The sequence below is a fragment of the Gallibacterium genomosp. 3 genome (assembly GCF_001678475.1).
Lineage (GTDB): Bacteria > Pseudomonadota > Gammaproteobacteria > Enterobacterales > Pasteurellaceae > Gallibacterium > Gallibacterium faecale.
In genome coordinates, this window is sequence record NZ_JTJR01000011.1 from 115343 (window position 1) to 159834 (window position 44492).

58 protein-coding genes, 1 tRNA gene and 1 pseudogene (1 of these 60 cut by a window edge) are annotated in these 44492 nt (G+C 37.6%); 19 read left to right on the forward strand and 41 right to left on the reverse strand.

All coding sequences use genetic code 11. The features are described from left to right. From cysD to QV06_RS03355, 4 genes are all read right to left on the reverse strand, one after another. Positions 1 to 514, reverse strand: partial view of a sulfate adenylyltransferase subunit CysD gene (gene cysD / locus QV06_RS03340; RefSeq protein ID WP_065236939.1) — the 5' portion only. Its footprint begins 413 nt before the window's first position; 514 of the gene's 927 nt are visible here — the first part of the coding sequence; it begins with the start codon at positions 512 to 514; its stop codon lies off the left edge, out of view. An 8-nt stretch (positions 515 to 522) separates the two neighbouring features. Continuing rightward, positions 523 to 1260 (reverse strand): phosphoadenylyl-sulfate reductase, encoded by a 738-nt coding sequence (locus QV06_RS03345; protein ID WP_065236940.1) that lies wholly within the window; start codon positions 1258 to 1260, stop codon positions 523 to 525. Positions 1261 to 1283: 23 nt separating this feature from the next. Then, a complete protein-coding gene (cysG, locus tag QV06_RS03350; RefSeq protein ID WP_065236941.1) occupies positions 1284 to 2702 on the reverse strand; it encodes a siroheme synthase CysG in 1419 nt (472 codons plus the stop codon). A gap of 122 nt (positions 2703 to 2824) precedes the next feature. Continuing rightward, positions 2825 to 3820 (reverse strand): sulfate ABC transporter substrate-binding protein, encoded by a 996-nt coding sequence (locus QV06_RS03355; protein ID WP_065236942.1) that lies wholly within the window; start codon positions 3818 to 3820, stop codon positions 2825 to 2827. Between the two features lie 203 nt (positions 3821 to 4023). Here QV06_RS03355 and QV06_RS03360 point away from each other — a divergent pair, with 203 nt between their 5' ends. Next, on the forward strand, positions 4024 to 4485 hold the full coding sequence (locus QV06_RS03360) for a DUF411 domain-containing protein (RefSeq protein WP_065236943.1): 462 nt from the start codon (positions 4024 to 4026) through the stop codon (positions 4483 to 4485). 9 nt (positions 4486 to 4494) lie between these two features. After that, on the forward strand, positions 4495 to 6054 hold the full coding sequence (locus QV06_RS03365; RefSeq protein WP_065236944.1) for a multicopper oxidase family protein: 1560 nt from the start codon (positions 4495 to 4497) through the stop codon (positions 6052 to 6054). A gap of 64 nt (positions 6055 to 6118) precedes the next feature. Here QV06_RS03365 and QV06_RS03370 read toward each other — a convergent pair whose 3' ends face one another. Continuing rightward, a complete protein-coding gene (locus QV06_RS03370; protein ID WP_209435873.1) occupies positions 6119 to 7000 on the reverse strand; it encodes a DMT family transporter in 882 nt (293 codons plus the stop codon). A 248-nt stretch (positions 7001 to 7248) separates the two neighbouring features. Between QV06_RS03370 and cysT the strand changes: the two genes are divergently transcribed. Genes cysT through QV06_RS03385 form a run of 3 tightly spaced genes read left to right on the forward strand, consistent with a single transcriptional unit; the run spans position 7249 to position 10001 of the window. After that, positions 7249 to 8082 carry a sulfate ABC transporter permease subunit CysT gene (cysT, locus tag QV06_RS03375; protein ID WP_065236946.1) on the forward strand — a complete coding sequence of 278 codons (834 nt, stop codon included), beginning with the start codon at positions 7249 to 7251 and terminating at the stop codon, positions 8080 to 8082. 8 nt (positions 8083 to 8090) lie between these two features. Further along, a complete protein-coding gene (gene cysW / locus QV06_RS03380) occupies positions 8091 to 8924 on the forward strand; it encodes a sulfate ABC transporter permease subunit CysW (RefSeq protein ID WP_065234766.1) in 834 nt (277 codons plus the stop codon). 9 nt (positions 8925 to 8933) lie between these two features. Beyond that, positions 8934 to 10001 carry a sulfate/molybdate ABC transporter ATP-binding protein gene (locus QV06_RS03385; protein ID WP_065236947.1) on the forward strand — a complete coding sequence of 356 codons (1068 nt, stop codon included), beginning with the start codon at positions 8934 to 8936 and terminating at the stop codon, positions 9999 to 10001. 70 nt (positions 10002 to 10071) lie between these two features. Here QV06_RS03385 and QV06_RS03390 read toward each other — a convergent pair whose 3' ends face one another. The 3 genes from QV06_RS03390 to QV06_RS03400 all read right to left on the reverse strand — a co-directional run bounded on the left by QV06_RS03390 (position 10072) and on the right by QV06_RS03400 (position 12790). Next, positions 10072 to 10980, reverse strand: coding sequence for a DMT family transporter (locus QV06_RS03390; RefSeq protein ID WP_065236948.1), 909 nt, complete (start codon positions 10978 to 10980; stop codon positions 10072 to 10074). Positions 10981 to 11007: 27 nt separating this feature from the next. Then, a complete protein-coding gene (locus tag QV06_RS03395; protein WP_082985027.1) occupies positions 11008 to 11793 on the reverse strand; it encodes a M48 family metallopeptidase in 786 nt (261 codons plus the stop codon). A gap of 97 nt (positions 11794 to 11890) precedes the next feature. Next, positions 11891 to 12790: an AraC family transcriptional regulator gene (locus QV06_RS03400; protein WP_065236949.1), complete on the reverse strand. Its 900-nt coding sequence runs from the start codon at positions 12788 to 12790 to the stop codon at positions 11891 to 11893. Positions 12791 to 12910: 120 nt separating this feature from the next. Between QV06_RS03400 and QV06_RS03405 the strand changes: the two genes are divergently transcribed. Then, positions 12911 to 13249, forward strand: a complete 339-nt coding sequence (locus tag QV06_RS03405; protein WP_065233609.1) for a carboxymuconolactone decarboxylase family protein — start codon at positions 12911 to 12913, stop codon at positions 13247 to 13249. A gap of 78 nt (positions 13250 to 13327) precedes the next feature. Here the strand turns inward: QV06_RS03405 and ppa are convergent, their stop codons facing one another. The 4 genes from ppa to argE form a co-directional block, all read right to left on the reverse strand. After that, complete coding sequence (gene ppa, locus QV06_RS03410) at positions 13328 to 13855, reverse strand: inorganic diphosphatase (protein WP_065233602.1); 528 nt, start codon at positions 13853 to 13855, stop codon at positions 13328 to 13330. A 77-nt stretch (positions 13856 to 13932) separates the two neighbouring features. After that, a complete protein-coding gene (locus tag QV06_RS03415; protein ID WP_065236950.1) occupies positions 13933 to 14562 on the reverse strand; it encodes a LysE/ArgO family amino acid transporter in 630 nt (209 codons plus the stop codon). Positions 14563 to 14570: 8 nt separating this feature from the next. Beyond that, the gene (gene trmL / locus QV06_RS03420) at positions 14571 to 15047 is read right to left on the reverse strand and encodes a tRNA (uridine(34)/cytosine(34)/5-carboxymethylaminomethyluridine(34)-2'-O)-methyltransferase TrmL (RefSeq protein WP_065236951.1); all 477 of its coding nucleotides are present in this window, start codon (positions 15045 to 15047) and stop codon (positions 14571 to 14573) included. 106 nt (positions 15048 to 15153) lie between these two features. After that, positions 15154 to 16302, reverse strand: coding sequence for an acetylornithine deacetylase (gene argE, locus QV06_RS03425; RefSeq protein WP_065236952.1), 1149 nt, complete (start codon positions 16300 to 16302; stop codon positions 15154 to 15156). Between the two features lie 79 nt (positions 16303 to 16381). Between argE and argC the strand changes: the two genes are divergently transcribed. From argC to argH, 3 genes are all read left to right on the forward strand, one after another. Then, positions 16382 to 17389: an N-acetyl-gamma-glutamyl-phosphate reductase gene (gene argC / locus QV06_RS03430; protein ID WP_065236953.1), complete on the forward strand. Its 1008-nt coding sequence runs from the start codon at positions 16382 to 16384 to the stop codon at positions 17387 to 17389. A 2-nt stretch (positions 17390 to 17391) separates the two neighbouring features. Then, complete coding sequence (gene argB, locus QV06_RS03435; protein ID WP_065236954.1) at positions 17392 to 18165, forward strand: acetylglutamate kinase; 774 nt, start codon at positions 17392 to 17394, stop codon at positions 18163 to 18165. A 68-nt stretch (positions 18166 to 18233) separates the two neighbouring features. Next, positions 18234 to 19607 carry an argininosuccinate lyase gene (gene argH, locus QV06_RS03440; RefSeq protein WP_065236955.1) on the forward strand — a complete coding sequence of 458 codons (1374 nt, stop codon included), beginning with the start codon at positions 18234 to 18236 and terminating at the stop codon, positions 19605 to 19607. A gap of 78 nt (positions 19608 to 19685) precedes the next feature. On the opposite strand, the gene QV06_RS03445 is transcribed toward argH, so the two are convergent. Further along, positions 19686 to 19874 (reverse strand): hypothetical protein, encoded by a 189-nt coding sequence (locus tag QV06_RS03445; protein WP_065236956.1) that lies wholly within the window; start codon positions 19872 to 19874, stop codon positions 19686 to 19688. Then, positions 19874 to 20464, reverse strand: a complete 591-nt coding sequence (locus QV06_RS03450) for a sigma-70 family RNA polymerase sigma factor (RefSeq protein ID WP_348536854.1) — start codon at positions 20462 to 20464, stop codon at positions 19874 to 19876. Before QV06_RS03450 ends, QV06_RS03445 begins: the two co-directional genes overlap by 1 nt. 168 nt (positions 20465 to 20632) lie before the next feature. On the opposite strand from QV06_RS03450, the gene QV06_RS03455 reads away from it, so the two are divergent. From QV06_RS03455 to QV06_RS03470, 4 genes are read left to right on the forward strand one after another with little or no spacing between them, the layout of a single operon-like run. Further along, positions 20633 to 20920, forward strand: coding sequence for a BufA1 family periplasmic bufferin-type metallophore (locus tag QV06_RS03455; RefSeq protein ID WP_065236958.1), 288 nt, complete (start codon positions 20633 to 20635; stop codon positions 20918 to 20920). Between the two features lie 54 nt (positions 20921 to 20974). After that, the gene (gene bufB / locus QV06_RS03460) at positions 20975 to 21826 is read left to right on the forward strand and encodes an MNIO family bufferin maturase (protein WP_065236959.1); all 852 of its coding nucleotides are present in this window, start codon (positions 20975 to 20977) and stop codon (positions 21824 to 21826) included. Next, positions 21826 to 22575, forward strand: coding sequence for an HvfC/BufC N-terminal domain-containing protein (locus tag QV06_RS03465; protein ID WP_065236960.1), 750 nt, complete (start codon positions 21826 to 21828; stop codon positions 22573 to 22575). Before bufB ends, QV06_RS03465 begins: the two co-directional genes overlap by 1 nt. Further along, positions 22572 to 23045 (forward strand): DoxX family protein, encoded by a 474-nt coding sequence (locus tag QV06_RS03470; protein WP_065236961.1) that lies wholly within the window; start codon positions 22572 to 22574, stop codon positions 23043 to 23045. The genes QV06_RS03465 and QV06_RS03470 overlap by 4 nt, the downstream gene beginning before the upstream one ends. Positions 23046 to 23245: 200 nt before the next feature. Here QV06_RS03470 and QV06_RS11900 read toward each other — a convergent pair whose 3' ends face one another. The 11 genes and pseudogenes from QV06_RS11900 to QV06_RS12060 all read right to left on the reverse strand — a co-directional run bounded on the left by QV06_RS11900 (position 23246) and on the right by QV06_RS12060 (position 30556). Further along, complete coding sequence (locus QV06_RS11900) at positions 23246 to 23551, reverse strand: helix-turn-helix domain-containing protein (RefSeq protein ID WP_245174234.1); 306 nt, start codon at positions 23549 to 23551, stop codon at positions 23246 to 23248. Between the two features lie 9 nt (positions 23552 to 23560). Continuing rightward, positions 23561 to 23731: pseudogene (locus QV06_RS11905) on the reverse strand (type II toxin-antitoxin system HigB family toxin); the annotation flags it as partial. Between the two features lie 1067 nt (positions 23732 to 24798). Then, on the reverse strand, positions 24799 to 25113 hold the full coding sequence (locus tag QV06_RS03485) for a hypothetical protein (RefSeq protein ID WP_156541936.1): 315 nt from the start codon (positions 25111 to 25113) through the stop codon (positions 24799 to 24801). Between the two features lie 102 nt (positions 25114 to 25215). Next, a complete protein-coding gene (locus QV06_RS03490) occupies positions 25216 to 25602 on the reverse strand; it encodes a hypothetical protein (RefSeq protein WP_065236964.1) in 387 nt (128 codons plus the stop codon). 605 nt (positions 25603 to 26207) lie between these two features. After that, entirely contained in the window at positions 26208 to 28370 is a 2163-nt protein-coding gene (locus QV06_RS03495; protein WP_065236965.1) for a DUF927 domain-containing protein, read from the reverse strand. Next, positions 28354 to 28716 carry a hypothetical protein gene (locus QV06_RS03500; RefSeq protein WP_065236966.1) on the reverse strand — a complete coding sequence of 121 codons (363 nt, stop codon included), beginning with the start codon at positions 28714 to 28716 and terminating at the stop codon, positions 28354 to 28356. Before QV06_RS03500 ends, QV06_RS03495 begins: the two co-directional genes overlap by 17 nt. Beyond that, positions 28713 to 29048, reverse strand: a complete 336-nt coding sequence (locus tag QV06_RS03505; protein WP_156541939.1) for a hypothetical protein — start codon at positions 29046 to 29048, stop codon at positions 28713 to 28715. The genes QV06_RS03500 and QV06_RS03505 overlap by 4 nt, the downstream gene beginning before the upstream one ends. Continuing rightward, a complete protein-coding gene (locus QV06_RS03510) occupies positions 29038 to 29271 on the reverse strand; it encodes a hypothetical protein (RefSeq protein WP_065236968.1) in 234 nt (77 codons plus the stop codon). Before QV06_RS03510 ends, QV06_RS03505 begins: the two co-directional genes overlap by 11 nt. A gap of 2 nt (positions 29272 to 29273) precedes the next feature. Beyond that, positions 29274 to 29465: a hypothetical protein gene (locus QV06_RS03515; protein ID WP_065236969.1), complete on the reverse strand. Its 192-nt coding sequence runs from the start codon at positions 29463 to 29465 to the stop codon at positions 29274 to 29276. After that, positions 29458 to 29985, reverse strand: coding sequence for a host cell division inhibitor Icd-like protein (locus tag QV06_RS11425; RefSeq protein WP_082985028.1), 528 nt, complete (start codon positions 29983 to 29985; stop codon positions 29458 to 29460). Before QV06_RS11425 ends, QV06_RS03515 begins: the two co-directional genes overlap by 8 nt. Beyond that, positions 29978 to 30556: an ash family protein gene (locus QV06_RS12060; RefSeq protein WP_082985029.1), complete on the reverse strand. Its 579-nt coding sequence runs from the start codon at positions 30554 to 30556 to the stop codon at positions 29978 to 29980. Before QV06_RS12060 ends, QV06_RS11425 begins: the two co-directional genes overlap by 8 nt. 37 nt (positions 30557 to 30593) lie before the next feature. On the opposite strand from QV06_RS12060, the gene QV06_RS03530 reads away from it, so the two are divergent. Next, positions 30594 to 30815, forward strand: a complete 222-nt coding sequence (locus tag QV06_RS03530) for a hypothetical protein (RefSeq protein WP_245174235.1) — start codon at positions 30594 to 30596, stop codon at positions 30813 to 30815. A 98-nt stretch (positions 30816 to 30913) separates the two neighbouring features. On the opposite strand, the gene QV06_RS11655 is transcribed toward QV06_RS03530, so the two are convergent. The 8 genes from QV06_RS11655 to QV06_RS03560 are packed head-to-tail and all read right to left on the reverse strand — an operon-like array spanning position 30914 to position 33299. After that, a complete protein-coding gene (locus QV06_RS11655; RefSeq protein WP_156541942.1) occupies positions 30914 to 31060 on the reverse strand; it encodes a hypothetical protein in 147 nt (48 codons plus the stop codon). Continuing rightward, complete coding sequence (locus tag QV06_RS11660) at positions 31057 to 31200, reverse strand: hypothetical protein (protein ID WP_156541945.1); 144 nt, start codon at positions 31198 to 31200, stop codon at positions 31057 to 31059. The genes QV06_RS11655 and QV06_RS11660 overlap by 4 nt, the downstream gene beginning before the upstream one ends. Positions 31201 to 31258: 58 nt before the next feature. Further along, positions 31259 to 31507, reverse strand: a complete 249-nt coding sequence (locus QV06_RS03535; RefSeq protein ID WP_065236971.1) for a helix-turn-helix domain-containing protein — start codon at positions 31505 to 31507, stop codon at positions 31259 to 31261. Continuing rightward, positions 31504 to 31770, reverse strand: a complete 267-nt coding sequence (locus QV06_RS03540) for a hypothetical protein (RefSeq protein ID WP_065236972.1) — start codon at positions 31768 to 31770, stop codon at positions 31504 to 31506. The genes QV06_RS03535 and QV06_RS03540 overlap by 4 nt, the downstream gene beginning before the upstream one ends. After that, positions 31767 to 32438: a Rha family transcriptional regulator gene (locus QV06_RS03545; protein ID WP_065236973.1), complete on the reverse strand. Its 672-nt coding sequence runs from the start codon at positions 32436 to 32438 to the stop codon at positions 31767 to 31769. Before QV06_RS03545 ends, QV06_RS03540 begins: the two co-directional genes overlap by 4 nt. Before the next feature lie 14 nt (positions 32439 to 32452). Then, positions 32453 to 32785, reverse strand: a complete 333-nt coding sequence (locus tag QV06_RS03550) for a hypothetical protein (protein ID WP_065236974.1) — start codon at positions 32783 to 32785, stop codon at positions 32453 to 32455. Then, on the reverse strand, positions 32782 to 33048 hold the full coding sequence (locus QV06_RS03555; protein WP_065236975.1) for a hypothetical protein: 267 nt from the start codon (positions 33046 to 33048) through the stop codon (positions 32782 to 32784). Before QV06_RS03555 ends, QV06_RS03550 begins: the two co-directional genes overlap by 4 nt. A gap of 47 nt (positions 33049 to 33095) precedes the next feature. Next, on the reverse strand, positions 33096 to 33299 hold the full coding sequence (locus QV06_RS03560; protein ID WP_065236976.1) for a helix-turn-helix transcriptional regulator: 204 nt from the start codon (positions 33297 to 33299) through the stop codon (positions 33096 to 33098). A 212-nt stretch (positions 33300 to 33511) separates the two neighbouring features. Here QV06_RS03560 and QV06_RS03565 point away from each other — a divergent pair, with 212 nt between their 5' ends. Next, entirely contained in the window at positions 33512 to 33817 is a 306-nt protein-coding gene (locus tag QV06_RS03565; protein WP_065236977.1) for a hypothetical protein, read from the forward strand. 3 nt (positions 33818 to 33820) lie between these two features. Beyond that, positions 33821 to 34180: a helix-turn-helix domain-containing protein gene (locus QV06_RS03570; protein WP_082985030.1), complete on the forward strand. Its 360-nt coding sequence runs from the start codon at positions 33821 to 33823 to the stop codon at positions 34178 to 34180. A 20-nt stretch (positions 34181 to 34200) separates the two neighbouring features. Here QV06_RS03570 and QV06_RS03575 read toward each other — a convergent pair whose 3' ends face one another. The 6 genes from QV06_RS03575 to QV06_RS11670 form a co-directional block, all read right to left on the reverse strand. Continuing rightward, positions 34201 to 35148: a hypothetical protein gene (locus QV06_RS03575; RefSeq protein ID WP_065236978.1), complete on the reverse strand. Its 948-nt coding sequence runs from the start codon at positions 35146 to 35148 to the stop codon at positions 34201 to 34203. A 343-nt stretch (positions 35149 to 35491) separates the two neighbouring features. Continuing rightward, positions 35492 to 35734, reverse strand: a complete 243-nt coding sequence (locus tag QV06_RS11665) for a hypothetical protein (RefSeq protein WP_156541946.1) — start codon at positions 35732 to 35734, stop codon at positions 35492 to 35494. Positions 35735 to 35741: 7 nt separating this feature from the next. After that, the gene (locus tag QV06_RS03580) at positions 35742 to 36212 is read right to left on the reverse strand and encodes a hypothetical protein (RefSeq protein ID WP_065236979.1); all 471 of its coding nucleotides are present in this window, start codon (positions 36210 to 36212) and stop codon (positions 35742 to 35744) included. Continuing rightward, the gene (locus QV06_RS03585) at positions 36205 to 36723 is read right to left on the reverse strand and encodes a Panacea domain-containing protein (RefSeq protein WP_065236980.1); all 519 of its coding nucleotides are present in this window, start codon (positions 36721 to 36723) and stop codon (positions 36205 to 36207) included. The genes QV06_RS03580 and QV06_RS03585 overlap by 8 nt, the downstream gene beginning before the upstream one ends. A gap of 716 nt (positions 36724 to 37439) precedes the next feature. Beyond that, a complete protein-coding gene (locus QV06_RS03590; RefSeq protein WP_065236981.1) occupies positions 37440 to 38693 on the reverse strand; it encodes a tyrosine-type recombinase/integrase in 1254 nt (417 codons plus the stop codon). Between the two features lie 308 nt (positions 38694 to 39001). Further along, positions 39002 to 39096 (reverse strand) — tRNA-Sec (locus tag QV06_RS11670). 109 nt (positions 39097 to 39205) lie between these two features. Between QV06_RS11670 and selA the strand changes: the two genes are divergently transcribed. Both selA and selB read left to right on the forward strand, forming a co-directional pair. Continuing rightward, positions 39206 to 40597: an L-seryl-tRNA(Sec) selenium transferase gene (selA, locus tag QV06_RS03595; protein WP_065236982.1), complete on the forward strand. Its 1392-nt coding sequence runs from the start codon at positions 39206 to 39208 to the stop codon at positions 40595 to 40597. Beyond that, positions 40594 to 42435, forward strand: a complete 1842-nt coding sequence (gene selB, locus QV06_RS03600; RefSeq protein ID WP_065236983.1) for a selenocysteine-specific translation elongation factor — start codon at positions 40594 to 40596, stop codon at positions 42433 to 42435. The genes selA and selB overlap by 4 nt, the downstream gene beginning before the upstream one ends. 7 nt (positions 42436 to 42442) lie before the next feature. Here the strand turns inward: selB and dprA are convergent, their stop codons facing one another. Beyond that, a complete protein-coding gene (gene dprA, locus QV06_RS03605) occupies positions 42443 to 43567 on the reverse strand; it encodes a DNA-processing protein DprA (protein ID WP_065236984.1) in 1125 nt (374 codons plus the stop codon). Between the two features lie 185 nt (positions 43568 to 43752). On the opposite strand from dprA, the gene def reads away from it, so the two are divergent. Further along, on the forward strand, positions 43753 to 44268 hold the full coding sequence (gene def / locus QV06_RS03610; RefSeq protein ID WP_065236985.1) for a peptide deformylase: 516 nt from the start codon (positions 43753 to 43755) through the stop codon (positions 44266 to 44268). A gap of 16 nt (positions 44269 to 44284) precedes the next feature. Here def and QV06_RS11825 read toward each other — a convergent pair. Beyond that, a partial coding sequence (locus QV06_RS11825; RefSeq protein WP_209435874.1) for a hypothetical protein occupies positions 44285 to 44492 on the reverse strand: 208 nt, incomplete at its 5' end.

Consider the following 44492-nt stretch of genomic DNA (forward strand, 5'->3'; position numbering starts at 1 on the left):
CAGGGCGTTGTGCTTTTGGATCCCACTGACCGAATTCATCGCGGAATGAGAAAATGCGTTCTTTGGCGCGAGCTTTTTCTTCGTCACGTCTTGCTCCACCCATTAAGGCATCAAATCCATATTTTTCAATGGTTTCTAATAAGGTAACGGCTTGTGCTGCATTGCGGGAATCTGTTTCTTTACGTAACACCACGGTACCTTTGGCAATTGACTCTTCAACAGAACCCACTACTAAACGGGCATTTAACTTTTCCACTTGTTGATCACGAAAATCAATGACTTCCGGGTAGTTATGCCCCGTATCAATATGCACGAGAGGAAATGGTAATGGTGAATTTCGTCCTTCTAATTGGAAGGCTTTCCGAGCTAATGCTAATAACACCACAGAATCCTTACCGCCCGAGAACAACAAGGCTGGATTACGGCACTCTGCGACCACTTCACGAATAATATAAATAGATTCAGCTTCTAACCAATCTAAATGATTGTTTTGTAATAAATTTTGTTGTTGCATATTCACTCCTACGCTTGATGTAAACCACACTCTTTGCTCGATTGGTTTTCCCACCACCAACGACCAGCGCGAATTTCTTCGCCTTGTTTCACTGGACGAGTGCAAGGTTCACAACCAATGCTTGGGTATCCTTGTTGATAAAGAGTATTAAAAGGTAAGTTAAACTGTAAAACATATGCCCAGACATCTTGTTCAGACCAATCAAAAATAGGATTGTATTTAGCAATTTGCCGAGTATGATCCCACTCAGCGAACTCAAGTGATTGGCGAGTAACAGATTGAGATTGACGTTGGCCAGTGAGCCAAGCGTCCGCATCGTGTAAAGCTTGATTTAACGGTATGACTTTGCGGATATAACAGCACTGTTTCCGAGAAGCAACACTGTCATAGAAACCATTCTCACCATATTGCTGAATATATTCAGCGACTTGTTGTTGATCAGGTTGATAACGAACTACGGGTAAATCTGGATAGGTTTGTTGTAATGAATGTAGAAAATCCAGCGTTTCCTGATTTAATCGACCTGTATCTAGGGTAAAAATGGTGACATTTGTATTGAGCTTGCTTAAGACATCCATAATTATCATATCTTCTACGGCTAAGCTGTGAGCAAATTTAACCTGTTGATGTTGGTCGGCAATTTGTTGTAAGCGTTGCTGTAATACCGCGATTTTTTGTTGTAACTCGGGTTGTTGTGCTTGAGTAAGCTGCGGAATTTGCCACAGTGCTGGGCGTTGTAAACTCATTTCCTTGTCCTTGGTTAAAACGATTAAGCGACTTTTTGTTGTAATGTTATTGGGGTAGTGTAAGTAGCAGTTTGTCCAAACCATTGCAGTTGTTGTTGTAATGCCACTACCTCACCGATGACCAATAGGGCTGGTTTTTCAGCTTGTTCAGCTAATTGTGTGAGTGTGTCTAATGTGCCAATTTGTGTTTGCTGTTGAGCTAGTGTTCCTTGACTAATCACCGCAACAGGCGTATCTGCACGACGACCATAAGCCAATAAGTTAGTTTGAATTTCGCTGGCTTTGATTGTGCCCATATAAACCACTAAGGTGGTGTGGGGTTGAGCAAGACTACGCCACGCTAGAGGATTACCATCTGCTTGGCGATGACCAGTGATAAAAGTAACACTTTGTGCATAATCACGATGGGTCAATGGAATACCTGCATAAGCGGTTGCACCAACGGCAGCAGTGATACCGGGAACAACACTGAAAGGTATGTTGGCTTGGTTAAGTGCTTGTAGTTCTTCACCACCACGCCCAAAGACAAAAGGATCTCCGCCTTTTAAACGAACAACACGTTTTCCTTGTTTCGCGTAACTAATTAATAAGTTATTGATTTGTGTTTGACTAATGCTTGGCTTGCCTGCACGTTTACCAACTAAAACACGATCTGCATCACGACGGACTAAATCTAAAATCTGTGATGAAATAAGTGCGTCATATAGCACAACATCTGCTTGTTGAATCGCTTGTAGCCCTTTTAATGTTAATAATCCAGCATCACCAGGACCTGCACCGACTAAAGTCACCTCGCCTAATTGTGCAGGGCGTTGTTGAAGTTGCTCCGCAATAAATTGTTCCGCTTGTTCTACCTGTTGATTCTGAGTTAGGCGTTGGAATTGGCTATGATTAAACAGGGTTTCCCAAAAATAACGGCGTTGTTTTAATTGACTGATGGTGGCTTTGACTTTACCGCGCCAACGTCCTGCAATTTCTGCCATAGTGGAGAGATGTTGCGGTAATAATGCTTCTAACTTTTCACGTAATAGACGTGTTAGCACGGGTGCGGTACCCGCACTAGAAATAGCAATTTGGACTGGGCTGCGATCAATAATAGACGGAAAAATAAACGAACAGTGTGCTTGATCATCTACGGTATTGACTAAACAATTTTGTTGTTGCGCTAATTGGTAAACTTGTTGATTTAATGCTGTATCATTAGTTGCGACAACAACTAAGCTCACTGTGGCTAATTGTTCGGCAGAGAATTGTTTGCTTAACCAGTTAATTTGACCCGTTTGCCATAGCGTGTGTAATGGTGAACTAAGTTGTTCAGCTACTACTTGAATTTTTGCGTGCGCTTGGCGTAATAGGTCAATTTTGCGTTTGGCAATATGCCCACCACCTACGACTAAAACTTCTTTGTCTTTTAAATCAATAAAAATGGGTAGATATTGCATTGTCACTCCCTCTCTCAATGCGTTTTTATTTTTTTATACGGCAAAATTAATATGGCTAAAAATAGTAAAAAATTATCTGTTATAACTTTTTATGATATAAACCGCTGATTCGGCGTTGAGTATTAATGTAGATAGAGCTGATCAAACTGCCCGCCATCTGCAAAATAGCGTTGATTGATCTGTTGCCAGCTACCAAATTGCTGATTGACATCAAAAGTATTGATTGTTGGAAAATTCGCCTGATATTGAGCAAAAACAGCCGACACATTTGGACGAAAACCACTCTGAGCTGCGATATGTTGTGCTGGTTCTTGCCATAAAGATTGAATAAAACGTTGTGCTAATTGTTGAGTATGGTGGCGTTGGCTATTTTGATTTACTTCTGCCACTAAAACGGGAACATTGGCACTGATACTTGGATACACTAAAGTAAACTTCTCTTTTCCGATTGTAGCTTGTGCTAACAGTGAGGCTTCATTCTCTGCGGTAATCAGCACGTCGCCAATCGCGCGCTGGCTAAAGGTAATACTGGCAGCTCTTGCACCAGTATCAAAGACAGGCACATTTTTTAAGAATTTCTGGATAAATTGGTTGACTTGGTGCGGATCTTTGAGCTGTTTTTGCGCATAACCGAGCGCAGATAAGTAGGCATAACGACCATTTCCAGATGTTTTTGGGTTTGCAAACACCACTTTCACATCTGGGCGGATTAAATCTTGCCAATCATGAATATTTTTAGGATTTCCCTCACGTACTAAGAATACCATCACAGTATGAAAAGGGATTGCCTGATTGGGATATTGTTGTTGCCAGTCGGCTGCCACTAAGCCTTTTTTCACTAAACCGGTAATATCATTTTGTTGATTTAGCGTAACCACATCCGTAGGTAATCCGTTTTGTACGGCAATCGCTTGTTTACTCGCACTAGCAAACGATAGGGCGATATTCGGCGTAACCTGATATTGTTTGGCATATTGTTCAGAAAAAACAGGAAGATAGCGTTTATAGTAATCACGAATAACATCGTACCCAGCTAACATTAAGGTTTGATTTGCAAAGGCTGATGATAAGGTGATACTACTGAATAATAGACTATAAATAATTGATCTAATTTGCATATTTCACTCCATTGATGGTTGTTATTACCATTCTGTTTTTACTGAAGTGAAGTTATACGGAAAAAGGGAAAATGAGAAAAATAGTAAAAAATTATAATTTATAGCAATTTAAACTAAATCCACCGTTGATCTCTTGACCTTTCCCTTAGGGAAAGCTTTACCATCCAAGCCATTCTGTTTTTATTCTTACTAGGAAGGTAACCATGAAAAACACCCGTTTACTTAGCAAGTTAATCTTAGTTGGCGCCTCTGCTTTTGCAGTGTTAGCACAAGCCCAAGCTACTACGATGGAAGTTTGGAAAAGCCCGACGTGTGGCTGTTGTAATGAATGGATTAGCTATATGAAAAATAATGGCTTTGAAGTCAAAGTTCATGAAACTGGCAATGCTAAACAACATCAATTATTTGGGATTAAAGATGATTATGTTTCTTGCCATACCGCAGTCGTTGATGGTTATGTGATTGAAGGACACGTGCCAGCAGAAGATGTAAAACGATTATTAGCTGAAAAACCTGACGCTATTGGGCTTTCTGCACCGGGAATGCCAGTTGGATCACCAGGAATGGATGGCCCAGCCTATCAAGGACGTAAAGATGCATACGATGTCTTATTGTTGAAAAAGAATGGCGAAAGTGAAGTATTTAGCTCGCATAATCAGGAATAGGAGAGAGGAATGAAACGTCGAGATTTTTTACGTTATGGGATTGGTTTAAGTTTAATTAGCTCCTCTCTTTATTCACTTGCGAATACGATGGGACAGATGGAACATCATCATGCGATGATGGGAATGCAAGCTCAAGTACCTTTGATGCCATTAGATAAGCTACCAAGTCAGCAACCATTAATTACAACATTACCGAAATTAAAGAATTTATCGAAGCAAGCTGGTGTCTTTAAAGCAAAATTAGTTGCTGAACCAACAACGATAAAATTAGCGGGCGATCAACCAACAGAGTTTTGGGCATATAACGGCCAACTACCCGGCCCTCAAATTGAGGTATTTGAAGGTGATGAGGTAGAAATAGAGTTCGTTAATCATTTACCACAACCTACCACAATCCATTGGCATGGTTTAGATGTACATAGTGGGGCGGATGGGAATCCACAAGATCCTGTTGTACCAAATAGTCGCAGAATCTATCGTTTCACTATTCCTGAAGGCAGTGCGGGTACTTATTGGTATCACCCACACCCACATGGTTATGTGTCAGAACAGGTGTATAAAGGATTGGCTGGGACATTGGTCGTAAAAGCCAAACAAGATCCGTTATCTCAACTTGATGAACAACATTGGGTGATTTCTGATCTGCGTTTAACGGAAGATGGCAAGATCCCTGCTAACAGTATGACGGATTGGATGAATGGTCGTGAGGGTGAAATAGTTCTGATTAACGGTCAGTATCAACCGAAAATTAAAGTACAACAACAACGAATCCGTATTTGGAACGCAACCAGTGCACGTTACTTACGCTTGAAAGTGCCAGGTGTGCAATGGGTGGTGCTTGGAACAGAAGGTGGGTTATTAGAGAAAGCTTTAGCCCCACAAGATGAACTGTTTTTAGCCCCGGCAGAACGGGTAGAAGTGATGATGATTGGTGATACACAGGGTGAGGCAGTATTACAGAGTTTGTACTATGAACGGCATAAGATGATGGTACAAGAACCTGCAACGAATTTAACCTTGGCACAAATTGAAGTGAAGGCAGAACCAGTTACATTGCCTGAGAAATTACGTATTTTACCAGAACAAGAACCAGCTAAAGTAGTTCGTCAGGTAAGGTTTAGTGAACAGATGATGAATCACGAAGCTATGTCTCCAGAAAATCATCATAAGATGATGATGGCACATTCAACAGAACATAGTGTGGATACAGATAACCCAGTACCCGCAATGATGGAAGGGGTATTCCTGATTAATGGTAAATCGTTTGCTATGGATCGAGTGGATTTTGTTGGTAAGGTTGATCAAGTGGAACAATGGGAAATTTTTAATGAAAGCCATATGGATCACCCTTTCCATTTACATGGCACACAATTTGAAGTGATCCAAACTACATTAAACGGTAAAACCAAACCAGCTCCTTATCGAGCATTAAAAGATGTGGTTAATTTGCGTCCTTATGAAAAAGTTGTCATTCGTTTTAAACAACGCCATACTGGCTTAAAAATGTTCCATTGTCATATTCTTGAACACGAGAATTTAGGAATGATGGGACAATTAAAAGTAGAGTAACTTGGTTACAAGTTAATACATAAATTACTGTACTCTTCTGTTGAGTAGGAGAGTACAGTTAAATTTAAGCCCAAATTACCATAACAGCAGAAATCACCACTAGAATTAAACCTATATGATCCGCTTTATTTAATTTTTCACTAAACCAAAATAAAGAGATCAAGATACTGAAAAAGATTTCAATCTGCCCTAATGTTTTAACAATAGCTACTGACTGCATACTCATCGCACTAAACCAGCCCAATGAAGCTAAAAAACTGCATAAACTTACGGTTGATGTAAGGCGTTTACGTTGCCACATCGCCTGCAAAGTTTGTGGTTTAAAGATAGCTAACACCAGTAACATTAAGATACATTGGAAACTAATAATGCTGCATAACACCCAAGCAGCACGATGCAAAAATGGTAACATATCGAGCTGTAAACTGGCTTGACGAACTAATAAAGAAGTAATCGCAAAACATAAACCACTACCGACACCAATCAATAAGGTGGTATAGGATAACTGGATATTTTTACCCCCTTTACTTAATAAGAAAACAGCAATCGCACCAATAAAGACACCGACCCAGCCCCACACCGATAAGTAATCTTGTAAAAATGCCACACCAATCAATGCGGCTAAAATAGCTTCACTTTTGGCAAGTCCTACACCAATGGCATAATTTTTTTGTTTAAATAACGCTACCATTAAAGCGGTGGCAATAATTTGACTAAGCCCAGCAATAACAATATCAATCAGATATTGATAAGAGAAATGTACACTTTGTGCGGGTGGTTGTGTGGAATATAAAATAGCTAAATAAGTGATGGCTAGTGGTACTGCACAAATAAAACGCGCAAGAGTGACGCCATATACATCAACAGTCGTACTTAATTGTTTCTGAAAGGCATTACGCCAAGCTTGCATAAAGGCGGCTAATAGAGTGAAGAATATCCAAAACATTTTAATCTACGATAATCTTTGTGGTTTACTGAGTTAAGTAGTCTATACCTTTAGTAGGTGTTCACCAAGTAGAAGCAAAACAACGAGGTAGAAAATAGGATAAAGTGGATTTGTAACCTCGATCATCTTTGGCTTATTTCTAAATTGCATATTAATTAATTTTTTATTCTTTGCTAATCAGTTTGCCCTCGTTCATATTGACTAACCATTCCGTTTTATCTTTTAACAAGAGTGGATTTTAGTGTTTTATGAATATTCTCAATACGCCCGCAGTATTAGCAGGATTTAAAACGAGTTTCACCGTCAGTTTATTGTGGATTGGCAGTATGATTGTACTGCCATTGGTGATGCTATGCGTCACCGTCTTACAATTAGAGTGGCATACATTTTGGCAAGTGATTTTAAATCAACGTGTGTTGGCTTCTATTTATCTCTCTTTCAAAATGGCTTTCTTTGCTACTTTGGTTAATCTATTTTTTGGCACATTAGTTGCTTGGGTTCTCGTCCGTTACGCTTTTCCCGGAAAAGCGCTACTTAATGCGTTAATTGATTTACCTTTTGCATTACCAACCGCCGTAGCGGGTATTGTATTAGCAACGTTATATGCACCCAATGGATTAATCGGTCAGTTCTTTGCTCAATTTGGTTGGCAAATTGCCTTTACGCCATTAGGTATTGGCGTGGCATTAGTTTTTGTCAGCTTTCCTTTCGTGGTGAGAGCAATTCAACCCGTATTAGCCAGTCAAGAAAAAGCTCTAGAAGAAGCAGCACATATTCTAGGTGCAAGCCGTTGGCAAACTTTTCATAAAGTATTATTACCAACGCTTTATCCAGCAATGGTAAGCGGTGCTGGTATGGGATTTGCACGTTCGTTAGGCGAATATGGTTCGGTGATTTTTATTGCTGGCAATATCCCAATGGTGTCTGAAATCGCGCCTTTAATGATTATGTCTAAGTTAGATATTTATGATGTACAAGGTGCAGCAGCTGTTGCCTTTGTGATGTTGGTATTTTCGTTTGCCGTGCTGTTGTTATTCAATACTGGGCAAAACTATTTAAATCGTCATTTTGTCAGTAAATAGGAGTTTGTATGCAAAATTCAGCTTTTCACTGGCAACGTTATCTCTGTTTAACTTTGAGTTTCCTGTTTTTAGGTGTGGTATTACTCGTGCCTTTATTCAGTATTTTTTACTATGGTTTGCAGGCGGGCTGGCATATTTTTGTTGAGTCCTTACAAGAAGTAGAAGCACGAAATGCAATCTTATTAAGCGTAATGGTGATTGCGATTGTATTACCGCTTAATCTATTTTTTGGCTTAATGATGGCATGGTTATTAGCTAACTTTGATTTTAAAGGTAAAGCCTTACTAGGCGCATTAATTGATTTACCGTTAGCTATTTCTCCAGTTGTTGCGGGGTTAATGTTTGTGTTGCTATTTGGTGTCAATGGATTATTTGGAGGTTGGTTAATTGATCATGGCATTGAGGTAATTTTTGCCTTGCCAAGTATTATTTTGACCACCTTATTTGTTACCTTTCCGTTAGTAGTGAAATCTTTATTACCAACATTAAAAACCTTAGGCAACCAAGAAGAGCAAGCTGGTTTAACGCTGGGCGCATCAGGCTGGACAATCTTTTTCAAAATTACTTTACCTAAAATTAAATGGGCATTGTTATATGGCGTAATCTTAGCGAATGCACGTGCGTTGGGCGAGTTTGGCGCTGTCAGTGTTGTGTCTGGCAATATCCGCAATTTGACGAATACTATCCCTTTGCATATCGAAATTCTTTATAACGAATATCAATTTACAGCGGCATTTGCTTGTGCCTCGTTATTAGCAGCAATGGCACTTTTTACACTATTAGCACAACACGGAATTGTCTATTGGCAAAAACGTAAAGCAGTTGCATTAAGTCAGAATTAAGAGGTTGTTATGACAATTCGGATTGAAAATTTAAATAAAACGTTTGGACAATTTACAGCATTATCTCAGATTAATTTAGAATTTCCGCAAGGTGAATTTACGGCGTTATTAGGACCAAGTGGGTGTGGTAAAACGACCTTATTGCGGATTATTGCAGGATTAGATTTTGCAGATAGTGGCAATATCTTATTTTCAGGACGAGAAGTTAGCCATTTAAGCGCGAAAGAGCGTAAAGTTGGGTTTGTTTTTCAGCATTATGCGTTGTTTCGTCATTTAACTATTTTTGAAAATGTCGCTTTTGGATTGCGTATCCAACCACGTAAACAGCGTTTATCTGCTACCGAAATTGAACAACGAGTGATGGAATTATTACGCTTAGTGCAATTAGAAAAATTTGCACAGAGCTATCCAGATCGATTATCGGGTGGACAACGCCAACGTGTTGCGTTAGCTCGTGCTTTAGCGGTAAAACCAGAAGTATTATTACTTGATGAACCTTTCTCTGCGTTAGATGCACAAGTACGTAAAACCTTACGTCGTTGGTTAGCTCAATTACAGAAAGAACTAAATATCACCAGTATTTTTGTTACGCACGATCAAGAAGAAGCATTAGAGGTGGCTGATCGTATTGTGGTGATGAATCAAGGGAAAATTGAACAAGTTGATCAACCAGAACAAGTTTATCATGCGCCACAAAGCCAATTTGTGAATTCATTTGTGGGAGATAGTAATGTATTTCGTGGGGTATTAGACCAAGAGAATTTTATTGTCGGTGAGTTCGCACATCGCTTAACGAAACAACAAACAGCAACCACGAATGGTGATACGGTTGCGTATGTACGCCCATATGAATTAACGCTTTCTCGTTCTGCAGAAAATGCTTTAGCGAAAGGGGAAATAGTACATATTTATTCTATTGGATTTTTAGCGCGAATTGAGATTATGAGTGCGCAAAGTGAACAGCCGATAGAAGTGTTATTAACCAAAGAAAAACTGCAAACGGAACAATTTAAAGTGGGTGAAACCGTGTTTTTAATCCCTGATAACTTAAGTTTATTCCAAAATATGAATATTTGAGTCTGGAAAATTGGATTATCCACAGAGAAATTCGCCCCTTTTGATTGGGGCGAAATCTCAGTAATCAACGTTAATGCTTTCTCTTAATTCGCCGAATTTTGCCTTTTCTTGGTTGTGAAGACACAGAACCGAGATAAATTGCAAACATAGTAATGGCTGCGCCGCCCCATTGAATTAAATTAATTGGTTTATCTAAAATAGAGTAGTCGATAATTAATGCTGCAATAGGCTCTGATAAAAGTAACAATCCTGTTAGTGCAAGAGAAAGTAATGGCACGCAATAGGCAATCATCCCCCAAGCAAAACATTGCATGACTGCACCATATACAAACACCCAAAACCAATCTGAAACAGTAGTTGGATAGAGATTATCTGCATTTAATAGTAATGATGGTGGTATTAATGCAATCATTCCACCGATACTAATTAACAGCATCATAGGATAAGTTGATGTCTGTTCGACCTCGTGTGTTTTACGAATAAACACCATTGATAAGGCAAGGAATAAACTAGACAGAATACCGCTAATGAACCCCCATAAAGCATTGTTGTTATAAGAAAATTCACTACCAGTAATCAAATAAACCCCAATAATGGCTAAACAGAGGCTGACCAACTGCATGAATGATTGTTTTTCTTTGAAATAGAGAAAACTAATTGCTGTCAGAAAGAAAATTTGCAGGCTGTTTAGTAAGGTGGAAATACCGGGACCAACGGCGTAAACACTTTCATGCCATAACGCCAGATCGAACGCTAAAAATACACCAGCAAGCAGGGCAAAAGCGATAGCTTTACGAGAGGTTGGCATACGCTGTTTAAAACTAATTGCCAAAATGAAAAAGATGACTGCGGCAATGGCTAATCGCCAAAAAGCGATAGCATAAGCCCCGACCGGTACATGGGCAACAATTAAGCTGCCCAAACCAAACACCACACAACCGAAAATAATGCCGGGTATGGCGAGGCGTTGTTTTTGCATATTTTCTTCCTATTTGATATTTAATTATTATCTTGCTTTCGTTGAAGCTGTATAGAGTTCCATTGCTTTTGGCATAAGCCGTTCTAAGTTTTCTTTACGAGATTTATCGCTTGGGTGAGTAGAAAAAATGGTTGGAATAGAACCACTATTACTCATTTTTTGCATTTTATCCCATAAATTTGGTGCGGCTTGTGGATTAAAACCAGATTGTGCACTTAACATTAAACCCACTTCATCAGCTTCATTTTCAGCACTTCGCGAGAAAGGTTTCATAATTCCAAGGTCAGCTACACTACCAACTAAATCTTGCGAAGCGCCAGCACTAATACCTTGAGAGGCTAAAGCCCCCATAGCGATTACAGCAGCAATAGACACGGCTGTTTGACGGTTTGCTTGGCTTTTACCGTGTTCAAGTAAAGCGTGAGCCATTTCGTGCCCCATGACTACGGCAATTTCATCATCAGTTAGATTCAATTTATTGACTAAACCGGTATAAAACACCATTTTTCCGCCCGGCATTGCCCAAGCATTAAGTTCGTTAGACTTAATTACAGTAATTTCCCAATCAAATGGTACGCCGGTTTTATTGTATTGGCGAGCATAAGGTACCATTTTGCTAAAAATACGGTGGACACGTTTTGCGGTTGTTGAGGTTGTATCAACTGTTCCTTTACCTCTTTCCGCAGTAATGGCTTGATGATATTGGTTAGCAGAAGATTGATTAATTGAACGGGTATCTGCACAGCTGGCTAATAAAATCGTCATACATAACGCAGTTAAAGTACGTTTTAATGTTGGCGAAAGAGTGAGCATAGTAGATTCTCCTATTTTGTGATGAATAAGAAATAGTTGCCATAGTGGCTATCATTTCGTTTTTTATTACAAAGATCAATAGCAAAGATTTAACAATTTAAGCATTTATTTGTAACCTTTTGCGGTAACGGGCTGGTGTGATACCAAATTGTGCCTTGAAAGCATCATGAAAAGCAGTTTCGGATTGGTAACCAACTTTTTCCATAATTTGTGTAATGCTTAAATGAGATTGTATTAATAATTTTGCGGCAAGGGACATCCGTAAAATCCGAATTAATGTTTGGATACCCATACCGGTTGCCTGATGAAATTTCCGTGCAAACGTGGCTCGGGAAAGATAAGCGATATTAGCAAGCTCTTCCGTAGTATAAGAAATCGAGAGATCTTCTAGAATGGTTGTCATCACTTTACTTAATGCGGGATCAGAAAATAGCCCGATCAGATTTTGTTGTTGCGGCAATTCAGTTAAATGACGTAAGGCAAACAACAATAATAACTCACACATCGCTTTAATTGCAGTTGCACTTCCTAAATGACGAGCTAAAGCCTCTTGATGAATCAAACTCGATAACGCTTGTAATTGAGGAATATCCTTTAATGAAACGATTAACGGTTCTGGTAATAGCTTCAGTAAGCCAGCGGCTGCGTGGTTGGTCGCTCGATAATGTCCGCATAACATTTGCAGCGTAGGATCGGTTGTACAGTTGTGTCGATATAAAATGCCGTTTTGCTGTTCTAACTGTAAAGGTTCTTGAGAAGCTTGATGACCAATATGATGCTTTCCACCTTGTGTCCATAGACAAAAATCACCTGCTTGCAGATGATAGGTCTGTTGTGCGGAATGCATATCGCAACTTCCCTCCAACAATAAATGAAAATAAGCAGTGCCTTTTTCAGCTTGCTGATGTTCAATTAAATAAGGTGCTTTGAAACTGCAAAACACATCAATAGACGTTTTGATATCTAATAATTCTAGGAAACGATCAATACTATCCATAACTTTAAATGAGATGATAACGTAGTTTTTTGCGATTCTAACATCTTTATAGTCTTATAGGAAAGGTGCAAAATAGCCTGCGTCAAATCGAGATAACAATGAATTTATGAGGAGAAAATTATGTTAGATTGGAAAAAATATCGTACTCAATTAATGAGCCGTTTAGGTATCTTCAGCAAACTTTCACCAGATACAATGAAAGGTTATCAAACCTTAAGTAAAGCAGGTGAAGCAAGTGCATTAGATGCAAAAACCAGAGAATTAATTTCTTTAGCGTGCGCAGTAACAACTCGTTGTGATGGTTGTATTAATGTACATACTGACGCAGCGATTAAAGCAGGTTGTACTCAAGAAGAGATTGCAGCTGCTTTAGGTGTTGCTGTGGCGATGAATGCAGGTGCAGCAATGGTTTATTCTGCACGTGTATTAGATGCCTATGAAACATTAAAAACAGAATAATGATTTTTTAGTGAGTGTCAGAGAACAAAAACCGTTATATCCGTGAGGTATAACGGTTTTTTATAAGCTAAAAATTAATTATTTTTTCGCACGTTCAAATGAAGCTAGGATTTCTTCACGTGCAGCAGCAACGTCTTCCCATCCATCAACTTTCACCCATTTACCTGCTTCTAATGCTTTGTAGCTTTCGAAGAAGTGTTGGATTTGTGCTTTTAATAATGCAGGAATATCATTCACATCTTTGATGTGGTCATATTCTTTAGTTAATTTGCTATGTGGTACAGCAATTACTTTGGCATCTTGACCAGATTCATCAGTCATTTTTAATACGCCTACTGGGCGGCAACGAATAACTGAACCTGGTTGAAGTGGATATGGTGTTGGGACTAATACATCCACAGGGTCGCCATCTAAAGAAAGTGTGTTATTGATGTAACCATAGTTTGCTGGATAGAACATTGCAGTTGCCATAAAACGGTCAACAAATAATGCTCCAGACTCTTTATCTACTTCATATTTAATCGGATCTGAATTTGCTGGAATTTCGATTACAACATAAATATCATCTGGTAACTCTTTACCAGCAGGTACATTTTTTAAACCCATTGTATATTCCTTCTAATGAAAAAAGTTAAGTAAAAAACTTTGCGATTATAGCCCTATTTGTTACAAAAAGTCGAGAATTAGCTTGGTAACAGCGTCATTCCATATTGAAATAATCCCCAAGCAATAACCAACATAATTATACCGATTATACAATCAAGAATTCGCCATGTTATTGGTTTTTTGAATAGTGGTGTTAGTAGTGAAGAACCATAAGCTAAGCCAAAAAACCAGATACCTGAAGCAAGGATTGCACCAAGCAAAAACCAAATTTTCTCACTTAACATTAAAGTCCCAGCGACTCCGCCGATGATTACAACCGTATCTAAATAAACATGCGGGTTCAATAGTGTAATACTTAAAGTGATTAAGATCGTTTTAAGTAAGGTATTTTGGTTCTGCTCCTCAGTAGAAACTTGTAAGCCACTGTTTCCTCGATAAGCACTCCGCCATGCGCGTAATGCATAAATAAAAAGGAAACCTGCTCCAATAAAGGCTAATGTGATAGAGGCAATCTGATGTTCGCTAATAAATGATCCTAGCCCCAAAACACCTAAGCTAACTAAAATTGCATCACATAAGAAGCAAACTAAAGCGACTGCAAAAATATGTTGCTTTAATAGCCCTTGTTTAAGAACAAAGGCATTTTGTGCTCCAATAGCTACAATTAAGCCACCAGAAACGAAAAAACCGTGAATTAGTGATTGCATTATTTCTCCTATGGATAAAGATTAATGGCACCTTGATAACCAAGCTGTCGCCAAGCTTCATAAACGGTTACCGCTACTGAATTGGATAAATTCATACTGCGACTATTCGCACACATGGGAATTCTAATTTTCTGTTCAATCGGCATCGCGTTCAAGATATCCATTGGTATGCCTCTGGTTTCTGGGCCAAACATTAAGTAATCACCTAGTTGGAATTGAACTTGGCTGTGAGCTGGACCGCCTTTGGTAGTCAACGCAAATAGACGATTTGGTTTTTCGGTAGCAAGAAACTCCGCATAGTTTTGGTGATGTTGAATGGTTGTAAATTCGTGATAATCCAAGCCTGAACGGCGTAATTTTTTATCATCCCATTGGAAGCCGAGAGGATGAATTAAATGTAAACGGAAGCCACAGTTGGCACAAAGACGAATTATATTCCCTGTATTTTGTGGGATTTCAGGTTCATAAAGGACAATGTCTAACATAATTTTTAACTTGAGAGATAAATAAAAACCTAATATTTTTCTACTTCTTTACTTTGTTGGCAACTAGTTAGGCGGTAATTTTATATTTACCGCCTTAGTTAAGAGTTTAAGCACAAAAATGTTGCACTAATTTTTTTAATAAATCTCTAGTTGGTTGAATAAATTCAGCAGCTAAAAACTCATCTGGTTGGTGAGCTTGTTCAATAGAACCTGGACCTAAAACTAATGTTGGGCAAAGCTGTTGAATAAACGGGGCCTCAGTACAATAATTGGCAGAAACACAAGGCTTACCTAATAATTTTTCTACCACCGCGACAATTTCTGCTTTATGTGAACATTCATAACCTGGGATACCATCATGCAGATGTTTTATTTGTAGTAAATCTCCGTATTGTTCAAATAGCGGTTGTAGCTTCTCCTGAATCATTTCATCTAATGACTCTAATCCCATATTAGGTAATGGACGAATATCAAACTGTAATTCACAACAGCCACAGATTCGATTCACTGCATCCCCACCGTGAATAGAACCAAAGTTTAAGGTTGGATAAGGCACGGCAAAAAAGTCATTATGGAATTTCTCTTTTAATTCATTACGTAGCTGCATTAGATGTCCTGTTGCATGATGCATAATTTCGATTGCGTTAATTCCTTTATCAGGATCACTAGAGTGGCCAGAGCGACCAATTACCGTTACTGAATCGCCAAAATGCCCTTTGTGAGCACGGACAGGTTGTAATGAAGTTGGCTCGCCAATAATCGCACAATCTGGGCGAATTTCAGCGTGTTTAGCGAAAGTTCTTGCCCCTAACATCGTAGTTTCTTCATCCGCAGTGGCGAGAATACGTAAAGGTTTTTGTAGCTTGCTTAAATCCATATCACGTAATGTATCCACGATAAAGGCGAAGAATCCTTTCATATCAGCAGAACCTAAACCATAAAAACGTCCATTTTGTTCGGTTAATTTGAAAGGATCAAATTGCCAGCGTCCAGCATCAAATGGCACAGTATCTGTATGACCTGCTAATAGCAAACCACCCTCGCCACTGCCATAAGTTGCCAACAAATTGTATTTATTGTTAGAACCTTCAATTGGCAAAATATCAACTTTAAAACCAAGATCTGTTAGCCAGTTAGCTAATTTTTCGATTAGTGGTTTATTACTATGATCTAATTGAGGATTATCTGTACTACTAATGGTCGGAATTTCGATAAGTTGTGAATATAAAGAAAGAAAATCTGGAAGATTTGCCATGGTTACCTCAAATAAACATTGATTCAAATAAAATAATTATGCAAAATATTAGCATAATTAATCACTATTTTATGAAATTATGCTAAAAACACTCATCATTGGTGCGAGCGGCTACACAGGGGCTGAACTCGCAAACATTCTTGTCAAACACCCTAATTTTGAACTTTGTGGGCTATATGTTTCGGCAAATAGTCTGGATAAAGATAAACCTATTTCAGAGATTTATCCACAACTAAAACGTGTGGTTGATTTGGTATTGCAGCCTTTACCAGAAGATTTAACCATGCTTGCTCAGATGGCGGATTGTGTCTTTTTAGCAACGGCACATGAAGTAAGTCATCAACTTGCCCCAGTATTCCTTGCACATAATTGTAAAGTGTTTGATTTATCTGGAGCATATCGTGTCAATCAAGCGGAGTTTTATACTAAATTTTATGGCTTTGAACATCAATATCCTGACTTGTTGGAGAAAGCGGTTTATGGTTTGGCAGAATGGAATGAAGCGCTGATCCAACAGTCAGACCTGATTGCGGTTGCTGGTTGTTATCCAACAGTATCTCAACTTTGTTTAAAACCATTAATTGTGAATGATTTATTAGACGAAGTCCAAGTTCCTGTTATTAATGCGGTGAGTGGTGTGAGTGGTGCTGGACGTAAAGCGAGTTTAACCTCCAGTTTTTGTGAAGTGAGTTTAAATCCGTATGGTGTATTTACTCATCGCCATCAACCAGAAATTGCCACTCATTTAGGACGAGAAGTAATTTTTACCCCGCATTTGGGCAATTTTAAACGTGGGATTTTGGCAACCATTACTGCAAAATTAAAAGCAGGCGTTACCGCAGAACAGGTAAAACAAGCTTTTGCTCAAGCTTATACCGATAAACCGTTAGTACGGGTTTATGATAAAGGCTTCCCAAGTATCAAAGCAGTAGAATTTACCCCTTATTGTGATATTGCGTTTGCGGTACAAGATCAACACATTATTGTGGTGGGGGCAGAAGATAACTTATTAAAAGGTGCGGCAGCACAAGCAGTGCAATGTGCGAATATTCGTTATGGCTTTAATCCAACCTTAGGCTTGATTTAACAATGAAACCATTAATTATTAAAGTTGGCGGTGCGTTATTAGATACACCGCAAGCGATGGAAAACTTACTTACGACCTTAGCTAAATTTAAACAAACACAACAACGTGAAATTGTTATTGTGCATGGTGGCGGCTGTATTGTTGATGAATTAATGCAACGTTTGCAGTTACCTGTCCGCAAAAAGCAGGGATTACGTGTTACTCCGCCTGATCAAGTGGAAATTATTGCTGGTGCATTAGCAGGTATAGCGAATAAAAAATTAGTAGCAACGGCAAAAGTGGCTGGATTAAATGCAGTTGGTATTAGTTTAGGTGACGGCGATTTAACCATAGCGACACAGCTTGATCCTGAGTTAGGTCATGTTGCAAAAGTTTCACCAGCACAACAAACATTATTAACCAGCTTATTAGAAAGTGGTTTTTTACCGATCATCAGTTCTATTGCGATTGATCCAGCAGGGCGTCTAATGAATGTTAATGCAGATCAGGCTGCAACAGCGATTGCAACATTATTGCAAGGTGATTTAGTGATGCTTTCTGATGTTGATGGTGTCTTAGATAAACAAAAAAATCTGATCCCAGCGTTAAATTCATCACAAATTCAGCAATTAATAGATGATCAAGTTATTACAGATGGTATGATTGTCAAAGTTGAAGCAGCACTGATCGCTGCACAAGCATTAAATCAACCAGTAGAGATTGCAAATTGGAAGAAACCAGAAAAGCTGGCTGATTTATTTGCAGGTCAATGTATTGGTACAAGAATTCAGCCTTAATTAACAAGGCTTTGGTTTAAATTAACTTCCGCCATTTAGTGGCGGTTTCATTTTTTATTGAGGTAATTATGGCACTTTGGGGCGGTCGTTTTACACAAGCGGCAGATCAACGTTTTAAAACCTTTAATGACTCATTGCGTTTTGACTATCGTTTGGCACAGCAGGATATTGATGGTTCGATTGGCTGGTCAAAGGCATTAGTTAGCGTCAATGTATTTACGGCAGCAGAACAAAAACAAGTTGAAGCCGCATTGCTTGAATTGAAAGAAAGCGTAGCAAATAACCCTGAAATGATTTTGCAAGATGATGCAGAAGATATCCACAGTTGGGTTGAAAGTAAACTAATTGAGAAAGTCGGTGATCTTGGTAAAAAACTCCATACAGGACGTAGCCGTAACGATCAGGTCGCTTTAGATATTAAATTATGGTGTAAACAAGAAATTACTTCACTGCAACAAGCAATCCGCCATTTACAAAGCCAACTGATTTTTACCGCAGAAAATCATCAAAATACTGTGATGCCTGGTTATACCCATTTACAACGGGCACAACCTGTTTCGTTTGCACATTGGTGTATGGCTTATTTTGAGATGTTAGAACGTGATTATTCACGTTTAGCAGATGCTTATCGCCGTTTGGATACCTGTCCTTTAGGTTCTGGGGCGTTGGCTGGTACTGCATATGCAGTAGATCGTGAACAATTAGCGAAAGATTTAGGCTTTACCCGTGCAACACGTAATAGTTTGGATAGTGTGTCTGATCGTGACCATATTATTGAACTGTTAGCTACTGCATCATTAAGTATGGTACATCTTTCTCGTTATGCTGAAGATTTAATTATCTTTAATAGCGGCGAAGCAAACTTCCTTGAACTTTCGGATCGAGTAACATCTGGTTCATCGTTAATGCCACAAAAGAAAAACCCTGATGCGTGCGAATTAATTCGTGGTAAAGCAGGGCGAGTTATTGGCGCATTGAATGGAATGTTAGTAACGGTCAAAGGCTTACCACTTGCTTATAACAAAGATATGCAAGAGGACAAAGAGGGTATCTTTGATGCTTTAGATACTTGGCACGCTTGCTTGGATATGGCGGCATTAGTGTTAGAAGATATTAAAGTCCACCACGAAAAAACACGTAATGCAGCGTTAAAAGGCTACTCTAATGCGACAGAATTAGCAGATTATCTCGTAGCAAAAGGTGTTCCATTCCGTGATTCTCACCATATTGTTGGTGAAGCAGTGGTTTATGCAATTAGTAAATCAAAAGCACTAGAAGAGTTACGTGTTGATGAATTTAAACGCTTTAGTGATGTTATCAGCGAAGATGTTTACGCGATTCTTTCATTAGAATCTTGTTTGAATAAACGTTGTGCAAAAGGTGGCGTATCACCACAACGCGTTGCAGAAGCGATTGCAGAAGCGAAGCAGTTGATTAAGTAACGTTTTTTATAGAAAAGAAAAAAAGAAAGTGTAGTGTGGATGTCCACACTACACTTTTTTGTCCTCTAAAATACATCATTATTTTTTAGTTATATGTGTTTTAGAAGCGTCTTGACATAATTCACTCATTGTTTCGAGGTTTTGTTTAAATTGGCGACAACGAGAACAAAGTGTTAAATGTAGTTTAAGTTGAATCGTTTCATTCAACGCTAATTTTCTTTCTTTCGCTTGTGATAATAAAAAACTGGCTTGTTTACAACTATACATTAGTGTTTCTCCACCCCTTTTTTAATTAAGCAATCTTGCAATTTTAGTCTGGCACGATAGAGCAACACATTTAAATTTGATGTGCTAATTTCTTCATGCACACAGATTTCATCAGAACTAAATTCCATAAATTCACGCATCATAAATACCCGAGATTGCTGTTGTGGTAATCGATCTAAACAACATTGGAGAATTGTCCAAAATTCCTGATGATTAATCAGTAAGTTTGCTTTATTAATCGGTTTTGGCGTAAAGCGAACATCCCAGTGATCTGTTTGATCAAAAAAGTGGTCTTCGGTGGCTTCTTCGTTTGCTTGTTGATCACTGTGTAATAGGTAACGTTGTTGTTCCCGTAATAGATCAATAATTTTATTTTTTAAAATAGTGAAAAACCACGTTTTAAAACTAGCTCGCTGCTCAAATTGTTCTAGCTTATTTAAGGCAATATAAAAGGTTTCTTGTACGGCATCTTCTGCGAGGTGTTCATCTTTTAATTGTATGGTAGCAAATTTTAGCATTTTACTATGGAGCTCATTAAGCTCTTGAGTAGAGAATAATGCCTTCCTATTATATTCCATGATATCCCTCATCAACGTAATTACAACTTCATTTTTGCTAATTAAAAATTTTTTAAAAAAAGTTGTAAGAAAAAACTGCTAACTCCGTCTAATTATAAGATTAGGAAAAACTAATCTTGTGTGGTGATAAAAATCGCTGTGTATTTAATCATTTTTTATTTTTTATTAAAAGGAAATCTTATGTCAATTTCAAAAAAAGTAGCCGTTTCATTAGCATTAACTTCAGCATTAGTTACAGCAACTAGCCTTAGCGTACAAGCTGAACCAAAAGAAAAATGTTTTGGGGTAGCGCTTAAAGGACAAAATGACTGTGCTGCAGGCCCTGGAACAAGCTGTGCAGGAAGCTCAACTCGTGATTATCAAGGTAATGCATGGAAATTAGTGCCAGCAGGAACTTGCTTAAAAACTGAATCAAAAACCTCTGATACTGGATTTGGTAAGTTAGAAGCATTTGAAGAAAAAGCTTAATTAATAAAATAATCAAAAAATAAGCCTGCAATTTTGCAGGCTTTGGAGAATTTTATGGGGTGTCAAAAGGTAATTTCTGGTGCGGGTATAGGGCTGAAAATAGAACATTTTGAGTTAATCTTACAGCAACCAGATTATGTGGATTTTGTAGAAATCCATGCAGAAAACTATATGGTTCCTGGTGGTGCAATGCATCACTATTTACAACGTATTTGTGATATTTATCCATTATCTTTACATGGTGTGGGATTATCAATTGGAAGTGATGCTGCGTTAGATGAAGAACATATTGACCGCTTGAAAGTATTGATTGATCGCTATCAACCGCAGCTTTTTTCTGAACATCTTGCTTGGTCAAGTCATGGGGTGAATTTTTATAATGATTTATTGCCGTTAGCTTATACCAATAAAAAACTGAATCAGGTATGTGAGCATATTGATCATTTACAACATCGCTTACAACGCCAAATGTTATTGGAGAACCCTTCAACATATGTAGAGTTTTCTGCAAATGAAATGGAAGAAACAGAATTTATTAGTGAAGTGGTGAAAAGAACGGGATGTGGCTTATTACTAGATGTGAATAACGTGTATGTTTCTGCTGTTAATCATCAGCGTGATCCTTATGCTTACTTACAACAGTTACCATTATCAGCGGTTCAGCAAATGCATATTGCTGGGTATAGCGAAGATCAAGATGCCAATGGCGAACGTTTACTGATTGATAGCCATTCAGAGCAAGTTTCTAGTGAAGTATGGCAATTATATTTATTTACTTTGGGATTAATTGGTACAAAACCAACTTTATTAGAACGTGATAACAATATTCCTGCTTTTAGTGAATTACAAAAAGACTTGTATCAAATTCAACAAGCGCAACAACGTTATAGTCAGGGAGCAAAATAATGAAACAAACCGCTTTTATAGAAGCAATTTTTCACGATGATCTTGCTTTCCTGCCACAAATTAAAAGTAGAACAGGAATAGATATAAAAAGCCGTTTTAGCGTTTACCGTAATAATATTTTTTCTTCTTTAATTAATGCGTTAGGAATGACATTTAATGTCACTCATCAGTTAGTTGGTGATGAATTTTTTCAAGCTATGGCACGCTGTTATTTACAAGAATCGCCGCCTACATCACGGATTCTTGCCTATTATGGTGAAACTTTTCCACAATTTATTGCAAATTTTCCACCAGCCCAATCAGTCCCTTATTTAGCGGATGTTGCAAGATTGGAATATTTAAGAGTGCAATCTTTCCATGCTGAAGATAGCGAAGCAATTGCTAGTGAACAACTAATAGCATTATTACAAGATAATGATGTTGCCGAATATCAATTACAGCTAGCGCCGAGTTTATTATTATTTTCTTCTCGCTATGCAGCGGTAAGTTTATGGGAAGCACATCAAATTGAACGAGATTTACAGCAAATTAACTTAGAACAGAGCGAATATGCAGCGATCTTACGTGAAAACTATGAAGTTGGTGTATTACAGATCCCGCAGTGGTTATATTGTTTTTTAACAGTGTTAAAGCAAGGAAAAACGTTATATCAAGCGATAATGGAGATTAACTCTTTTGCTGAGGCAGATCTCACACAAGCTTGGCAATTTCTGATTGAAAATAAGTTAATTGTTGGAGTGAAACGATGAATAATCATTATTTACAATGGTTTGAAAAAGTCCCTTATAGTGTGATTGCCCTGCTAGCGAGGATTGCATTAGCGAGTATATTTTGGTTATCAGCACAAACTAAAACAGAAACGTTTGTGTTTAATTTGCTTACGATGTCATTTCAGTTTGGATTACCTGTACCGAGTGATACTGCTGTTTTCTTATTTCAAAATGAATATAGCTTACCATTGATTAATCCTAATATTGCAGCGTGGATAACCCTTTATGCGGAACATCTTTTTGCAGCGTTATTACTATTAGGGCTTGCAACACGTTTTGCGGCGTTAGGGCTGTTCGTTATGACATTAGTGATTCAATTCTTTGTGTATCCTGATGCCTATGCATTACATTTCAGTTGGATGGTGATGCAACTACTACTAATAAAATATGGTAGTGGCGTTGTGGCATTAGATTATTACCTATTTAAACGAAGATACGATTTACCATAAAGATATAAATTCTGTCGGGAGTAGAGCGGGTATTCAAAATAGGGTTATTGGTAAATTTTTATTTGATTATTGATAATCTTAATTAAACAGTAATGATTACATTGGGCTATTTGATTATGGATAGCTCAAAGTTTATTGATAGGGATTATGATTGATGAATTAATATATCCGCACTAATTCCCATTTTTTGGTTAATATTCCTAATCATATTTTAGCGTTAAAGGACGGGTTTTATTAAAAACTTCATATACTCTGTTAGGTTTACCGATAATATTTTCTAAATCTTTAATCTCTAGCCCTTGTTGTTCCATTCTAAACTTAATCGCCTCTATAGGATCAGGTGGATCTATTTGATAATGCTTATCTTCGTAAGTTTCGATTAAAGTAAGCAGGACATCAAAATAATCCCGTTGTTTTTCTGTCATTTGCTCTAAATCAAAGTAAGGTTCAATATTAAGTAATGCCTCTTGGTAATCCGCTTCGGTTTTAATTGGTTTAATATTCATATATTCCCCCTACAATTCCACATTATTAGCGTTGATATTGTCATATTCTTTATGTGTCCCTATGAACTTGATATAAATTGCTCCCATTTGAAAAGCAATCGCAACAATTAAGCGGTATTCATTAAATACTACACGGCGATTTTTTAATATACTTGCATTGCGATACTGGGCTTTTATATCGTGAACACTTTGTCAGTTTGCTTTTTTAGCTTCCGAAAACCAGGCTTTTAAAGGTTGTTCTGTTACTGGGTGCTTATGATAGTAAGTAATTAATTTAGCTGTTGAGATAATTCTTATCCTTCCTTATCCTTAGGTTTTTTGCTTTATTGTGTCCCATCTTTGGACTAAATCAATTATTATCTATCAACTAAAACCATCAAAGCATATCTATAATTAATAGACATAAACTCAATCTTTACCATTTTCATAGGACAAAATGATCTTAAAATAGAATAATTTTTGTTTGTTTATTAATCTGATTTATTATTATGTTATTGATATTGTTATAAACATATTTTTTATTGTCCTAATTGTCCTATAAAAAATACTCTCCTAATAGGAAACCTTTTAAATTAAAAATGAATGAAAAAGTCAATAAAATAACTGGCTTTGGAAGTGGTTTACACAAACGGTTTAGGCGCAATGCCCTCTATTAAAAAAGGGAAACAATCAGAAACGTGGAATTACAACGATTGGCGGAGGTCATGGGAGTTGAATTTAACAATTAACATATTGATTTATAAAGATATTAATTTTTAACACCTCATTTTCTAGTACATTTTCTAGTACAATTATTCAAAGTGACCTCTATTTATGTTTATTTTTTAATCCATTTATACCTACATTCAATAGATATGCAATTTTGCACATCAATAAAAGCCAGTAGAAACTGTAATAGCGATAATCTGGAGTTCCAGGGGCGGTTGCTTGAGGTTTTTCACTGAACTTTTTACCCGCCCTATACATTAAAAGGTACTCCTGAGGGGATAGCCTTTCCACGGGGTTACGGACTCGCGGTTTTTGGCAATTTTTTGCATTTCTAGGCATCATCATCTTTCTATTAAAAGCTATTTATCTGGGTGATCGTATTTAGTGTTTTTATAGCTGTTTTACTTGCCCGGTAAGAGTTTATAGGGTGATCAATTAAAGGTTAATTATACAAATTTGATACCGCTCAAACTGCGAAATGAAAATGTTAATTTGCATGGGGTTTTATTGGTGGATCTGATACTTCTTTCTTGCTTCTGTTAAAGATGCACCCTAGCCGATAATTTTCCTAGATACCATTTTAAACTGTCAATTTGTAGCTGGCTTGTTTTTAGAGTTTCACTGGTCGCATTATCTGCGATTTCTAAAACTTTGTCTACGTAGTACTCCTCCCTGCATTTTATTGCTTGCTTGTAACGTTGGCTAAACTCGGGGTATTTATTCAGCCAGCGGAACACAGTAGATTTATTCGGCATATCTGAATTTTTGCAAATACTTCTTAAGCTCAAGCCGCTTTCTATTTTCTCGCAAATGTAACGAGCAGTCTTTAGGTTATAAATTGTTGGTCTTGTCATAAGTTATCTATTACGGTGCTTTATTCGCTGTTTTTTTATGAATTAATGTCAAGTTTTTATAGTGGATCTGATTGCTGTCATTCAACAAATACGCCGTTATAATTAGATTAACCTTGCTTGCTTTGCTATAACAAGCTGTAAAGCCCTTGATAGCGTTTTACCGCCTTTAATGTCTGCAAGGGTTATTCTTGGTGTTGGTGTTGATTTTGGTTCTGTTTCTGGCTTATCTTTGCAATATAAATCACTTCGCCATGTTCTGCCCTGATAGCGTGGCAAGACTTCGCCTCGTTTTTGTATTTCTGCCTTCTCTCGCTCAATTAATTCCACCACCTCATAATGATTTAATAAATCACTTGCTCTTGCTCTTAGTGTGTGGGGCTTCATTCGCTCGGCTCGTTCTTTGCCTAATACGTGTATTAATGCTTTATTTGCCTTGCCTGTGCGGGCGTAAGTAATGGCAAACTGCGCTCTAATTGCTCTACCGTACATATTGCGTTACTCCCTGCGTGGTTGGTTTAAAAACTACTCTTTTTATAGAGTCCGTAATTTCTGCATTTTCTTTTTCTATCCACAATGCTTTTTTACATTCTGCTTTATTTGGTCTTTTTGTAAGATTTTACCTATCAAAAATCCACCATCAAAAAACAGCAAAAAAATTTTTTTATATATATTAGCAAAAAACTGTAGTCCAATTAGTCCAATAGTCCAATTTCTTATTTTTCAATAGCTTAAGTTCGATTTTTTGGACTAATTTGCTTTTTTAAATTAGTCCAATTAGTCCAAAAATAGTCCAAAACAAAAAATAAATAGAAAAAATTTTAGTCCAAAACACCCTTATTTTAGTCCAAAACACCCTTATTTTAGTCCAAAATGCCCTTATTTTAGTCCAATTTTTGTTTATTTATTAATCTATTTTTATCTTATGTTATTGATATTATTATAAACGTATTTTTTATTGGACTAATTGGACTATAAAAAAACACTCTCCTAATATGTAAGATTTTAGTTAGTTAATACCAACAAAAAAAGCCAACCTAGTTAAGTAGATTGGCTTGATTTACTGATTGGCAAAAACTATCAAAATAAGGCTGTTTTTACTCTCCTATTTCTTCGCTATCTGGTTCTATAAGTGGAAACAACATATAGCACCTGGTCCGCTTAGTGTCGATTTTATGCGGTAATCTTACTAACCACTTGTAAGCACCCTCTCCTCTTTTTAACATTCCCTTGTCTGCTAATATCTGGCAAGCCTGTTCTTTTGAATTGCCGTTAATCGCTTCATTAAAGGCTAATGGGTACAGATAAAAGAACTCTTCCTTGTTGTTATCTGTGATCAACATTCGATAGCCTGCGATATTATTAATCGGGGCTTGATTGGTTGGTGGATAAGTAATAAATCGGCTTTCTGCATTAGCTAATAACCACCCATTCACCTGCTCAATAACTTGTTTTTCTTCTCGGCTATGTAACCCAAAGATGTTTACCCATTCATTAAAACAGTGTAGTAAGGCTTCCGCATTTTCTGCTTCACTCCATTGTGTGAGGTGGTGGGCTAGCTGTAAAGCCGTTTCTAATACCGCAAATCGGTTCGCTACTCGTTGCACCTGTGAGCTAACATCTTTAGGTAAACGTTGTAACCATTTCGCTTTGATGGCTTGATAGGTGCTATCTAGTTCATTTTGATGGTCGGTTATCCATTCCACCCATTCCCGACCGATAACACCATAATTGAGCTTACTTGCGTGGTTTAAGTGGTCAGCGTGAGCTTTGCCATTGCCAAACTGATAAAATTGCTTAGCGGGCGAAATAGGGACATTCAGCAAGCGGACTAATTGCCCTGCATTGGTTTTAATGCCTGCTTGCGATAAATAGCCCTCTAAGTCTATTTCCCCTGTCGAGAACGCCATAATCCGCCAGCGTGAAAGTTCTCGATTTCCGCCCTCCTTTGCACCTTGAATCTTACCTACTCCATTAAATAAAGCGTAGGCGGTTTGTTCGATATGCTTTTTATTTGCACCTTGACCGATTTCGTCCATCACTAAAAAACCATCATTACGTGCGGCGGCTTCATTTGTCAAACCTAAGGACGTGGCGCTCCAGCTTACCCTTGTGATTTCGGGGTGTCCATAAATGCTATTGGCGATATTAGCGGTTGTGGTTTTCCCTGATGTTGATCCACCGAATAAATGTACCCCAAAACTATCGGCGTTTAGGTGGTGGATTAATGGTGCTGATAAAGCAACTGCAACCCCTAACATCATTGACGGATTACCCCTTACATATTGGGCAATTTCTTTCTGCCAACTGGCTAATGTACCTTTAGTATCATATCCACTAAAACTAGAGGATTGACTACGGAATAAAACTGGCGTTTCAGGGTGTCCTATCACTTCACCATTAGGCAAGATATACGCCCCATTTTGCCATCCTGTGGCGTGAGTAATCGTCCATAAGGTACGATTTCCCGCATTTTGCAAATAATCGGCGAGTTCGTTCTTTAGTGCGGTATTTGTTGTTACTTTTAAGCCTCGATTTTTTAATGTTCGCCAGCCTTCACGCTCTCCTACATCACCCAATGGCAAGGCTTCCACCACCTTTTGATGACTTCCCTCAAGTTGCCACTGTAACACTAAATAGCTTTCGTTTTCACTGCGTCCGATACCTATCACGTCCACCACATCAGAAAGCCATTGTACTCGCTCGTTTATTTCGCCAGTATCTTTATCTAGCTTCGGAATAATGCGATATAAGCCCCTTTTCCCGCTTTCTGTGCGTTCTTCGATATAAGGTAATAAATTATCTTTATCAGACTTAACTGTCGTTGCTATGGCTTCTTGTGTGATGATTTCGGCTACAGTATCGCCTTTCCTGGTGCGTTCAATATAGTCGCTTAAATCTTTCACCAGTTCACCAATATTATTTTTAATGGCGACAACTTCGGCTTTGGTATGTTTAGCGAGATTTAACGCTACTGCGGTTATCTGGTCATCTGTGAGATTACCACATTTAAAAATATCAATATATTTCTTCTCTTTCGGTGCAATTCGCAGAATATTAATGTCATTTATCTGCTTTTCACCTAAGATAACTGGTTTTTCCGTGTAGTCTGTACCGATAGCCTCGGCAAGGAGCTTCCACCCCTCGCCATTACCATTATTCCACATCTGCCACGCTTCCGATCCAGCCAATACCGTTAAAGCGTCGTATGGCTCGCTATTTTGCTCTTTTAAGAAAGGGGCGTTAGTAAGTTTCATCATTGCCTCCTAAAAAGTAATGACTAAGGCTAATATCATTTAATGGCTTTGTGATTGGTTGTAAGAAAGGAAACACAATAGAATAGCTTTTTAAGACGCTTTTCGCTTCTTTCTCACTTTCCACCACCGCAAGCAAAAATTCCTTATTCAATCCCCCAATTTCAATCGTTGAAATTATTGCAATACCTTTATTTGGCATTGTCTTAATCTCTAATATTTCTCCTGTTTTGCGGTAGTGTTCCGCTTGGTAGGCTTTTGCTTGTAATTCACTGGTTGCAATTTTTTCAATGATATTAAGGCTTAATTCTGCTGTGATTGGTAATTCACAAACTAGCTTGTAATAATTCATTGTTGCCCCCTTATCGCTTGGCTTTCCATTCGCTCATTTTCTAGCGTTTCAATGTCTTTAATTACATCGTTAAAGTAATGAATTAAATATTTGCTACTGTGTTTAAACGCCTTGATTTTTGCTTTCTGTGCGTGAGTTAGTGTTATTGGGAGTAAATCCGCCATCACTTCAAGCCCTTGAATAAGCCCATCTCGTAATTGCTGGCTTTCTTTTTTCATCTGAACTTTGTGATGAAAGTCATTAGGATAATTATCAAAACAACGGCGGTTAGCTTGTTTGATAAGTTCTCTTTGGCGTTTCCATTGTGGATAAAGGGGGAGTTTATTCATCATTACCCCCTTGATGTGATTGATCGGTATTAAGTGTGATAGCTTGATATAAATCCATTAATGCGCCATCACTAAGCAATCTAAAGCCATGAATCAGCGTTAAATCACTATCATTATATTGGCTTTCTATGTGGGTTCTTAGGAGATAAATTAATGCTTCTACTTCATAAAAGCGGGCTAGCATTTGATTTTGCTTGAAATTTTGTGATGCAGTGAAACTAGACATTGTTATACCTCCCCTAAATGCTCGAAACCTTGATCCATTAATACCAACGCACCACGTAAGGCGGTCTGTATATCAATAACGTTAATTTCTTTCTCATTGGCATTACTCACCATCAAAATGATGGCATAGGCTTCCCATAAGCGAGATTGTGCTTGTAAGTAATGCTGATTTTGAGTAAGTGCTGGTTTAGCCATTGATCACCCCCTTAAGTAAAATCGTATTAAGATTTAAAGCACTATCAGGAAGTTGCCCTAGTTTCACTAAAACATAATTAGGCGCGAGATACGCTCTAGCTTGGGCTTCATTGTCGGCTAATATGCGTAATTGTTCTGCTTTGGATTGGTCGTAATGTTGGCGTGATATGCCTAGAAATTGATAGATCATAGCTAATAGTCCTTTGGATAATTTTTCAAAGGCTATCGCTAATCTTTCCACGGATTGGCGATAGCGTGTAGCAGGGTGGAAAACTAGTACCAAAGGAAACCTAGCCAATCTCAAGGATTGCCCACTACACGCCATCATAGATTGATTAAATAGACGGATTTCCGTCTTTCTTTTGGGTGTGTGAAATCTACGAACAAAAAAAGCACGGTTTAACGGCGTGCTACTGTTCGCCTCTGGTATGTTCAGCTTTCCACGGCTGGCTTTAGATTTTGCTAAAGCGTGGATAGCATAAGGCGAACGGCTGGAAGTTGTCAAGCAAGAATTACGCATGATTCACCCCAAAAACCACAAAGAAAGGGGCTACTTTCGCTTTAGCTTGTTTGATAGTGTCGGCATTTATGCGAACGGTATAACGTGGAAATGATGAAATAGGTTTGTTAGTTTGGCGTAAGTCTAAACGGCTTACGGCTTTGAAACGATATAGCATATCTGTAACTCCGTACGTAATATTTTTAGAAGTTACCGCTAAAAGTTTCCAGGCTTTTGGGCGGTAACGTGTAACGGGCTGGAAAACTGCGACGCACGGAACACAGCAAAGGGCAAAACCTTTCCCGCTACACGTCACCATAGATTGATTAAATAGACAGATTTCCGTCTTTCTTTTAGGTGTGCGTGTGCTACGCATAAAAAAACACGCATTTAAAGGCGTGTTATGCGCCGTACGTCTATTATTCGAGTTTCCAGGCTCGGCTTTAGATTTTGCTAAAGCGTTATTAAAATAATCTAAATATGGTTTGGTTGTAAAGTGTTTTTTTATAACTGTGTTATGATTAATATAAGTCATTAGCTTACTCCTGTTTAGTAAGTTGGTGATTAGAGCGCCTGTTGATGTTGCGAGCATTAGCAGGCGTTTGCTTTTTGTTCTGAATGTGTTTAATATGTCAGTACAGTTAAATGATAGAATAGGTGTATTTGATATGTCAATACAGGATAATAAAAAAAGAGTAGGCAACCCTCCTTTCCAATTTAGATTAAGTCCAGAACTTCGCTTAGCGATTGAAAAAGCCGTTGCACAAGATGGAGACGGAAACATTTCAGCTTGGATTAAACGTATAATTCGTAAGGAATTATCTTCACGAGGCATTGAGCCAAAGGCGTAGTTATTTCTATAATCTTGGTTAATCATTCGGGTTTCTCCTATAAATTTGAATGGTTATGGCTTACTGGTTGGGGAATTAGTAAGCCTTTTTTCTATTGTTCACTTGATTAAGCAATATCCAAAAGTAAGGGCAACCGCTAATAACGCTAATCCACCACAACATAAAAAGAATTTAATGCTTGTTGATATGGTTTGCCCTGCTTTATCTGCTTGTTGTTGGCTCATTGTTCCTTTGAGGTTTATCATTTGCTATTTACCTGCTGATAGTGACTAATTGCATTGATTACATCTGGTGCGAGATAAACAAGTGCAACAATCGCCCCGATAATTAGCACCGCCCACATAAAGCGATTTACTTTATTTGATTTGTCCATTAGCTCTAACATTTTGCGTATCTCCTGGATTGGATTGATGTTCATTGCGATAATTACCGTTTATCTGCGATTAACTCGGCTTCTCTGGGCTGTGGTGTAAGGTATAAACCGCAATCCCTTTATGTGTTACGCCTGCGTGATCCACTTCGTCCCTTGTGGTGGTGGAGATGTCATAACCTTTCTTGCGTAGTTCCATAATGCGGGGAGCAGGGCTACAAATACCCATTTGCCTTGCTTCTAAGGTGGATAAACTGCCTTGCTTTAATCGCTGCAGTATGGCAATTCGTTGTGAATGGGTGGAAGTATCTTTGATTGTCATTGTGATGTCTCCTTAACAGGTATAAAGGGCATAATAGGGGTAATAATGGTTTCTAATTGCTGTTGAAACTGCTCAATATCCATATCAATGTAAATTAAGCGTTCGTGAACAAACTCTAAAAACTGTTCTGAGGTGTCGGTGCGAGTCGTACCATCTGCACGCTTCCAACGTGGATAATCTCCCTCTGTAGCGTTTTCCACCATCGCTAATAACGTTTTAATCTGTTCTTTTACGTCCTGTAGGGTTGGCTTATAGTCGTTCATTGTGTTGCTCCTTGTCGGTAGAAATTTAAAGCGGTTTCATTTAGTTGTGCTTTGCGTTGCTGGTAATTCATGCCTAACTTGAGCATGACGGCATTTTCTGAAAGTAAATCGTCCACTAACGCTAATTCATTTTGAGTTAGTAATTGACGTATATCTGCGTCATTTGGATAACCCTGCATGGCTAACCATTTCTTTTTGGTTGTGCCTAGTGCAATAAGGTAAACGAGATTATTTTCACGGCTGTAAGCGTGTGGGTCGTCTTTATTCTGCCGTTCAAGCGTGAGTTTGATTGCGTCATTCAGGCGGCGTTGGTCATTTTTTACATTTGCCCTAGACATTATCCAGCGTTTCATCTGGTTAAATTCGTTGATATAGGCTTCTTTAAACTGCATTGCTTTCTTGCCAGTAAATCCCATAACTAACAACGTAAAACCGTCTTGGGTCATTAAGTACATTGGTTGCTTTTTCCCTCTATCATCGGTGTAATTTGACGGCTTAAAATTGAGCCGCCAAAATTCAGGAGAACAGTTCAATTCCTTAATGGCTTTTAATACGTTTTTATGTTGTTTCCCAAAGTAATGTGCCACTTTAAGGCTATCGGTCATGGCTACTGTTTCTTTGCAAAAGAGTTTAGGAAAAACAGCATTTTTTAAATTGTGTTCTGTCATCAATACATCTCCTTTTAATTCAAGTGATTATCGGTGGCGGATATTTGGTTAATAGACTCGGCAAGTAAATTCATCACGCTGGCAAAATATAAAAGGCTGCCTACTTGCTTACATTGCTCTTCTTGAGCTTCTTCGCTTAATTCCTCGTAGTCATCGCTAAACCCAATAGGGCTATGGATAATGGATTTAAAAAAGGTGTTTGCTTCCAGTTTTAACTGTTGAATATCTTCTTGAGAGAGTTCCATTGTCTTTAAGGTATTGAACGCTACATCAAAAATCACAGTTAAAAGCGGGTAATAGTTCATCATTTGATCAACGGTTAAAAATCCCTCTCGTTGTGTGTTCATTTCGGTTGTTTCCTCTGAATAATTGCTAATTTCTTTAACTGGTTTGTAGCCATGGTTAAGCCTTGTTTATTACTTTCGTTAGGGTATTGATTAAATTCCCTCTCTAATCGCGCTATACGCTCACTTAACAGAATAATCACATCTTCTATTGGGTAAGGTTCGTTATCGTCTTGTAAGCTCATAAATCGCATAATTTCGCTATTCTCTAGGTAATGCTTGATAGCGATATTGAGTAAATTCCTTTTTGCTATTTCTGCTCGCATTTTTCCCTTTTCTCTATCTGGTTTATTCGGTTCGGTTTGTTGGTGGATTATTGTGCAAAACTTTCAGCCCATTTCTTCACGTCTGATTCTTTCCAACGGCTGGAACGTCCCCATTTTTCAGGTTTTGGGAGTTTTCCCTCTTTGATTTGGCGATAGATAAACGTATGGGAAACCTTAAAGCGTGCTTTGATTTCTTTTAGGTCAATGCGGTTATCTAATTGGCTTGTAATTTGGTTGGTGATGTCTGTCATAATGACCCCTTAATAATTCAGTTGATTAATGCCAGTTGATGGCGGTTTACATTTTGAAATTTCGAGGGGTATTAAAAAGTAATTTGTGGAAGATTTGGAGAAAATGGACAAATGAACTCGTTCAATGAACAAATGAACTATTTTAGTTATTACTTTTATAATACAATGTATTACTGTATAATACTTTGTATTATGAATAACTGGAATTTGTTATGTACACCATCATAGAACAAGAGAGTTTTAAGAAAAAAGCGGATCAGGTATGGAGTGAGGAGGAAAGAGGCGATTTTTTTACATTCTTAATTGAAAATCCACTAGCTGGTGCAGTTATTCCTAATGCTAATGGACTGCGTAAAATACGTTGGCAAGGTTCAGGACGTGGCAAGCGTGGCGGATTAAGAATTATCTATTTTAATTTGTTAGATGATGGCTTGATTGTTTTACTTGATATGTACGCCAAAAATGAAAAAGAAAACGTATCGAAAAGTGAGTTAAACCAACTTAAAAAAGAGAGGTAAAAAATGAATGATATTCAAGATAAAATCGCAGCAGCTACAAAAGATTGGGATATTGAAAAAATGGTCAACGCTGTGATTAAAGATGATCCTGACGCAATTTCAATAAAAGATAGCTTAACGGACGCACTAGAACAAACAAAAGCAGGGAATGTAGCCAGAAAAACGAATATAAATTTATCTGCTATTGTAGAAACACGCTTAAAATCGGGGCTTTCACAAGATAAATTTGCTAAAAAGCTCGGTATTTCAGTTAATACCTTGCGTTCATGGGAACAAGGACAAAGAAAGCCTAGCGGAGCGGCTGAGACGTTACTTTCTCTATTAGTAAAACGCCCCGACCTAATCGCAGAATTAAACGCCTAATCAAGCGGTTTAAATAACTGCTATAAATAGCCCATATATTTTTTTAATGTCCCCTTTGAGGGTATGCGCTCATTTGGGAATTTATGCGATAGTATGGTGTGCAGTTCGCTATATGTTGGTTTTTTGCCATCTTTTCGTCGTAACTCTGGGCTTGCTTCTAGTAATAAATCAATAAAATGGGCTAGCTTTTCATTGTCGGTTTTTGGTGGAATATCGACGTTATAGTCTGTTTGTTGTATTTGTGTGCTTTCTTGCTCTTTATCTTGAAATTTATTTATAAATTCTTTTAAGTGTTCTGTTTGAATAACAAAAAAAGCGCCCTCTATTTCGCCAATTCCAGAACAAGGGTAAGTAAATGTTTCTTTTTTAAATTTTTCTGAATTAATTTGGCTTGAAATATTAGCTTTCTCAAGAGGTGTAAACTCTATATTTTCATTTAATTTCTTTTTTATATCATTTCTACATTCTTTTTGAAGGGCTAAATACTCATCTTGATTTAGCTTAGTTTGTCTTTCTATAACTATGTTGTCTTTGTTTTTGACATAAAATCCATTTAGATTAAATACATCTACTACTGGTAAATTTTTTTCTTTTTTTAGTTGCCATTCAAGATCTATTTTTTCATTCCCAATTAGCTTTAGTTCATATACTCCAGATTTAAAGTGATATTTATCTGGAAGAACCTTCATAAATTCCTTGTCATTATATTTATCATATTCGTATATTTTAACTTTCTCTCCCTGTAATCCTATAACTTCTTTATAATTTCCCCCTTTTTTCTCGTCAGTTGTAATATCACAGATTTTTCCTATCCAACTATGGGGAAAATAAACGGATATTCTCAGCTCTTCATCAACTGCTAATTGTAAAATATCCGCTTTATTTACAGCTTCATTCAAATTTGATGTTAAATATTCCGCTGCATCTTCTAAAGAAAGCCATTTTTTGAGAGTAAATAATTTTTTCATTGTCGCCCCTATGCGTTGCCCTATTTAGTGAGAACGTGGAAAGCGAATAAATAGGGTTACTCGCCTTTCGGTGTGGTAGCTACTCCGCCACCTATCCACGTTAAATAGATTACAAGTGATTACACTTGATGACATGGAGAAACATTATAGCACTGTGTTTTTATACAGGAAATAAAAAAACTAGCTAATAAATAGCGAGGTTTATTATTGGGTAATCTAAAAAAGGTGTCCAATAATTTTGGAGACCTTAATTCTGTATTAGCTACAGTAAAAAGGCATATCCAATTTTGGATATACCTATTCTAAATAGTATATGGATAGATAAACTTGATATGAATCTATCTCATTTTGTATCTTTATTGTTTGTTAAATTTTTAAGTTGTTGAATAGTGTCGATAGGGTTATGACTAAATCCCATTGATGAAAGTTTTACATTAGGGATATTTGGGAAGTCATCATTAATTAATTGTTGTAATTTGTCTAGCCATTTATAATTTTTGCTTGTTTGACTGATTAAGTATAACAATACAGTAATATGACCTTTTTGTGACCGCTCTATTCCATATTCTAGAATGATGTTCGACAATCCATTTTTATAAATTATTATCTTGCATGATTGCTGTAATAATTTGCGTTTTAGTTATTCTTGATAAGTTTGTAGATTTATCTACTACATCAATAACAGTTCTCAATACATAGGGCTGTAATTTTCCTTTGTACATTTGACTGAAATTAGCCATTAGCTCTTGCCGTAAATGTGAAATGTCAAATGATTGATGTGCTTGAACGCAGTTTAGGATTGAGTCGTGTGATAAAAAAGAATGGTCCGCTTGTGGAATATCAATCTGATCGGCAAGTAAGTTAGGGTTGTTAAGAATATAAGGGTGAATTTCTGAATTAATAATAAACACCTGTAGCGGGACAATAGAAGCCACCATTACAAATTTATATTTTGGTGGCGTAGTGAAATCACAAAATAACCGCAATACTACTCCCGCTTTTAAATGGTTATTTATAGCTGTTTCAGCAAGGCTGGGCGGGAATAAATCAGAAAGGCTAGCCATTCAAATAACTTCTTAATTGTTCGCTATTCTTGCTATGTTTTACGAAAGCCTCAAAAAGAATTTCGTTATTGCGATCGGCTTCTTGCCATAAACTATCGTGCGACTTGTCATTCAATTCAGCGAAAGAAAGGTTGCCATTTTCTGCAATAGACTCATCTAGGCAATCAATATCACTTTGACTTAAATAGTCTATATTTTCACTTCGCTTTGCCTTAACGCTAAAATTTTCAACTTCTAAAGCGTCCCTAATTGTATTAATCATTTCAGGCAGTAAATAAACATTCTCACCTTTTGCCACTTTCAAAAAGTTATACGCATTGCTAGCAACTGGGCCATTCCTCATTGCAATATAATTATCGCCAGTAATAAAACGCCCGTTTCTTTCTAAATGCTTTCTATCTGCGAAAAGTTGGATCTTAACAATGTGATAAATATCTTTAATCGGACAACGATTAGCGATATAAAGCAAGGTTTCTAATGCTTTTTCACCATCAAATGCCATTTTAAACATAATTACCTCTGTTAGTAGAATGAAGTGGAAATAGATAATGGCAAGGGCGCAACTTGACTAACGAGTAGATTATTAATAAATAAACCTCGGGACAGAGGATGCGCCACGATTACCTAAAATTTTACCTAAACAGAAAAGAAAAGCAATAGTTTAAATGTTCTCATTGTATTTCTTTGTCTCTATTTGTTTCTCATTGTACTTCAATGATAAAAGCTATGGTTACAATTCAATATTACCCCTTTTCATAGTTTCGCAAATCGGCGATCTGTTTCGCAGTTTGCTAAATTTATAAAACGCTCACAAACCTTGAAATATAAGGCTTTATCGCATATTGTGGCGGTTTCGCAACTCAAGAAGTTATTTCGCAGTTTGAGCACTAAAATTTGCGAAATTACACCAGAAAAAAGCCCTTAATTTAATATTAAAAATATCGCTTTCCCCTCTTAGCACTCATACCCATTTAATTAGTTATGTTTTAATAGGACAAAAAGCCATAAAAATAGGACAAAACAGGTCTAAAATAGGACAAAATGACCCTAAAATAGGACAATATTTGTTTATTTATTAATCTATTTTATTTTTATGTTATTGATATTATTATAAACGTATTTTTTATTGTCCTAATTGTCCTATAAAAAACACTCTCCTAATAGGAAAAAATTTTAAATTAAAAATGAATGAAAAAAGCCAGTAAAATAACTGGCTTTGGTGGTGGCTTATAGGAAAGGTTTAGGGGCTATGTTTTCTATGTAATCGCCCCATTCTTGCAGCATTTCCTTTCTATGCTCGATATATTCCGCCTTGTTGTATATCCCTCTAATACGGTTCTTGTCTTTATGTGATAAGGCTTTTTCTATCCAGTCCTCTTTGTACTTTCCTTGTTCATTTAATGCGGTACTTAATAAATGCCTGATACCGTGTGTAGTGAGTTTGCCAACGCCTAATGTTTTAACAATAGCTTGTCTGATAGCTTCAATGGTAATGTGGCCAGCTTTTGCTGTTGGACTGTAAAACACAAATTCGCTCTTGATATTTAATGCGGCGTTAATGGCTTTTACCTTTTGTAATAGATGAATCGCTTGAGTAGAAAGGGTAACCGTGTGAAGTCGTCCCTCTGGTAGGTTTTTATTTCCTTTCTGAACACGATAAGACCATAAGCCATCATTTAAGTTAATATCTTCCCATTTTGCTTTGGCGATTTTACTCGGTCGGCTACCAGTCAAAAGCGTGAGAATAACCGCATAAAAAGACAAGGGGCTAAAGCGCCCTCTCTCCTTGTTCTCATAGAATAAACGTAAAAATTCGGGTAATTCAGTCAGATCGATAGTGTTCATTCCTTTAGGTGTTGGCTTAGTAAATTCTTTTCCAATCTTGGCCAGATTATTAGCGGGAATAATCCCTCTATGTAAGGCATAAGTCATCACCTCATTAATTTTCGTTATGACCTTTGATAGCTCTGTATATTTCCCATCTCGTTCTAATGGTTTTAAGGCGTTAATTGCCATTAATGGGGTTATCTCGTTAATAGGATAGTCGCCTAATGTAGGTAAGATGTGGCGCTCGAATCGTTGCCATGTTTCTTTTTGTGTGCGTTCTGAAAAGTCGGGTTTATGCTTTCTATCGTCAAACCAAAGACCAGCGATTTTTGAAAACGTATTATTCATTGCTTCGGCTTGTAGTTGGCTTTGATGTTGTTCGTAATCTTTAGGATCAATACCTTTCATTACTAACGCTTGATATTCATCCCGCTTAGCTCGTGCTTGAGCTAAGGTAATAGTTGGATAACTACCGATAGTTTTATTGGTGCGTTTCTTGGTATAGGGTTTAGTATATTTAAAAAGCCACGTTTTAGATCCTGATAGTTCAACTTGTAAATAAAGTCCGCCACCATCAGAAAGCGAAATAACCTTATTCCCCGCCTTAATTTTTCTTATTTGCGTGTCTGTTAGCTGTTGTGCTTTTCTTGCCATAGTACAAGCCTTTAAAAAGAAATTGTACTAGAAAAAACACTCAATCTTTTGTAATTGAAATATTTTGTAACAATATGAATTAAAAGGGTTTTTCATTTAATTGTACTAGAAAACAAGGCTGTTAATTTTTGTAATTTGGGAGTTACTCAATAAAATTCTGATTTTCTAGTACAATTTCTAGTACAATTATTTGTTGCTTTAGGATTACATTGAGATACAACCAGAAACATAAGATATAGCGTAAAGCTAGATTTTACAAGGGTTTTTGAAACAGTGGGAAACAATCAGAAACGTGGAATTACAACGATTGGCGGAAGGTCATGGGAGTTGAACCCACCCAAGACTGCTGGCAGCCTTAACAGAATTTGAAGTCCTGCCACCTCACCGGAGATGACGACCTTCCATAAACCAAATAAAAATGATGGAATGCTTGGAAAAGCGCAGTCATTTTACTGAATTTTTTCGATAAAAACAGTATTATTTAAGCTTACTGTTATAAATAGGAAATCTTTATGTCTGCGCTTTATCGACAACTCCCCGCCATTGATCGCTTATTAAAAACGGAATTAGGGCTTAACTTAGTAGAAAATTTTGGACATTCTGCGGTTGTGCAGATGATGCGAGAACAGCTGCAACAAGCCCGAGAACAGATTAAACAGCAACAACAGCTTCCTGATTACTGTCAAACTGATCAACAGTTTTTACAACATATCCAACAACACTTACAGCAACAACGCCAAGTTAAAATTCAGCCAGTACATAACTTAACAGGCACAGTATTACATACCAATCTTGGGCGTGCGATTTGGTCAGAGGCAGCACAACAAGTTGCATTGCAGGTAATGCAACAAAATGTCGCATTAGAGTTTGATTTGCAGCAGGGTAAACGAGGACATCGTGATCAAGCGATCAGTGAATTATTGGCACAATTAACCGGAGCGGAAGCGGCTTGCGTGGTAAATAATAATGCGGCAGCCGTGTTATTAATGTTAGCAACCTTTGCTCAAGGAAAAGAGGTGATAATCTCTCGTGGCGAATTGATCGAAATTGGTGGGGCATTTCGTATTCCCGATATTATGGTACAAGCTGGTTGTAAGCTGGTGGAAGTAGGGACAACGAACCGTACGCATTTACGTGATTATGCCCAAGCAATTAATGAAAATACGGCGTTATTATTAAAAGTACATAGCAGTAATTACCAAATTATGGGCTTTACTTCGAGTGTGAGTGAAGAAGAGTTGGTTGAATTAGGGCGGGAAAAAGGTATTCCAGTGATGACAGATTTAGGCAGTGGCGCCTTGATTGATTTTCGTGAGTATGGTTTACCACATGAACCACAAGTACAGCAAAAGGTGGCAGCAGGTGTCGATTTAATTTCATTTTCTGGAGATAAATTATTAGGTGGACCGCAAGCAGGTATCATTGTTGGTAAACAGAGTTGGATTGATCAATTACAACGCCATCCATTAAAGCGGGTATTACGCTGTGATAAAGTAATTTTAAGTGGTTTAGAAGCGACATTACGCCTTTATCTTGAACCAGAACAGTTAATCAAACGTTTACCTACTTTACGCGCATTAACCGCAGATTTAGAAGTATTACAGCAACAAGCGGAACAATTACAACACGCCTTACAGGATAAGCTTAGTGAGCGTTTTGAGATTACGATTGCAAACAGCGATGCACAAATAGGTAGCGGTTCACAACCTACTGCAAAAATTCCTTCATTTGCAGTAACACTGCAAGCAAAATCAGCAAAAAGCGACGATCTTTATCAACTGATTGCCAGATTAAAATTGCTTGATCATCCGATTATCGGACGGGTTGAAGCGGATAAATTATGGTTAGATTTACGTAGCGTGGCAAATATTGAAGCATTATTAACAACGGTGAAAGAATTATGATTATTGTAACAGCAGGGCACGTTGATCATGGGAAAACAGCGTTATTGCAAACTTTAACAGGAACGAATGCCGATCGTTTACCAGAAGAAAAAAAACGGGGAATGACGATCGATCTCGGATATGCCTATTTGCCAGTGGAGGATAAGGTATTAGGGTTTATTGATGTACCGGGGCATGAAAAGTTTCTCTCGAATATGCTGGCGGGGCTCGGTGGTGTCGATTACGCAATGTTGATGGTAGCTGCTGATGAAGGGGTAAAACCACAAACCGTAGAGCATTTAACCTTGCTAAAACTGTTACAATTTAAGCAAATTATCTTAGTCATTACTAAATCTGATCGGGTGGAATCGGAACAAATTGTGCAATTAATTGCCCAAATTCGCCAACAATTTCCTGTGCTTGCCACAAGTCCAACTTTTATCACATCCGCTTATACTCGCGAAGGCATTGATTCATTACGTGAATATTTAAGCCAATTAGAGAATACGGCGGAACAAGATAAACCGTTCCGTTATGCGATTGATCGTGTGTTTAATGTCAAAGGTTCTGGGTTAGTGGTCACTGGAACAGTCTTTAGTGGCAAAGTCAGTGTCGGTGACGAAGTTTATTTGTCTGCAACGCAGCAAACGGTTCGAGTTAAAGGGATTCACGCACAAAATCAACCTGCCAAAAGTGGTGTTGCAGGGCAACGGGTAGCATTAAATTTAGCAACAGATTTAACTAAAGATGACATTGAGCGTGGCGATTGGTTAAGCGGGTTAGTTGCTTCATATGCCACAGATCGTGTGACCGTAGAATTAACCGCGAATGATACGATTAATGATGCACAGGCAGTGCATATCTATCATGCAGCGAGCCACACAGTAGGGAAGTTAAATGTATTGATCCGTTTACCTGACATGATATTAGCGGAAGTGATCTTAGATAAACCATTATTTATGGCGGTAATGGATAAGTTAATCGTGCGTAGTGGTGATGATCAACATACATTAGGTGGCGCAAAGGTCGTCGAGATTAACTCACCAAAACGGCATAAACGCAGCCCAGAACGGTTTGCATATTTACAGAAATTATTGGCTTGTCAAAGCAGTGTCCAACGCATTTTGTGTTACCTACAACAGCAAGCCTTACCATTAGCACAAGTGCAATGGGTGGAACAACTGACCACAGAGCAAATCTATTGCCTACAAAAACAAGCACAATTAGAGGTATTTCGTGATTGGCTATATGCTGAAAATTACCAACAATATCAGCAAAAACTATTGCTTAGCGCATTAGAAACGTTTCACCAGCAACACCAGGATCAGTTAGGGGTGAGTAAGGCACGTTTATGGCGAATGGCGACTTTAAATCAACCAATGCCATTAATTTTCCATTTTATTGAACAACTGATTGCCGAGAAAAAGTTATTGCAGACCAATGGCTGGTTACATCTACCGCAACATCAAATTACCTTTTCTGCGGAAGAGCAGCAATTATGGCAACAGGTAGAAGCAGAGTTTCAGAAAACAGATCAACCTATCTGGGTGCGAGATATGGCGCAAATTTTAGCTTTAGATGAAGATACAATGCGTAGTTTTATGTATAAAGCGGGTAAGATGGGGTATCTGACACCGATTGTTAAAGATCGCTTTTTCCGCCAGCAAGAGATTCAACAGTATGCATTGTGGCTAAAAAATTATTTATTGGAACATGGTGAAGTGACTGTGAATGAAGTACGAAACCATTTCCAATTTGGGCGTAAATTAACGGTGCAACTGATGGAATATTTTGACCGTTCTGGCTTTTTACGCCGGAAAGGGAATGTACATTTATTGCGTGATAGTGACTCTTTTTAATTTAGGTTTAACAACAGCGCACATATCCGCCTTTGGTTTGTTGCGCTAAACCTAACATCTCTAATTCCAATAAATCCGTTAAGAGTTCGCCTATTGGGCGAGATAAAACAATGGCTAATTCATCAGGTGACACTGCAGTGCTCGGATTTAACAGCTGATAAAGTGCATAATGTTGTTTAGGAACTAAAATGTTGGCAGAGGTTTCCTGTTGTTTCGTTTCTAAGACACTCGGTTCTAATTTGATTTTATTGGTAGGCATTTTCGCAATAAATGAAGCGACAATTTCGAGGATATCTCTCGCATCTTCGACTAACCAGGCGCCTTGTTTAATCAGTTGATGACAACCTTGGCTTAATGGACTATTAATCGCTCCGGGAATCGCAAAAACCTCTCGATTTTGTTCAAGGGCATAACGCGCAGTGATTAATGAACCACTTTTTATTGAAGCCTCGACAATCACACTACCAAAAGACAAGCCACTAATAATGCGATTACGGCGAGGAAAGTTTTCGGCAATAGGTGGTGTATCAGGCGTAAATTCCGAAACTAAAGCACCCCCGTTTTCAACAATTTGCTGTGCCAATCTTTTATGCCGAGTAGGATACACAGTATTTAACCCACAACCTAAGACAGCAATAGTAAGCCCGTTATTATCTAATACAGTTTGATGACTAATACTATCAATACCTAACGCCAATCCGCTGGTAATCGTAAAGCCGGTGCTGATTAAATCTTGTGTAATCACTTTTGTACAATATTCACCATAAGGCGAACAATAGCGACTACCTACGATAGCGATTTGTGGCATTGACAGCGCATTAATGTTACCTTTGACAAACAAAATTGGTGGGGATGATTTAATCTGTGTCAGTAAGAACGGATATTGAGGATCAAATAAGCTGATAATGTGATGATTGGATTTCTCCTGCCAAGCTAAAATTTCATCGATTAATTTCTGATTAGGGGAAAACCAAGCTTGAATTTGTGGTTCTGTCCAACCAATATAACGTAATTGTTGAGCATCATATTGAAGTAGTTTTTCTAATGAAAGATGTTCTAATAAACGTTGAATTTTCCCAGCACCAAAATGAGGCAACAGCGAAAGTCGTAATAGTGAAGAGAGTGTTTGCATAAAGGATTCCTCAGTAAAAATTAGAGGGTACTTAATGCAAAAAAGTAGTGCTGTATTTTTTGGTGAGAAATGTGCAGTAGATCGATGATTTAACAAAAAATTGATATTGATAAAGGAACAATCGGTACTGTTAATTAACTGAAAAATAAGTACAATGCGTTGTTTCATAAAAAGAGGAATGAAAAATGGCGATATTAGAAGTTTTATGTTTTCCTGATGAAAGATTAAGAACGATTGCGAAGCCTGTTGAAGTGGTTGATGATGAGATGCGTGAGTTTATTGATAATATGTTTGAAACCATGTATGAACAAGAAGGGATTGGCTTAGCAGCAACGCAAGTCAATCGTCATCAACGTATTATCACGATTGATGTTGAAGGTGATAAAACCAACCAATTAGTTTTAATTAATCCTGAAATTGTGGAAGGAAGTGGCGAAACAGGGATTGAAGAGGGTTGCTTATCAGTACCGGGATTTCGTGGGTTAGTCCCAAGAAAAGAAAAAGTGACAGTAAAAGCTTTAAATCGACAAGGCGAACCTTTTACTTTAGACGCAGATGGCTTATTAGCAATTTGTATTCAACATGAAATCGATCATCTAAATGGTGTGGTATTTGTTGATTATTTATCACCACTAAAACGTAATCGGATTAAAGATAAGTTGGTGAAATATAAGAAACAATTAGAACGGTCGCAAAAGTAAAATATTTTTATATTTATTAGACTTTGACTATCTTCACAGAAAGAAGATTTCCGTTACTATGATAAGGACAGGATACAATTAAAATTGGTGTAATAGACAAATTTGTGGCTAAAAGCAGGCTTAAAGCCTTATAGTACAAGGCTTTAAGTACTCTTTTTGAAATATGAACAAAAAACTGTCCATTTTGCCAAAGTACAAAAATAAAAAAACAGGGTACATCAAAT

Coding starts and splice junctions, on each gene's coding strand:
- QV06_RS03345 (WP_065236940.1), bottom strand. CDS start 1,260: ATGAGTTTACAACGCCCAGCACTGTGGCAAATTCCGCAGCTTACTCAA.
- cysG (WP_065236941.1), bottom strand. CDS start 2,702: ATGCAATATCTACCCATTTTTATTGATTTAAAAGACAAAGAAGTTTTA.
- QV06_RS03355 (WP_065236942.1), bottom strand. CDS start 3,820: ATGCAAATTAGATCAATTATTTATAGTCTATTATTCAGTAGTATCACC.
- QV06_RS03360 (WP_065236943.1), top strand. CDS start 4,024: ATGAAAAACACCCGTTTACTTAGCAAGTTAATCTTAGTTGGCGCCTCT.
- QV06_RS03365 (WP_065236944.1), top strand. CDS start 4,495: ATGAAACGTCGAGATTTTTTACGTTATGGGATTGGTTTAAGTTTAATT.
- QV06_RS03370 (WP_209435873.1), bottom strand. CDS start 7,000: ATGTTTTGGATATTCTTCACTCTATTAGCCGCCTTTATGCAAGCTTGG.
- cysT (WP_065236946.1), top strand. CDS start 7,249: ATGAATATTCTCAATACGCCCGCAGTATTAGCAGGATTTAAAACGAGT.
- cysW (WP_065234766.1), top strand. CDS start 8,091: ATGCAAAATTCAGCTTTTCACTGGCAACGTTATCTCTGTTTAACTTTG.
- QV06_RS03385 (WP_065236947.1), top strand. CDS start 8,934: ATGACAATTCGGATTGAAAATTTAAATAAAACGTTTGGACAATTTACA.
- QV06_RS03390 (WP_065236948.1), bottom strand. CDS start 10,980: ATGCAAAAACAACGCCTCGCCATACCCGGCATTATTTTCGGTTGTGTG.
- QV06_RS03395 (WP_082985027.1), bottom strand. CDS start 11,793: ATGCTCACTCTTTCGCCAACATTAAAACGTACTTTAACTGCGTTATGT.
- QV06_RS03400 (WP_065236949.1), bottom strand. CDS start 12,790: ATGGATAGTATTGATCGTTTCCTAGAATTATTAGATATCAAAACGTCT.
- QV06_RS03405 (WP_065233609.1), top strand. CDS start 12,911: ATGTTAGATTGGAAAAAATATCGTACTCAATTAATGAGCCGTTTAGGT.
- ppa (WP_065233602.1), bottom strand. CDS start 13,855: ATGGGTTTAAAAAATGTACCTGCTGGTAAAGAGTTACCAGATGATATT.
- QV06_RS03415 (WP_065236950.1), bottom strand. CDS start 14,562: ATGCAATCACTAATTCACGGTTTTTTCGTTTCTGGTGGCTTAATTGTA.
- trmL (WP_065236951.1), bottom strand. CDS start 15,047: ATGTTAGACATTGTCCTTTATGAACCTGAAATCCCACAAAATACAGGG.
- argE (WP_065236952.1), bottom strand. CDS start 16,302: ATGGCAAATCTTCCAGATTTTCTTTCTTTATATTCACAACTTATCGAA.
- argC (WP_065236953.1), top strand. CDS start 16,382: ATGCTAAAAACACTCATCATTGGTGCGAGCGGCTACACAGGGGCTGAA.
- argB (WP_065236954.1), top strand. CDS start 17,392: ATGAAACCATTAATTATTAAAGTTGGCGGTGCGTTATTAGATACACCG.
- argH (WP_065236955.1), top strand. CDS start 18,234: ATGGCACTTTGGGGCGGTCGTTTTACACAAGCGGCAGATCAACGTTTT.
- QV06_RS03445 (WP_065236956.1), bottom strand. CDS start 19,874: ATGTATAGTTGTAAACAAGCCAGTTTTTTATTATCACAAGCGAAAGAA.
- QV06_RS03450 (WP_348536854.1), bottom strand. CDS start 20,464: ATGAGGGATATCATGGAATATAATAGGAAGGCATTATTCTCTACTCAA.
- QV06_RS03455 (WP_065236958.1), top strand. CDS start 20,633: ATGTCAATTTCAAAAAAAGTAGCCGTTTCATTAGCATTAACTTCAGCA.
- bufB (WP_065236959.1), top strand. CDS start 20,975: ATGGGGTGTCAAAAGGTAATTTCTGGTGCGGGTATAGGGCTGAAAATA.
- QV06_RS03465 (WP_065236960.1), top strand. CDS start 21,826: ATGAAACAAACCGCTTTTATAGAAGCAATTTTTCACGATGATCTTGCT.
- QV06_RS03470 (WP_065236961.1), top strand. CDS start 22,572: ATGAATAATCATTATTTACAATGGTTTGAAAAAGTCCCTTATAGTGTG.
- QV06_RS11900 (WP_245174234.1), bottom strand. CDS start 23,551: ATGAATATTAAACCAATTAAAACCGAAGCGGATTACCAAGAGGCATTA.
- QV06_RS03485 (WP_156541936.1), bottom strand. CDS start 25,113: ATGACAAGACCAACAATTTATAACCTAAAGACTGCTCGTTACATTTGC.
- QV06_RS03490 (WP_065236964.1), bottom strand. CDS start 25,602: ATGTACGGTAGAGCAATTAGAGCGCAGTTTGCCATTACTTACGCCCGC.
- QV06_RS03495 (WP_065236965.1), bottom strand. CDS start 28,370: ATGATGAAACTTACTAACGCCCCTTTCTTAAAAGAGCAAAATAGCGAG.
- QV06_RS03500 (WP_065236966.1), bottom strand. CDS start 28,716: ATGAATTATTACAAGCTAGTTTGTGAATTACCAATCACAGCAGAATTA.
- QV06_RS03505 (WP_156541939.1), bottom strand. CDS start 29,048: ATGATGAATAAACTCCCCCTTTATCCACAATGGAAACGCCAAAGAGAA.
- QV06_RS03510 (WP_065236968.1), bottom strand. CDS start 29,271: ATGTCTAGTTTCACTGCATCACAAAATTTCAAGCAAAATCAAATGCTA.
- QV06_RS03515 (WP_065236969.1), bottom strand. CDS start 29,465: ATGGCTAAACCAGCACTTACTCAAAATCAGCATTACTTACAAGCACAA.
- QV06_RS11425 (WP_082985028.1), bottom strand. CDS start 29,985: ATGCGTAATTCTTGCTTGACAACTTCCAGCCGTTCGCCTTATGCTATC.
- QV06_RS12060 (WP_082985029.1), bottom strand. CDS start 30,556: ATGCTCGCAACATCAACAGGCGCTCTAATCACCAACTTACTAAACAGG.
- QV06_RS03530 (WP_245174235.1), top strand. CDS start 30,594: ATGTCAGTACAGTTAAATGATAGAATAGGTGTATTTGATATGTCAATA.
- QV06_RS11655 (WP_156541942.1), bottom strand. CDS start 31,060: ATGATAAACCTCAAAGGAACAATGAGCCAACAACAAGCAGATAAAGCA.
- QV06_RS11660 (WP_156541945.1), bottom strand. CDS start 31,200: ATGTTAGAGCTAATGGACAAATCAAATAAAGTAAATCGCTTTATGTGG.
- QV06_RS03535 (WP_065236971.1), bottom strand. CDS start 31,507: ATGACAATCAAAGATACTTCCACCCATTCACAACGAATTGCCATACTG.
- QV06_RS03540 (WP_065236972.1), bottom strand. CDS start 31,770: ATGAACGACTATAAGCCAACCCTACAGGACGTAAAAGAACAGATTAAA.
- QV06_RS03545 (WP_065236973.1), bottom strand. CDS start 32,438: ATGACAGAACACAATTTAAAAAATGCTGTTTTTCCTAAACTCTTTTGC.
- QV06_RS03550 (WP_065236974.1), bottom strand. CDS start 32,785: ATGAACACACAACGAGAGGGATTTTTAACCGTTGATCAAATGATGAAC.
- QV06_RS03555 (WP_065236975.1), bottom strand. CDS start 33,048: ATGCGAGCAGAAATAGCAAAAAGGAATTTACTCAATATCGCTATCAAG.
- QV06_RS03560 (WP_065236976.1), bottom strand. CDS start 33,299: ATGACAGACATCACCAACCAAATTACAAGCCAATTAGATAACCGCATT.
- QV06_RS03565 (WP_065236977.1), top strand. CDS start 33,512: ATGTACACCATCATAGAACAAGAGAGTTTTAAGAAAAAAGCGGATCAG.
- QV06_RS03570 (WP_082985030.1), top strand. CDS start 33,821: ATGAATGATATTCAAGATAAAATCGCAGCAGCTACAAAAGATTGGGAT.
- QV06_RS03575 (WP_065236978.1), bottom strand. CDS start 35,148: ATGAAAAAATTATTTACTCTCAAAAAATGGCTTTCTTTAGAAGATGCA.
- QV06_RS03580 (WP_065236979.1), bottom strand. CDS start 36,212: ATGGCTAGCCTTTCTGATTTATTCCCGCCCAGCCTTGCTGAAACAGCT.
- QV06_RS03585 (WP_065236980.1), bottom strand. CDS start 36,723: ATGTTTAAAATGGCATTTGATGGTGAAAAAGCATTAGAAACCTTGCTT.
- QV06_RS03590 (WP_065236981.1), bottom strand. CDS start 38,693: ATGGCAAGAAAAGCACAACAGCTAACAGACACGCAAATAAGAAAAATT.
- selA (WP_065236982.1), top strand. CDS start 39,206: ATGTCTGCGCTTTATCGACAACTCCCCGCCATTGATCGCTTATTAAAA.
- selB (WP_065236983.1), top strand. CDS start 40,594: ATGATTATTGTAACAGCAGGGCACGTTGATCATGGGAAAACAGCGTTA.
- dprA (WP_065236984.1), bottom strand. CDS start 43,567: ATGCAAACACTCTCTTCACTATTACGACTTTCGCTGTTGCCTCATTTT.
- def (WP_065236985.1), top strand. CDS start 43,753: ATGGCGATATTAGAAGTTTTATGTTTTCCTGATGAAAGATTAAGAACG.